Annotated in this window: 53 protein-coding genes (2 of these 53 cut by a window edge); 22 read left to right on the top strand and 31 right to left on the bottom strand. The window is 66.5% G+C overall.

All coding sequences use genetic code 11. From position 1 onward, the window contains the following. A protein-coding gene (locus Q0996_RS24360) for a LysR family transcriptional regulator (protein ID WP_299626425.1) crosses the window boundary here: on the bottom strand, window positions 1–749 show its 5' portion. The gene continues 256 nt to the left of window position 1, outside the view; the window shows 749 of its 1,005 coding nt (coding positions 1–749); the start codon lies at window positions 747–749; the stop codon falls past the left edge of the window. Window positions 750–908: 159 nt separating this feature from the next. Between Q0996_RS24360 and Q0996_RS24365 the strand changes: the two genes are divergently transcribed. The 3 genes from Q0996_RS24365 (at window position 909) to Q0996_RS24375 (ending at window position 4,000) form a co-directional block, all read left to right on the top strand. Then, window positions 909–2,105: a urate hydroxylase PuuD gene (locus Q0996_RS24365; RefSeq protein ID WP_299626428.1), complete on the top strand. Its 1,197-nt coding sequence runs from the start codon at window positions 909–911 to the stop codon at window positions 2,103–2,105. Window positions 2,106–2,346: 241 nt separating this feature from the next. Continuing rightward, entirely contained in the window at window positions 2,347–3,660 is a 1,314-nt protein-coding gene (guaD, locus tag Q0996_RS24370) for a guanine deaminase (protein WP_299626431.1), read from the top strand. 163 nt (window positions 3,661–3,823) lie between these two features. After that, window positions 3,824–4,000, top strand: coding sequence for a hypothetical protein (locus tag Q0996_RS24375; RefSeq protein WP_299626434.1), 177 nt, complete (start codon window positions 3,824–3,826; stop codon window positions 3,998–4,000). An 18-nt stretch (window positions 4,001–4,018) separates the two neighbouring features. On the opposite strand, the gene Q0996_RS24380 is transcribed toward Q0996_RS24375, so the two are convergent. Together Q0996_RS24380 and Q0996_RS24385 are read right to left on the bottom strand one after the other, a co-directional pair. Further along, the gene (locus Q0996_RS24380; protein ID WP_299626437.1) at window positions 4,019–4,375 is read right to left on the bottom strand and encodes a VOC family protein; all 357 of its coding nucleotides are present in this window, start codon (window positions 4,373–4,375) and stop codon (window positions 4,019–4,021) included. A gap of 113 nt (window positions 4,376–4,488) precedes the next feature. Beyond that, window positions 4,489–4,929, bottom strand: a complete 441-nt coding sequence (locus Q0996_RS24385; protein WP_299626440.1) for a GFA family protein — start codon at window positions 4,927–4,929, stop codon at window positions 4,489–4,491. Window positions 4,930–5,026: 97 nt separating this feature from the next. Between Q0996_RS24385 and Q0996_RS24390 the strand changes: the two genes are divergently transcribed. Beyond that, window positions 5,027–5,386, top strand: coding sequence for a helix-turn-helix domain-containing protein (locus tag Q0996_RS24390; protein ID WP_299626443.1), 360 nt, complete (start codon window positions 5,027–5,029; stop codon window positions 5,384–5,386). Window positions 5,387–5,478: 92 nt separating this feature from the next. After that, window positions 5,479–7,155, top strand: a complete 1,677-nt coding sequence (gene ettA, locus Q0996_RS24395) for an energy-dependent translational throttle protein EttA (RefSeq protein WP_299626446.1) — start codon at window positions 5,479–5,481, stop codon at window positions 7,153–7,155. A 52-nt stretch (window positions 7,156–7,207) separates the two neighbouring features. On the opposite strand, the gene Q0996_RS24400 is transcribed toward ettA, so the two are convergent. Together Q0996_RS24400 and Q0996_RS24405 are read right to left on the bottom strand one after the other, a co-directional pair. Continuing rightward, window positions 7,208–7,705, bottom strand: coding sequence for a hypothetical protein (locus Q0996_RS24400; protein ID WP_299626449.1), 498 nt, complete (start codon window positions 7,703–7,705; stop codon window positions 7,208–7,210). 96 nt (window positions 7,706–7,801) lie between these two features. After that, complete coding sequence (locus tag Q0996_RS24405) at window positions 7,802–8,245, bottom strand: MarR family winged helix-turn-helix transcriptional regulator (RefSeq protein WP_299626452.1); 444 nt, start codon at window positions 8,243–8,245, stop codon at window positions 7,802–7,804. A 174-nt stretch (window positions 8,246–8,419) separates the two neighbouring features. Between Q0996_RS24405 and Q0996_RS24410 the strand changes: the two genes are divergently transcribed. Continuing rightward, window positions 8,420–9,442, top strand: coding sequence for a Gfo/Idh/MocA family protein (locus Q0996_RS24410; RefSeq protein ID WP_299626455.1), 1,023 nt, complete (start codon window positions 8,420–8,422; stop codon window positions 9,440–9,442). 172 nt (window positions 9,443–9,614) lie between these two features. On the opposite strand, the gene Q0996_RS24415 is transcribed toward Q0996_RS24410, so the two are convergent. From Q0996_RS24415 to Q0996_RS24430, 4 genes are all read right to left on the bottom strand, one after another. Next, a complete protein-coding gene (locus Q0996_RS24415; RefSeq protein ID WP_299626458.1) occupies window positions 9,615–10,337 on the bottom strand; it encodes a transporter substrate-binding domain-containing protein in 723 nt (240 codons plus the stop codon). Window positions 10,338–10,436: 99 nt separating this feature from the next. Further along, complete coding sequence (locus Q0996_RS24420) at window positions 10,437–11,078, bottom strand: phospholipid-binding protein MlaC (RefSeq protein ID WP_299626461.1); 642 nt, start codon at window positions 11,076–11,078, stop codon at window positions 10,437–10,439. Window positions 11,079–11,081: 3 nt separating this feature from the next. Beyond that, complete coding sequence (locus tag Q0996_RS24425; RefSeq protein ID WP_299626464.1) at window positions 11,082–11,936, bottom strand: VacJ family lipoprotein; 855 nt, start codon at window positions 11,934–11,936, stop codon at window positions 11,082–11,084. 451 nt (window positions 11,937–12,387) lie between these two features. After that, window positions 12,388–13,350, bottom strand: coding sequence for a hypothetical protein (locus tag Q0996_RS24430; RefSeq protein WP_299626467.1), 963 nt, complete (start codon window positions 13,348–13,350; stop codon window positions 12,388–12,390). 195 nt (window positions 13,351–13,545) lie between these two features. On the opposite strand from Q0996_RS24430, the gene Q0996_RS24435 reads away from it, so the two are divergent. Beyond that, window positions 13,546–14,034, top strand: coding sequence for a thioesterase family protein (locus Q0996_RS24435; RefSeq protein WP_299626470.1), 489 nt, complete (start codon window positions 13,546–13,548; stop codon window positions 14,032–14,034). 59 nt (window positions 14,035–14,093) lie between these two features. Further along, a complete protein-coding gene (locus Q0996_RS24440) occupies window positions 14,094–14,597 on the top strand; it encodes a pentapeptide repeat-containing protein (RefSeq protein WP_299626472.1) in 504 nt (167 codons plus the stop codon). A gap of 40 nt (window positions 14,598–14,637) precedes the next feature. Here Q0996_RS24440 and Q0996_RS24445 read toward each other — a convergent pair whose 3' ends face one another. Beyond that, window positions 14,638–15,306, bottom strand: a complete 669-nt coding sequence (locus tag Q0996_RS24445) for a protocatechuate 3,4-dioxygenase (protein WP_299626475.1) — start codon at window positions 15,304–15,306, stop codon at window positions 14,638–14,640. Between the two features lie 307 nt (window positions 15,307–15,613). On the opposite strand from Q0996_RS24445, the gene Q0996_RS24450 reads away from it, so the two are divergent. Further along, complete coding sequence (locus Q0996_RS24450) at window positions 15,614–17,419, top strand: chloride channel protein (RefSeq protein ID WP_299626478.1); 1,806 nt, start codon at window positions 15,614–15,616, stop codon at window positions 17,417–17,419. Between the two features lie 139 nt (window positions 17,420–17,558). Here Q0996_RS24450 and Q0996_RS24455 read toward each other — a convergent pair whose 3' ends face one another. After that, window positions 17,559–18,326 (bottom strand): hypothetical protein, encoded by a 768-nt coding sequence (locus Q0996_RS24455; protein ID WP_299626481.1) that lies wholly within the window; start codon window positions 18,324–18,326, stop codon window positions 17,559–17,561. A gap of 126 nt (window positions 18,327–18,452) precedes the next feature. Further along, entirely contained in the window at window positions 18,453–19,331 is an 879-nt protein-coding gene (locus Q0996_RS24460) for a LysR family transcriptional regulator (RefSeq protein WP_299626484.1), read from the bottom strand. Between the two features lie 230 nt (window positions 19,332–19,561). On the opposite strand from Q0996_RS24460, the gene Q0996_RS24465 reads away from it, so the two are divergent. Continuing rightward, on the top strand, window positions 19,562–19,771 hold the full coding sequence (locus Q0996_RS24465; protein WP_299626487.1) for a helix-turn-helix domain-containing protein: 210 nt from the start codon (window positions 19,562–19,564) through the stop codon (window positions 19,769–19,771). 101 nt (window positions 19,772–19,872) lie between these two features. On the opposite strand, the gene Q0996_RS24470 is transcribed toward Q0996_RS24465, so the two are convergent. Then, a complete protein-coding gene (locus Q0996_RS24470) occupies window positions 19,873–20,571 on the bottom strand; it encodes a helix-turn-helix domain-containing protein (protein WP_299626490.1) in 699 nt (232 codons plus the stop codon). A gap of 191 nt (window positions 20,572–20,762) precedes the next feature. Between Q0996_RS24470 and Q0996_RS24475 the strand changes: the two genes are divergently transcribed. Continuing rightward, complete coding sequence (locus Q0996_RS24475; protein WP_299626493.1) at window positions 20,763–21,593, top strand: class I SAM-dependent methyltransferase; 831 nt, start codon at window positions 20,763–20,765, stop codon at window positions 21,591–21,593. 63 nt (window positions 21,594–21,656) lie between these two features. Here Q0996_RS24475 and Q0996_RS24480 read toward each other — a convergent pair whose 3' ends face one another. The 3 genes from Q0996_RS24480 to Q0996_RS24490 all read right to left on the bottom strand — a co-directional run bounded on the left by Q0996_RS24480 (window position 21,657) and on the right by Q0996_RS24490 (window position 24,503). Next, window positions 21,657–22,118 (bottom strand): VOC family protein, encoded by a 462-nt coding sequence (locus tag Q0996_RS24480; RefSeq protein ID WP_299626496.1) that lies wholly within the window; start codon window positions 22,116–22,118, stop codon window positions 21,657–21,659. A gap of 139 nt (window positions 22,119–22,257) precedes the next feature. Then, on the bottom strand, window positions 22,258–23,274 hold the full coding sequence (locus tag Q0996_RS24485; RefSeq protein ID WP_299626499.1) for a S1C family serine protease: 1,017 nt from the start codon (window positions 23,272–23,274) through the stop codon (window positions 22,258–22,260). 89 nt (window positions 23,275–23,363) lie between these two features. After that, entirely contained in the window at window positions 23,364–24,503 is a 1,140-nt protein-coding gene (locus Q0996_RS24490) for a succinylglutamate desuccinylase/aspartoacylase family protein (protein ID WP_299626502.1), read from the bottom strand. A gap of 153 nt (window positions 24,504–24,656) precedes the next feature. Between Q0996_RS24490 and Q0996_RS24495 the strand changes: the two genes are divergently transcribed. Both Q0996_RS24495 and Q0996_RS24500 read left to right on the top strand, forming a co-directional pair. Next, on the top strand, window positions 24,657–26,945 hold the full coding sequence (locus Q0996_RS24495; protein ID WP_299626505.1) for an ATP-dependent helicase: 2,289 nt from the start codon (window positions 24,657–24,659) through the stop codon (window positions 26,943–26,945). Window positions 26,946–26,995: 50 nt separating this feature from the next. Beyond that, entirely contained in the window at window positions 26,996–27,862 is an 867-nt protein-coding gene (locus Q0996_RS24500; protein WP_299626508.1) for a 50S ribosomal protein L11 methyltransferase, read from the top strand. Between the two features lie 102 nt (window positions 27,863–27,964). Here Q0996_RS24500 and Q0996_RS25510 read toward each other — a convergent pair whose 3' ends face one another. Then, entirely contained in the window at window positions 27,965–28,603 is a 639-nt protein-coding gene (locus tag Q0996_RS25510) for a DUF1127 domain-containing protein (RefSeq protein WP_322096800.1), read from the bottom strand. A gap of 188 nt (window positions 28,604–28,791) precedes the next feature. Between Q0996_RS25510 and Q0996_RS24515 the strand changes: the two genes are divergently transcribed. Next, window positions 28,792–30,636: an aminopeptidase P family protein gene (locus Q0996_RS24515; protein ID WP_299626511.1), complete on the top strand. Its 1,845-nt coding sequence runs from the start codon at window positions 28,792–28,794 to the stop codon at window positions 30,634–30,636. Window positions 30,637–30,641: 5 nt separating this feature from the next. On the opposite strand, the gene Q0996_RS24520 is transcribed toward Q0996_RS24515, so the two are convergent. Continuing rightward, window positions 30,642–30,908 carry a hypothetical protein gene (locus tag Q0996_RS24520; RefSeq protein WP_299626514.1) on the bottom strand — a complete coding sequence of 89 codons (267 nt, stop codon included), beginning with the start codon at window positions 30,906–30,908 and terminating at the stop codon, window positions 30,642–30,644. Window positions 30,909–31,411: 503 nt separating this feature from the next. On the opposite strand from Q0996_RS24520, the gene Q0996_RS24525 reads away from it, so the two are divergent. After that, a complete protein-coding gene (locus tag Q0996_RS24525) occupies window positions 31,412–31,870 on the top strand; it encodes a (2Fe-2S)-binding protein (RefSeq protein ID WP_299626517.1) in 459 nt (152 codons plus the stop codon). A gap of 4 nt (window positions 31,871–31,874) precedes the next feature. Continuing rightward, window positions 31,875–34,100, top strand: a complete 2,226-nt coding sequence (locus Q0996_RS24530; RefSeq protein ID WP_299626520.1) for a xanthine dehydrogenase family protein molybdopterin-binding subunit — start codon at window positions 31,875–31,877, stop codon at window positions 34,098–34,100. Between the two features lie 35 nt (window positions 34,101–34,135). On the opposite strand, the gene Q0996_RS24535 is transcribed toward Q0996_RS24530, so the two are convergent. The 6 genes from Q0996_RS24535 to Q0996_RS24560 all read right to left on the bottom strand — a co-directional run bounded on the left by Q0996_RS24535 (window position 34,136) and on the right by Q0996_RS24560 (window position 40,692). Further along, on the bottom strand, window positions 34,136–35,407 hold the full coding sequence (locus tag Q0996_RS24535) for an adenylate/guanylate cyclase domain-containing protein (RefSeq protein WP_299626523.1): 1,272 nt from the start codon (window positions 35,405–35,407) through the stop codon (window positions 34,136–34,138). A gap of 110 nt (window positions 35,408–35,517) precedes the next feature. Beyond that, window positions 35,518–36,069 (bottom strand): aggregation factor core, encoded by a 552-nt coding sequence (locus tag Q0996_RS24540; protein ID WP_299626526.1) that lies wholly within the window; start codon window positions 36,067–36,069, stop codon window positions 35,518–35,520. A 45-nt stretch (window positions 36,070–36,114) separates the two neighbouring features. Beyond that, window positions 36,115–37,035 carry a complex I NDUFA9 subunit family protein gene (locus Q0996_RS24545; RefSeq protein ID WP_299626529.1) on the bottom strand — a complete coding sequence of 307 codons (921 nt, stop codon included), beginning with the start codon at window positions 37,033–37,035 and terminating at the stop codon, window positions 36,115–36,117. A gap of 327 nt (window positions 37,036–37,362) precedes the next feature. Next, window positions 37,363–38,127, bottom strand: coding sequence for a class I SAM-dependent methyltransferase (locus Q0996_RS24550; protein ID WP_299626532.1), 765 nt, complete (start codon window positions 38,125–38,127; stop codon window positions 37,363–37,365). 88 nt (window positions 38,128–38,215) lie between these two features. After that, a complete protein-coding gene (locus Q0996_RS24555) occupies window positions 38,216–38,923 on the bottom strand; it encodes a PIG-L deacetylase family protein (RefSeq protein ID WP_299626535.1) in 708 nt (235 codons plus the stop codon). An 8-nt stretch (window positions 38,924–38,931) separates the two neighbouring features. Next, window positions 38,932–40,692 (bottom strand): carbamoyltransferase C-terminal domain-containing protein, encoded by a 1,761-nt coding sequence (locus tag Q0996_RS24560; RefSeq protein ID WP_299626538.1) that lies wholly within the window; start codon window positions 40,690–40,692, stop codon window positions 38,932–38,934. Window positions 40,693–40,856: 164 nt separating this feature from the next. Here Q0996_RS24560 and Q0996_RS24565 point away from each other — a divergent pair, with 164 nt between their 5' ends. Further along, window positions 40,857–41,615, top strand: a complete 759-nt coding sequence (locus Q0996_RS24565) for an SDR family NAD(P)-dependent oxidoreductase (RefSeq protein WP_299626541.1) — start codon at window positions 40,857–40,859, stop codon at window positions 41,613–41,615. Between the two features lie 80 nt (window positions 41,616–41,695). Here the strand turns inward: Q0996_RS24565 and Q0996_RS24570 are convergent, their stop codons facing one another. Next, window positions 41,696–43,525 carry an adenylate/guanylate cyclase domain-containing protein gene (locus Q0996_RS24570; RefSeq protein WP_299626588.1) on the bottom strand — a complete coding sequence of 610 codons (1,830 nt, stop codon included), beginning with the start codon at window positions 43,523–43,525 and terminating at the stop codon, window positions 41,696–41,698. 254 nt (window positions 43,526–43,779) lie between these two features. On the opposite strand from Q0996_RS24570, the gene Q0996_RS24575 reads away from it, so the two are divergent. Together Q0996_RS24575 and Q0996_RS24580 are read left to right on the top strand one after the other, a co-directional pair. Further along, window positions 43,780–44,232 (top strand): YHS domain-containing (seleno)protein, encoded by a 453-nt coding sequence (locus Q0996_RS24575; protein WP_299626544.1) that lies wholly within the window; start codon window positions 43,780–43,782, stop codon window positions 44,230–44,232. A 207-nt stretch (window positions 44,233–44,439) separates the two neighbouring features. After that, window positions 44,440–44,925: a DM13 domain-containing protein gene (locus tag Q0996_RS24580; RefSeq protein ID WP_299626547.1), complete on the top strand. Its 486-nt coding sequence runs from the start codon at window positions 44,440–44,442 to the stop codon at window positions 44,923–44,925. 25 nt (window positions 44,926–44,950) lie between these two features. Here the strand turns inward: Q0996_RS24580 and Q0996_RS24585 are convergent, their stop codons facing one another. Continuing rightward, window positions 44,951–45,868, bottom strand: a complete 918-nt coding sequence (locus Q0996_RS24585) for a LysR family transcriptional regulator (RefSeq protein WP_299626550.1) — start codon at window positions 45,866–45,868, stop codon at window positions 44,951–44,953. A gap of 133 nt (window positions 45,869–46,001) precedes the next feature. Between Q0996_RS24585 and Q0996_RS24590 the strand changes: the two genes are divergently transcribed. After that, a complete protein-coding gene (locus Q0996_RS24590) occupies window positions 46,002–46,649 on the top strand; it encodes an NADPH-dependent F420 reductase (protein WP_299626553.1) in 648 nt (215 codons plus the stop codon). A gap of 17 nt (window positions 46,650–46,666) precedes the next feature. On the opposite strand, the gene Q0996_RS24595 is transcribed toward Q0996_RS24590, so the two are convergent. Beyond that, window positions 46,667–47,290, bottom strand: coding sequence for an NAD(P)-dependent oxidoreductase (locus tag Q0996_RS24595; protein ID WP_299626556.1), 624 nt, complete (start codon window positions 47,288–47,290; stop codon window positions 46,667–46,669). Window positions 47,291–47,355: 65 nt separating this feature from the next. Between Q0996_RS24595 and Q0996_RS24600 the strand changes: the two genes are divergently transcribed. Beyond that, complete coding sequence (locus Q0996_RS24600; RefSeq protein WP_299626558.1) at window positions 47,356–47,991, top strand: TetR/AcrR family transcriptional regulator; 636 nt, start codon at window positions 47,356–47,358, stop codon at window positions 47,989–47,991. Here the strand turns inward: Q0996_RS24600 and serS are convergent. From serS to Q0996_RS24615, 3 genes are all read right to left on the bottom strand, one after another. Beyond that, entirely contained in the window at window positions 47,964–49,226 is a 1,263-nt protein-coding gene (serS, locus tag Q0996_RS24605) for a serine--tRNA ligase (protein ID WP_299626561.1), read from the bottom strand. The two genes, Q0996_RS24600 and serS, sit on opposite strands and share 28 nt — an antisense overlap. A 455-nt stretch (window positions 49,227–49,681) precedes the next feature. Then, window positions 49,682–50,101, bottom strand: a complete 420-nt coding sequence (locus Q0996_RS24610) for a hypothetical protein (RefSeq protein WP_299626564.1) — start codon at window positions 50,099–50,101, stop codon at window positions 49,682–49,684. Continuing rightward, window positions 50,098–50,523, bottom strand: coding sequence for a DUF2089 domain-containing protein (locus tag Q0996_RS24615; protein WP_299626567.1), 426 nt, complete (start codon window positions 50,521–50,523; stop codon window positions 50,098–50,100). Before Q0996_RS24615 ends, Q0996_RS24610 begins: the two co-directional genes overlap by 4 nt. 413 nt (window positions 50,524–50,936) lie before the next feature. Here Q0996_RS24615 and Q0996_RS24620 point away from each other — a divergent pair, with 413 nt between their 5' ends. Then, complete coding sequence (locus Q0996_RS24620) at window positions 50,937–54,407, top strand: DEAD/DEAH box helicase (protein ID WP_299626570.1); 3,471 nt, start codon at window positions 50,937–50,939, stop codon at window positions 54,405–54,407. A 171-nt stretch (window positions 54,408–54,578) separates the two neighbouring features. Here the strand turns inward: Q0996_RS24620 and Q0996_RS24625 are convergent, their stop codons facing one another. After that, window positions 54,579–55,190 carry the 3' portion of a LysR substrate-binding domain-containing protein gene (locus Q0996_RS24625; RefSeq protein WP_299626573.1) on the bottom strand. 279 nt of this gene lie beyond the right edge of the window, so only the last 612 of its 891 coding nucleotides appear in the window; its start codon lies beyond the right edge, outside the window; its stop codon occupies window positions 54,579–54,581.

A 55,190-nucleotide genomic window follows, 5' to 3' on the forward strand; every position in this document is an offset into this window, starting at 1 on the left:
CGGATCTCCTCGGCGACCTCCCAGAGCGGCTTCATGACGATGCCGCGGCCGTCCAGGGTCCATGTGGTGAGCACGTCGCCATCATCGGCATCGAAGCGGCCGTGGACCGAGAGGGTGCGCGGGCCGTCGCGGGACTGCAGGGTCCAGCGGTACTGCTGGGAGCCGGGAAAGCGCAGCAGCAGGCAGTGGTGGTCCAGCAGGTCCTCCGGCTTCTCCGGGGTCCCGTGTTCGGAGAGATAGGCGGGCGACGCGCAGAGCACCCGCTCGCAGTCCATGATCTTGCGGGAGATCAGCGAGGAGTCGGTGAGGATGGCCATGCGCACCGCCACGTCGACGGACTCGTTCAAGAGGTCGATGATGTGCTCCGAGAGGCGGAGCTGCAGGGTGACCTCCGGGTGCAGCTCCAGAAACTCCGGCACCAGCGGGGCCAGGATGCGCCGGGCGAAGCCCAGGGGGGCCGTCACCCTGAGGGTGCCCTGGGGGGCGCCGCCGACCCCGGCGGCCACGTTTTCCGCCCGCTCCACCGCCGCCAGCACGTCCTGGCAGGCCTGGTAGAAGGCCATGCCCTGCTCGGTGGGCTGGACCCGCCGGGTGGTGCGGTTCAGGAGGCGCACGCCGAGGTGGGCCTCCAGGGTCTGGATGCGGTGGCTGACCACCGCCGGCGAGAGCCGCAGCTGGCGGCCGGCGGCGGACATGCTGTCCTGCTCCACCACCCGCACATAGACCCGGATGTTCTCCAGAAGCGACATGCTTCGCCCCCAACTTGCCGACACAGTTTATTCGGATTTCTTTGAAAGTCATAGCTTTCCGCGCTCAATTCTCCGGAGCGGCCCGCCGCGCTAGCATGAGGGATCGGAGAATGCGGGCAGGAAAAGCCCGCCAACAGGGATCGAGAGGGGGCAGCAGCAATGCTTATGGTGTTCTGGGAATGGCTGGACATGGCGGTGCGCTGGCTGCACGTGATCGCCGGCGTCGCCTGGATCGGCAGCTCGTTCTATTTCGTGCACCTCGACCTCAGCCTGAAAAAGCGCGAGGGCCTGCCGGAAGGCGCCGGCGGCGAAGCCTGGCAGGTGCACGGCGGCGGCTTCTACAACATGGTGAAGTACATGGTCGCGCCGGCGCGCATGCCGGACAAGCTGACCTGGTTCAAGTGGGAGGCCTACACCACCTGGCTCTCCGGCATCGCGCTGCTGATCCTGGTCTACTACATGCAGGCCGAACTCTACATGATCGACCCGGCGGTGATGGAGCTGGAGCCCTGGATGGCGGTGGCCATCAGCGCCGTCGGCCTGGCGCTGGGCTGGATCGTCTACGACCTGCTGTGCAAGTCGCCGCTCGGCAGGGACGACACCAAGCTGGCGCTGGTCGGCTTCGTCTTCCTGGTGGCGCTCAGCTATCTCTTCACCCTGGTGTTCAGCGGGCGCGGCGTCTACATGCAGATGGGCGCGCTGATCGGCACCATGATGGTGGCCAACGTCTTCCTGGTGATCATCCCCAACCAGCGCAAGGTGGTGGCCGACCTGATCGCCGGGCGCGAGCCGGACCCGAAGTACGGGGAGCAGGCCAAGCAGCGCTCCCTGCACAACAACTACCTCACCCTGCCGGTCATCTTCGTGATGATCTCCAACCACTATCCCCTGGCCTTCGCCAGCAAGTGGAACTGGCTGATCCTCGCCATTGTGCTGGTCATGGGCGCGGTCATCCGCCACTTCTTCAACACCCAGCACAAGGGCGAGAAGGGCCCCTGGTGGACCTGGGCCGCCGCCGCCGTTGGGCTGGTCGCCATCGTCTGGCTGAGCGCCCAGTCGGCCACCCCCATCGAGGAGGCCTCCATCCCCGAGGGCTACGAGATGGCTGAGGTGGAGAACGTGGTGCTCTCGCGCTGCTCCATGTGCCATGCCGCCGAGCCGCTGTGGGAAGGCATCACCGTGGCGCCCAAGGGCGTGCTGCTGGAGACGCCGGAACAGATCCGCCTCTACGCCCGCGCCATCGAGACCCAGGTGGTGCGCAGCAACGCCATGCCGCCGGGCAACATCACCTGGATCGAACCGGAGGAGCGCCAGCTCCTCGCCGCCTGGATCGCCGCCGGCGCCCCGGCCTGGTAGGCTTCGGCACCCTTTGATTAAGAGCACTCAATGCTTACTGGGCACCACCTCGCGGTCTCACCCCCTACCCAACCTTCCCCCGTCAAGGGGGAAGGGGCTGAACGGTGTGGCCTGAAAAACCATTCCCTCCCCCTCGATGGGGGAGGGTTAGGGTGGGGGTGACAGTGGTTCCGTCTACTCGCTTCCACCGCATGGCAGACGCCCCACGACCGGGACGTACCTCATCGAAGGCCAATCGCAGATGACATCGACCACCCGCGCCCTTCGCGGCCGCCTGCTCAGCTTTCGCGACGATCCCCGGGAGGCCGGGAGCGCCGCCTACGATTTCATCGAGGACGGGCTGGTCGAGATCGCCGATGGAACCATTACGGCGGTCGGGGAGGCCTCCGACCTGCTGGCGCGGCTCCCTGACGGCACGGCGGTGGACCACTATCCCGATGCACTGATCCTCCCGGGCTTCATCGACACCCACATCCACTATCCCCAGACGCAGGTGATCGCTTCCTATGGCGCGCAGTTGCTGGACTGGCTGGAGCGCTATGCCCTGGTGGAAGAACAGCGCTTCTCGGACCCGGAGCACTGCGCCGCCGTCGCCCGGTTCTTTATCGACGAGCTGTTGCGCAACGGCACCACGACGGCGGCGGTCTACTGCACCGTCCATCCGCAGTCGGTGGAGGCCTTCTTTGCCGAGTCCCACCGCCGCAACACCCGCATGGTGGCGGGCAAGGTGCTGATGGACCGCGACGCGCCGGCGGGGCTCAGCGACTGTCCGGAGAGCGCCTATGTCCAGTCCAGCGCCCTCATCGGACAGTGGCACGGCAAGGGCCGCCAGCTCTACTGCGTGACCCCGCGCTTCGCCGTCACCTCGACGGAGGCCCAGTTGGAGGCGGCGGGCACACTGCTGAAGGAACATCCGGACTGCTACATGCAGACCCACCTCAGCGAAAACCGCCGCGAGATCGAAACGGTGCGCGCGCTCTTTCCCTGGGCGGAAAGCTACACCGGCGTCTACGAGCGTTTCGGCCTGTTGGGCCCGCGTTCGCTCTTCGGCCACTGCATCCACCTGGAGGAGGGCGAGCGCCGGCTGCTCTGCGAAAGCGGCTCGGTCGCGGCCTTCTGCCCGACCTCCAACCTCTTCATCGGCTCCGGACTCTTCGACCTGGCCAAGGCGCGCAACGGGGCCTCGCCCATCCGGGTCGGCATGGCCACGGATGTGGGCGGCGGCACCAGCTATTCCCTGCTGCGCACCCTGGCGGAGGCCTACAAGGTGCTGCAACTGCAGGACCAGAACCTGCCGGCGCTGGAGGCCTTCTACATGATCACCCTGGGCAACGCCCGCGCACTTGGTCTGGAGGATCGCATCGGCTCCCTCGCCCCGGGCCGGGAGGCGGATATCACGGTGCTCGATGCCCGGGCGACGCCGGCCATGGCCCATCGTTTCGAGCGGGTGGAAACGCTGGAGGAAGAGCTCTTCCTCTTGATGACCCTGGGCGACGACCGGGCCGTGCGCGCCACCTATGTTGCCGGTGCGCCGGCGCACCAGCGCGACGCCTGAGGGACCGGCCCGGCGCGCCGACCCGGCGACTCTCGATCACAACCTTGTGTTGGTATTAGCAATCGCTGCGTCTTGATCCCCCTTCTCCCGGTCATAGGTGATCGGAAAGCCAGAGTTCCGGCGCTCCCCGCGCCGGAACACACCTTTGTACAGGAAGGACGAGATGGCAGAGATCGAGAAGACGCGGCGCGAAGCGCGCGCCACCCGGCGGCATTTCGGACGGTTACTGGCCGGTTTCGGCCTCGCCGTGGGGCTGTCGGCCTGCGCCGGCCTCAAAGGCCGCCCCCGCGACCCGAACCGCAAGCCTTTTTGGGAGCGCGAAGAGCAGCGCGACGACTGAACGTAACACTACGGCTCTTTAGCCCTTGCTGTAGTGGGGCTGGTAGAGCTCCAACTGGAAGCCGCCGGGGACCGTGAAGTGGATGGCGCGGCCGTAGCCGACGTCCGTCACCTCGTCCACGAACTCCACGCCGCGCCCCTTCAGCTCGGCCACCGTCGCCTCGATGTCGTCGCAGTAGAAGGAGATGGCGTGGGTGCCGGAGGCCGGGCTGCCCTCGAAGTCCGTCGGGTGGCAGCCCATGTCGGCTTCCGGCGCATCGAAGATCCACCAGCCGCCGCCGGTGTCGGTTCCGGCGAAGCCCAGCTTGTCACGGATGAAGGCGCGGAGCTCCTCTGCCTGCGATGAATAAAACATCGTGTGCACGCCCTTGATCATGCGCTCCCTCCCTTCGTCGGATGGTTGCCGTCCGCCAGGACCGCTCTATTCAAGCCACCGGGGCTGGCAGATGCAAATCACCGCTTGGCATGGTCGGGGCCGCGGGCGCGCGCTCAGGTCCGCGCGATGGCGGGCCGTGCGGCATTGGGCGGCATCTCGGGGAAGGCCGTCAGGTCCTTGTCGATATGCTCCCAGGACGCGGCGCGGCTGGCGTAGACCACCATTTGCGGTTTGACCGTTTCCAGGTCGTCGAGGCTCGACGCCCTGATAGCGATCATCCCCGGCATCCCGGAATTCGTCGAGTAGAGGGGCGAGCCGCAACTCGGACAGAAGCCCCGGCGCACCATGTTGCCGCTGTCCGCGGCGCGCTCGAAGAACGTCACCGCGCCGCTGATGCTGAAGGCCTCTTCGGGGATCGCCAGGTGCGTGCAGTGGCCGGTGCCGCTGGACCGGCGGCAGTCCTCGCAGTGGCAATGGACGGTAATCCGGGGTTCGCTCGCACTCTCATAACGCACCGCTCCGCAGAGGCAGCCGCCGGTGAAGCCGCTGGACATGGCAGTCTCCCGTGCTTTTTCTCTTTCACGAGGCGTCACACTGGGCTAGTAACTTGTCACTTGCAAGTGACAAGTTACTGACTCCGAGGACAGACCCATGGACCGCGATCCGCGCTCGCTCTGCCCCATCGCCACGACGCTGGAAATTGTCGGCGACCGCTGGACCCTCTTGGTCCTGCGGGATCTTTTCATCGGCAAGACGCGCTTCTCCGACTTTCTGACGTCGCCGGAGGGGATCGCGACCAACGTCTTGACGCATCGCCTGGCGCAGATGGAACGGGCCGGACTGGTGAGCAGGCGGCCTTACCAGCTTCGTCCCAAGCGCTTCGAATACGCGCTGACGGAGAAGGGCGAGGCGCTGCTGCCGGTCCTGCAGGAGATCTGCCACTGGGCCAACCGCTTCATGCCGGAGACCTGGCGCCCGCCCGAGAGTTTCATGACGCGGCGTTTGCCCTGAGCCGATTGCGCGGCCCGGCCCGTTGGGCTAAAACCCGCGCCCGGAAGCGATTTCCCGTCTCCCGATCACCAGCCCTCAGCGCCGGAGCAGCCATGCCCTCCTACCAGTACGTCTATCAGATGGACGGTGTCTCCAAGACCTTTCCCGGGGGCAAGCAGGTCCTCAAGGACATCCGCCTGTTCTTCCTGCCCGGTGCCAAGATCGGCGTGCTGGGCCTGAACGGCGCCGGCAAGTCGACCCTGATGAAGGTCATGGCCGGCATCGATACGGAGATCAACGGCGAGGCGCGGCCGGCGGACGGCATCAAGGTGGGCTATCTGCCCCAGGAACCGCAGCTCGATGCCGACAAGGACGTGGCCGGCAACGTTTTCGAGGGTGTGGCCGAGACCAAGGCCCTGCTGGACCGCTTCGAGGCGGTCAGCAACGCCTTTGCCGAGGCCGATCCCGACGAAATGGACGCCCTCATCTCGGAACAGGCCGAGCTGCAGGAAAAGATCGAGGCCGCCGATGCCTGGGACCTGGACCGCAAGGTCGACATCGCCATGGATGCCCTGCGCTGCCCGCCGGGGGAGGCCGAGGTCACCAAGCTCTCCGGCGGTGAGCGCCGCCGCGTCGCGCTTTGCCAGCTTCTGCTCAAGAAGCCCGACATGCTGCTGCTGGACGAGCCCACCAACCACCTGGACGCCGAGTCCGTCGCCTGGCTGGAGCGGTTTCTGGAACAGTATCCCGGCACCGTGGTGGCGGTGACCCACGACCGCTATTTCCTGGACAACGTCGCCGGCTGGATCCTGGAACTGGACCGCGGCCGCGGCCTGCCCTTCGAGGGCAACTACACCTCCTGGCTGGAGCAGAAGGAAAAGCGCCTGGCCCAGGAGGAGAAGGCGGAGTCCGGCCGCCAGCGGGTCCTGAAGCAGGAGCTGGAGTGGATTCGCCAGAGCCCGCGGGCCCGCCAGGCCAAATCCAAGGCCCGGGTCCAGGCCTATGAGACGCTTCTGGCCGAGGCTGGCGACAAGGCACCGGAACCGGGGCGCATCAACGTGCCGCCGGGCCCGCGCCTGGGCGATCTGGTGATCGAGGCGGAGAATCTCTCCAAGGCCTTCGGCGAGAAATTCCTCATCGACGATCTCAGCTTCAAGATCCCGCCGGGTGCCATCGTCGGGATCATCGGCCCCAACGGCGCCGGCAAGACCACGCTGTTCCGCATGATCACCGGCCAGGAACAGCCGGACAGCGGTTCGCTGCGGGTGGGTGAGACGGTGAAGCTGGGCTACGTCGACCAGAGCCGCGATTCCCTGGCCGCCGACAAGACGGTCTGGGAGGAGATCTCCGGCGGCCTCGACGTGATCCAGCTCGGCAAGCATGAGACCCAGTCCCGTGCCTACGTCGGCGCCTTCAACTTCAAGGGCGGCGACCAGCAGAAAAAGGTGGGCCAGCTCTCCGGCGGGGAACGCAACCGCGTGCATCTCGCCAAGATGCTGAAAGAAAGCGCCAACGTGCTGCTGCTGGACGAGCCGACCAACGATCTGGACGTGGACACCCTGCGCTCCCTGGAAGAGGCCATCGTCGAGTTCGCCGGCTGCGTGCTGGTGACCTCCCACGACCGCTGGTTCCTCGACCGCATCGCCACCCACATCCTGGCCTTCGAGGGCGAGAGCCAGGTGGTCTGGTTCGAAGGCAACTACGAGGCCTACGAGGAAGACCGCCACCGCCGCCTGGGCGCCGCCGCCGACCAGCCCCACCGCATCAAGTACAAGCCCCTCAGCCGCTAGGCTCGGGGGCCGCGCACGGGCGCCCCTGCAGAGGCGCCCGTGCGTTCGGCTCTCAACCCTCGGCGAGCTTGCCGCCCGAGGAGCGCAACCGCGCCCAGAGCCTGCCCAGGGCCATGAAGTGCGTGACCAGGAGCAGCGGGACGACGAAGGTCGGAATGTACCAGGCCGACTGGAAGTGGGGCACTGCTTCGGCATGGCTGAGCGCGTTGGCGAGATCCAGCAACCCGACGACATTGAACAGCCATGCCAGCGGGATCATGGCAACCCAACGGCGGTGCAAGGCGATCAGCGCAACGATCGCCAACAGGCCCGCCGCCAAGTCGCCGTAGGCAGCGGCGGCGGAGAAGGACACGGGCATGGTGGGCGCGACCACTCCGGGTACCAGGAAGACCATCCCGAGGTGCCGGAAGGCGTGGGGAACGGTGAGCCAGAACAGAGCCTCGCGGTGGTCCAGCCTGTTCAACAGGGGCCCGGCGTACCACCGGGCCAGCAGGGCGATCACCACAAAGCTCAGGGCGAACTGCAGAGCGAAGATTTCCATCGGTTCCATATTCTCTCTCCTTCATCACGAGTCACATCTGCCGTCTTATGCGGGACCCTCGATCCAAATCGATATATGTATATGCATGTAACGGCAGAAAATTTTTTACGGCGCCCGCTCGCAGGCCCCTTCGATCTGCTCCAACCCCTGCAGCATCTCCGCCCAGCGACCGTCTTCAAGCGATTGCAGGAGCTGATGCTGGGTCTTTCGCCACAGGGGCAGGGCGCGCTTGAGCACCGCGTCACCCTGAGCCGTCATCCGCAGCATACGAAAACGGCCGTCTGCCGCCGCGGCGCTGTCCACATAGCCATGCCGTGCGAGGACATCCAGGTTCCGGGTCAGGGTGGTCTGGTCGACGCCGAGCCTGTCGGAAAGGTCGCCGACGCTGGCCTCTCCCAGATGCTGCAAGGTTGCGAGCAGGGTGAACTGGGTGTTGCGGAGGCCCGCCGGGCGCAGGGCGTCGTCGAAGGTCTTGGCTGCCGCCCGCGCCACGCGGCGAAGCCGATAGCTGATGCAACTTTCCGGGGTCAGGTGCTCTTCGGCGGCCATCTCATCAAGTGTCCATAGGTTTGGCGTGCTCATTTATATGTATATACATATACTGTTCGTCAAGCGGTTTCGTGAAGGAGTTGCCGGGGCAGGTTCGCCGGAAGTTGCTATCATGCCGCCCGCAGGTGCGCTGGCGTAGCCGCGGACGGGGAAAGGTGAGGTCGGGGATCTTCTATGAGTGAAAGGGTTCGCCTTGCCGTCGTCGGCGCCGGGCTGATGGGCCGGCAGCATGTCGGGGCGCTCGATGCGCTGCCCGAGGCCGAGCTGGTTGCCATCGTCGATCCGAGCGAGGCCGCGCGCACTTACGCAGGCGAGCGTGGCGTCCCCTGGCACGCCGACCTCGAGGCGATCCTCCGCGCCGACAAGCCGGACGGCATCGTTCTGGCGACGCCCAACCAGCTGCACGAGGCGCAGGGGCTGGTCTGCATCGCTGCCGGGATACCTCTGCTGATCGAAAAGCCCATCGCCACCGAGGTCGCTTCGGCGGAGCGGCTGAGCAACGCGGCGGAAGCCGCCGGCGTGCCGCTGCTGGTCGGCCATCACCGGCGCCACAATCCGATCATCCGCAAGGCCAAGGAAATCATCGACAGCGGCGCGCTGGGCCGCATCACCGCGGTTCAGGCGGCCTGCTGGCTCTACAAACCCGACGCCTATTTCGATCAGCAATGGCGGCGGGAGGCCGGGGCGGGGCCGGTCTTCATCAACCTCATCCACGACATCGATCTGCTGCGCTATCTCTGCGGCGAGATCGTGGCGGCGGTCGCGCGGGAGTCCGGCGCGGCCCGGGGCAATGCGGTAGAGGACACGGCGGCTATGGTCCTGCAGTTCGACAACGGGGCCCTCGGCAGCGTCACCGTGTCGGACAGCGTTGTCGGCCCCTGGAGCTGGGAACTGACCGCCGGGGAAAACCCGGCCTATCCCGAAACCGGGGAGACCTGCTATTGGATCGGCGGGACCCACGGAGCGCTGGCGCTGCCCAACCTGCGCCTCTGGGATCAGGGGGAGGCCCGCGGCTGGTGGGAGCCGATGTCCGGCACCGCCGTCGAGGTCGAAATGGCCGATCCCATCGTCGAGCAGATGCGCCACTTCTGCCGAGTCGTCCGCGGCCTCGAAGCGCCGCTGGTCTCTGCCCGCGAGGCCACCAAGACCCTCGCCGTCACCGCCGAGATCAAACGGAGCGCCAGCGACACGGCGTAGGTCCAGATCGTTCTGGCTTCCCCATATCGTCACCCTCGGGCCTGTCCCGAGGGTCCATTGACAGACCGAGACCGGAACCTCGATGGATTGCCGGAACAAGTCCGGCAATGACGGTCTGGGAGGCCGGAGGGCAGGAAGCCTTTGAGGGACAAGGCTTCATGTTGGGCAGGCTCTAAGGCGCGACCTTGAGTTTGCCTTGGACGCCGTAGCGTTCGATCAGCGTGGCGACCAAGCCGCTTGCTTTGGCTTCGGCAAGGAACCGATCGACAAAGCCCTGGAGGGTGGCGTTCTTCGGCTTCGTGCAGACGGCCTGACGGATCGCGGTGTAGCCGCCGTCCAGCACCCGCGCGCCGGGCAGTTGCTGTGCCATCTCCGACAGTGCCGGGGCGAGGCCCGCCATGGCATCCAGCTTCTCGTCCACGAAAAGCGCGAAGGCCTCGGCGTGGATCGGCGCGCGGTGGAGCTCCGCCCGCTTCAGCGTTCGGGTCAGGTAGAGATCATAGGCGGCACGGTCCACCAGGGCGATTCGCACACCCGGCCGGTCTACGTCCTCAATGGACTGCAACGGCGAATTCGGGGGCACCAGGTAGGAGGCTTCGATCTCGACATAGGCTTCGCAGAAGGCGACGGTCTCGGCGCGCTTCGGATCCGCCGCGATCAGTCCGATGTCCCAGACGTCCTGCTCCGCCGCGTCGGCGACGGCGCCGGCCGTGGCAAAGGGAACCAGGGCGAGGCCAACGCCGAGGCGCTCGGCGATGGCCGCCGCAATGTCCGGAGCGACCCCCTGCGGATCGCCCGATGGGCTGGTACCGGTCACCAGAAGCCGGTTGGCGAGATTGATCCCGGCCCTCAAGGTTCCGGGGACGGAAAGCTCAGATAGGGCGTCAGCGGCCATGGTCGCTCTCTAGTCTCGGTGCAAAGGGACTCGTGCGGCCTCCGCCCGGCGGTGGCCGGCCGGTCCTTCGCGCGGCTCTTTGGAATGGGCTGTCGGCTGCTACTGCCGGGGAGCGAAGGCGCCGCCGGCGACCTTTTCCCTCAGCGCCTCGGTTAAGGCATTGAGCTTGCCGCCGTTGCGCTTGATCACCGTGCCGTATTCCGACCTCAGGGTCTGGGCCATGCTGACCCCCTCGGCGCGGATGTCGAGGATCTTGAACCGGCCTTCCTTCTCGCGCACCCGCCAGCTCACCTTGTAGGGTTCGCCCTCGGCCCGCGGCACCTGGGAATTGATGAACGCCATGTCGTCGCGGTCCTTGATCGGCGTGATGGTGCCGATCACGAAGCGCCTGTCGGTGTTCTCGGTGAGCAGCGGCAGGAAGCGCTGGACGATGACGTCTTCGAAGACGTTCAGAAAGGCATCGCGGTCCTGCGGGGAGGCGCCGCGCCAATAGCGCCCCAGGACGAAGCGGCCGATCGCCGGGACGTCGAAACTCTGGTTGAAGAGGCTGCGAAAGCGCTCTTCCTTGACGTCGTCGCTGATCGAGCCATCGCTCAGCTCGGCCGCTGCGCGCTCCTGCAGATCGCTGAGGAACTGGGCTGCCTGCTGGTCGTTGAAGGCCGCGGCCCCGTCGGCCGCCGCCCCGGCGAGGACGAAAACGAAAACAAGGGCGAGCAGCGGTCTGACAATCCTGTCGGTCATCGCTTACTCCACGGATGCGCTGCTTTGCTCCGTCTCGGAGGGTTCGTCGAGGCCCGGATAGAGCAGTTCGGAGAAGTCCGGTGACCCCTCGGGCGGCGCGCCGTTGTTGATCTCGCTTTCCCGGTTCTGGCGGTAGAGGGAGCGGATGCGCGCGTAGAAGTCCAGCGAGTCGCGCTGCAGCTCATCCAAGGTATCGAGGTTGCGCGCGCGGGCGTCGATGCCGGTGGCCGCGGCGCGGCCGAGGTTGACACTCTCCGGCGCCAGATAGGTCAGCGGATCCAGGAAGAGATCGACGATGCGCCCGCCGGCATCCCGCAGGGAGGAGGGGCCGAGGATCGGCAGCACCAGATAGATGCCCTCGCCCGCACCATAGGTGCCCAGCGTTTGCCCGAAGTCTTCGTCATGGTAGGGCAGGCCCGAATCGGCGGCGATGTCGAAGAGTCCCAGCACGCCGATGGTCGAGTTGATCAAAAAGCGGGCTGTGGTGGTTTCCGCTCGGGCCAGATCGCCCTGCAGCAGGTCGTTGGCGAGGATCACCGGGGTGCGCAGGTTGCGCAGGAAGTTGGTGACCGAATTGCGCACACCCGTCGGCACGATAAAGCGATAGGTGACGGCGATGGGGCGGATGATCAGGAAGTCCACCGCCTCGTTGAAGGCGAAGAACATGCGGTTGGGGACTTCCAGGGGGTCGTTGTCGTCCGGTTCCGGCCCGAAATCGTCGGCGACGTCGCTTTCGGCGCCGTCGTCGGAGCTACTCTGGGCAAGCTGGGCGCTGCGCGGGTCGGCGCCTTCAAGCCCGTTCTGCCCGGCGGCCGCCTCTATGGCCGGCCCGGGACCGAATGCCGTCTCGTCGCTCACCGGCGCCGTTGCGCAGGCTCCAAGAGCAAATGTGAGTACAAGACTGACGAGAAAAGGTCGCAGACGCTGCGGAAAAGAAGAGATCACCTTACCCCCGGTGCGAACACATCATCCCAATGCATAACCTGCTCGCCACCCAGCCGGCGCGATGGAAGCCCAAGTGGGATCTGCATCGCAGCGCCTGGCCCCGAGAGGTCAATAAGAATGCAAACAACGAATCCCCGCGACAGTGGCATTAATCTGATAACGACACCTTAGGAATCGCCGGAGGATTCGCCAACCCGCACTCCCTGAACATGCTGATTTCCCTATCATAGCGTAGGCCGAAAGACTAGAGCCCAGGCTCGCCGGACTGTCGTCGCTTTGCACCACTGTTGCAGAAATGCCGCAGCCCTGGAAATCAGCCTGTGCAGGATGGGCAACGGTGGTCCCGAAGCCCGGGGTTTCGGGGCTAACCGGTTCCAACCGATGGACTTTCCGGTTTGTGAGGGTCCCCGACAAGGCGGCGGTAGAGCGGCAACAGAATTGCCGGCAGCATATACATCGGCAGTTGTGCCACAGCGAAGTAGAGCACGACCTCGAACTCGGTCCCGGGCGGGAAAGCCGCCAGGAGGAGGCCCATGTTGCAGTTGCCGGAGACCAGCCCCACCGTCAGGGCGCGCCGCCGGCCCAGCCAGGCGAAGGCCAGGGCGCCGAACAGTTGCAGGGCAGGGTTGGCGATGAAAGCGCCAAGCAGCCACAGCCCCACCAGCACCGGTTGCGCCAGCAGGGTTTCTGTGACGCCGTCCATGATGGCGATGGCGAAGATCAGCATGACGATCACCACGGTGCCGTCGAGGTGAGCGGCCACCCGCGGCAGGCGCTCGCGGCCGATGACCCGCCGGATCAGAAAGGCCGCGACGAAAGAGGCCGCGACGATGGCGCAGAGGCGCAGCATGAAGTCGAGGGTGCCGATGTCCAGTTCCAGCCCCAGCAGGACGAGCGCCAGGGGCGGCACCGTGAAGGGCGTCAGCAGGGTCGCGGTCAGACCGACCACCAGGGCGAGGGCGCCGTCGAGGCCGAGCATGATGGCGATGGGAGCCGCGCTCAGGATCGGCGGGGCCGCGGCCATCAGGACCACGGCCGTCGACAGGTTCTGCGGGGTGGGGCTGAGGGCCAGCAGCCCCGCCATTAAGAGGGGTGAGCCGATCAGCAGCCAGGCCGTCACCAGGCCGGTCACCCAGGGCCGGCGGATGTGGGCGAGCATCACCTGCCAGTCGATGCGCACCAGGGTGGCGATCAGCAGGACCGCGACCGCCGGCGCCAGAAGGGGGCGGGCGACGGCCGCCAGGCCGGGCAGGGCGAGGCCGAGAAACACCCCGACGAAAAGCACCCAGGTGGCATGGCCGCCAAGGAAGGCAAGCAGTCGGCTCATCGATCCCCGCGCATTCTCAGAAAACAGCGCCCCGGAGGAGGGGCGCGGCTGGGAACGCTAGCCCGCATTTCTCACCACGTCCATGGTCTGCGCGGCTTTGAGCCGCAGGGCCAATGCTCTATGGTGCTGCCGGGCGGGGACCGACTGCGACGTAGTTTTGCATTCTGAGGGCCTTTTGCATTCTGGGGGGCATCGATGATTGAAACGCCGTTCGACCGGCATCGTTCCGTCGTCTTGCCCGAATGGATCGATTACAACGGTCATATGAACGTCGCCTACTATTTGCTGGCTTTCGACCACGCGACCGATGCTTTTCTGGACTACCTCGGCCTTGACGATCAACACCGCCGGGCCAGTGGCGGCACCACCTTCGCGGCAGACATCCGCCTGACCTATCAGCGCGAGGTGGCCGAAGGGGCGAAGCTGCGGGTGACCAGCCAACTGCTGGGGTTCGACGACAAGCGGATCCGCTTCTTCAACCGCATGTTCCATGCGCAGGAGGGCTTTCTGGCCGCGACCATGGAAAGCCTCAGTCTCTATGTCGATCTCGAGCGGCGGCGCGTCACCACGCTTCCCGCGGCGATACAGGAACGGCTTGGCGCGGTGCTGGCGGCGCACTGCAGCCTGCCGGTCCCGGCGGAAGCCGGGCAGGTCATTGAAAAACCCGCCCTCCCGGCACTGTGAGGATGCCCGAGGCAGATTTCCGTTGCTCTCTTGCCCTTGCGATGGTGAAGCTTAGGCCCATGCGTTTCCCCCGTGCTCTCATCCTGGCCCTCGGATTCATTGTACTTGGTCCTGTTTCGGAGGCGCTGGCCGCCTGCACCGACCCGCCGGGCCCGGAGGTGAACTGGCGGCGCTGTGTCTTTGACCGGCTGAACTTCGAGGACGTCGACCTGACCGCGGCCCAGCTCCGCGATGCCTCCTTCTTTCGTGCCGAGATGCGCGGCAGCCGTCTGGAAGGGGTGAAGGCCTTTCGCGCCAAGTTCGTCAACGCGATTCTCATCGGCGCGGCCTTCCCCGAGGCCGACCTCCGGGAGGCGGATTTCACCAAGGCGGATCTGAGCGAGGCCGATCTGACGACCGCGGATCTGCGCCGGGCGCGGCTGTTCGATGCCGTTCTCCGCGGCGCCAACCTGACCGGTGCCAAGCTGCAGGGGGCCGATCTCACCCGCGCCGACTTCTCCGGCGCCACCTGGACCGACGGCACGCGGGTCTGCGCCGAAGGGTCCGTCGGGCGCTGCAAATAGCGCTTCGCTGCCGCCCTGCCCTCTCAGCCGGCCCGCCCCCTCAGCCGGGTAGCAGGCTGCGCCCCAGGACAATATCGAAGCGCCCCTCCGTCGGGCCGCCGCCGGCTGCGGCAAAGGCGACTGTGACGCTGTCACGGGCGGCCGGATCGCTGATGGCGTTGTAAAGGAAATCGCGGGCGTTCTGCGGATGGCCGGCGAGATACATCTGCGTGGTCAGGCGGCTCACCCCTGGGCCTGAGACGGCGAAGTGAATGTGCGGCGTGCGCCCGGGATAGGCCACCGGCCTGATGGTCCTGAAGCGGTAGCGCCCTTCCTCGCCCAGCAGCATCCGGCCATAGCCCTGGAAGTTCGGGTCGGCCTGCCCGCCGCGGTCGCGCGGATGATGGTAGAAGCCGAAGGCATCGCACTGCCAGATCTCGACGCGGGCGTCTGCCAGGGGGCGCCCTGCCTCGTCGGTGACCCGGCCGAACACCTCGACCGCTTCGCCGGCAGCGGGCTGCGCGCGCCCCTCGACCCGGGTGAGGTCCGCGTCGACATCCTCGGGCAGGCGTTGCGGGTAGAAGGGGCCGGGGGTCTGGTGTGGCGTCGGCACCGCCGCCGCGGCCAGCGGAGTCCCCGCCGCCAGTCCACAGCCCAGGCCCAGTCCAAGGCCCAGGGCCAGGGAGCCCTCCAGAATCCTGCGTCGGGAATGGATTCGTCTGTCTTGCATCCTGCACCTCCCTCTTGGGTCTGTCTGTGGAGCGGGCCGCAAGGCCTGCACAAGGGCGCACCTCCCATTGATGTGGGCATCGCGCTGGGCTTGTGAAGGGTGGGGCCGGCCTAGCCGTTCACGCCTTTGCGAGAACACCGCCTGCTGTGGCAGGTTAACGACATGGTCTCTCCTTACGGTCTATAGTTCGCCGATCGGTCGCGGTCCGCAGCAATGACTTGACTGAGAAAGTGATGAGGTCTCTGACCCTGGTAACGGCCTTCGGCGCGCGGAGTAATGGCCGGCCCCTCTTGCGGAGAGGCTGGCCGTGAGACCCGGCCGTCTGCTGCGCAAGCGTATCGTCATCCCCCTGCTGCGCTTCGGGCGCAACGACCAGTTCATTCTGTCGGTCCTTGCCGTGGTCATCGGCGCCGCGGCGGGCGGTGCGGCCATCGCCTTCCGCGACGCCATTGCCGGGGTGCAATGGCTGTCCTACGGCTTCAGCAGCGAGCAGGTGGCCACCGAGGTGCGCAAGCTGGATTGGTGGCATGTGCTTCTGGTGCCGACCCTGGGGGGCCTCGCCATCGGCCTTTTCGTCCGCTATTCGCTGCCCGGCGGCAAGCCCCAGGGCGTGGCCCATGTGATCGAAGCCTCGGCCCTCAGGGACGGGCGCATGTCCCTGACCGTCGGCATCCGCGCCGCCATCGCCAGCGCCGCCTCCATCGGCTTCGGCGCCTCGGTGGGCCGCGAAGGACCGGTGGTCCACCTCGGCGCCTGCCTGGGCTCCTGGGTCGCCAAGCGGCTGCACCTCGGCCGCGTGCTGGCGCGCACCCTGCTGGGCTGCGGCGTGGCGGCGGGAGTGGCGGCCTCCTTCAACGCGCCCATCGCCGGAACCTTCTTCGCCCTGGAGGTGGTGGTCGGCCACTACGCGCTTTCGGCCTTCGCCCCCATCGTCATCGCGTCGGTGACCGGCACCCTTATCAGCCGCGCGCGCTATGGCGACTTCCCGGCCTTCATCCTGCCGGAGAACTGGACCATCGTGTCGTTCTGGGAGTTCCCGGCCTTTGCGCTTCTGGGGCTGGTCTCCGCCCTGGCGGCGGTCCTCTTCATGCGCTCGGTGATCTTCACCGAAGACGTGATCGGCAAGCTCTCGGTGCCGTCCTGGTCGACGCCGGCCATCGGCGGCCTGCTGCTGGGCTGCATCGCGCTGGTCTTTCCCGAGGTCCTCGGTGTCGGCTACGAGGCCACCGACGCGGCGCTGTCCGATCTCTATTCGCTGGAGTTGCTCCTCGCCCTGATCGTCGCCAAGACCGCCGCCACGGCGATCTGCCTGGGCAGCGGCTTCGCCGGCGGGGTCTTTTCGCCCTCGCTGTTCATCGGCGCCATGGTGGGCGGGGCCTTCGGGATCCTGGCGACCCAGGCTTTTCCGGAGCTGTCCTCCGGGCACGGCGCGTACACCATCATCGGCATGGGGGCGGTCACCGGCGCCGTGCTGGGGGCGCCGATCTCCACCATCCTGATGATTTTCGAGCTGACCAACGACTACGAACTGACCATCGCCGTGATGCTGGCCACGGTCATCGCCTCGGTGGTGACCCAACAGGTCCACGGCCGCTCGTTCTTCCACTGGCAGCTCGAACGGCGCGGCGTCTCGGTGCGCGGCGGCCATCAGACCGGCCTGATGCAGCGCATCAAGATTTCCTCGGTGATGGACAACCGCTACTCGGCGGTCTCGCCCCAGACCCCCATCGCCCAGGTTCGGCTCAAGCTGCAGTCCGCGCCCTGGGGGGAACTCTTTGTCATCGATGACAAAAAAAGCCTCTGCGGCGTGATTACCTACGCCGACCTGCATGAGGCCGCCTTCGACACCAGTCACGACTCTGAACTCAGCGCAGCCGATGTCGCCCGGGCTGTGCCGGCAGTTCTGCAGTTGAGCGACCATCTGGAAGCGGCGGTCAAGGTCTATAACCTGACCGGCGAGCCCCATGTCCCGGTGGTGGCGGACAAGAAGTCCATGCTCATGCGCGGCTTGGCGCATGAGCATGAAGTGATGCTGGCCTATCAGCGGGCGCTGGACGTGGCGCGGGCCGAGGAGCGCGGCGAAGCCACCTCCCGCGGCCGCATCCGCCCCTGACCCGTCGGCGCGGGCCGGATTGTTCTCCACTTACGTGGAATCGGTTCCGGCCCGCACCCCCTCCCGGCCGCCCACTAGGATAATCGCATTGGGTGGCCGGGAGGGGGTGTGGGCTGGAACCGCCAAGACACGAACAAGTCTAAGCGGCCGCGGCCACCCGCTCGCCGCGGGCTTCGCGCGACTTGCCTTGCTTCTCGAGGTTCTCGTAGAGCCACAGCGGCGAGTAGCGCATGACGTGCTGGATGTCCTCGCGGCTCATCCAAACCAACCACTCCTCGAAGGTGGAGGCGCCGTCCTGCTGGTGCCAGAGGATGCCGCCGGGTGCCAGGTGCAGATAGCCTTCCCGGGCCGCCAGACCCTTGCAGGCGGCCAGCGGGTGCATCAGCCCGAAGACATAGTCCGGCGACCATTCCAGCAGGGCCAGGGCCAGGGCGAGCCGGGGCAGGGCGGAGGTCAGGCCACCGCCGCGCAGCCCGTTGCTGCCGCCCTTCAGCCACAGCTCGCCGTGATAGCAGACGTCGCCGGTGATGAACTGCGCGGCGGGGGCGGAGCCGAATGTCGAGCGGTCCGGATCCACGGCCGTGCCCGGCGGCATGTAGGCGACGCGGCGCTGGTAGAGATGGTCGGCGAGGCTGCAGCCTGTCAGATCGTTTAGGCGCATGGCCTGGGTATGGACCACTTCGCCCTCGCTGTTGCTGCCTTTGATCCAGAAGGCGTTCTTGGTGCCGAGTTCTGAGACCGCCGGATCGAAGACCGACGACAGCGGCGGCCGGTCCGTCTGTTTCTTCCTTAGATTGCGGAATTCGTCGAAGTCCGAGCTGACTTCGACGACGATGGCATTGCGTTCGGCGATCTCGTTTATGGCGCCGATGAATTGTATTTCTGTGAAAAGGCGGTCTGCCGGCATGACTTGTAACTCCTTTGCCTGTGCTTCTTGGTTAGAGGGCAAAGGGTAGCGGCTTTCTCGCTTTCAGCGTTAGCTGCCAGAAATGTCATTCCGCGGGCGGGCTCCGCCTTGAGGGGGCCCGAGCTACTAGATGTCGTATTCCATCAGCAGCTCTTCATCCATGGCTGGCACGTTAACCATATCGAGGCCGGAGATGAAGATGCGGTTGGTCCGCGCGACGAAGAGGGTGAGGGCCGGTTCGCCATCCGGAAAGATGCAGCCGAGCAGCAGGCGCTGGAAGCGAACCGGGATCGCCGGGCCGTTGCGAGCACGGGGGATCTGGCCGCAGATGTGGTCCAGCCGTGCGCTGCCGTCTTCGAAGACCTTCGGGTAGGCCTGGGACATGAAGGTGTCGAAATCCGTGCCCACCGGGTCTTCCTGGGAGTAGCGGCCGATCGCGCTCTTGGCCCATTCCCAGCCGAGCCAGGTGGCGTAGGAGGATTTTTCTCCGATCTCCACGCAGAGCCAGCCGTCCCGGCGCTGCCGATAGACCAGCCGGTAGGGCTTCATCTGCGACATGGCCGGGTGTTCGAGCTGAAGCTGCGACTGCGACCAGGCCTCGAAGCCGCGGCGCAGCATCGGCGGGCCGTCCAGCCAAAGCCGGCTGAGATGATGCTGCTGGGCATGAAAGGAATAGCCGCCGGTTTCCTGATAGGTCACCCGGTCCAGGCCGCTGTGCCCGCGGGTGCGCACGCTTTTGTTGGACAGCCAGTTCTCCGCCAGGGCCAGGATCTGCTCCGCCTCCAGCAGATGCTGTTCGCCGGCCTCGGTCAGGAAGTAGCGGCGGTTGCGCAGCTCCAGCAGACTGATGCCCTTCATCTGCTCCAGGCTGTTGATGTGGCGGCGTACGGTCTGACGCGTGATCCCCAGGATCTCCACCGTCTCTGAAAGATTCAAGGTCCGCGCCAGGGTGGTGAAGGACCTGAGGATTTCAAACAGCGTCGGCGGATGGCGATCGGCAGTCACGGATGCATCGGGCGATGGCTTCAGACTGTTGGCTGTTTGGTCGAGCAAAACCCTGGTTCCCGGTCCCGCAATCTCATTGGGAACAATAATGTTCCATAGAAGTGTAGGAATCAACGCGCAGTGAACACTGATGCTCCGCTATGGGTGTGTCCTTGTAGAATTGATTCATCTCTAAGTTTCATCAAACTGGAATATCAAGAATTTCCCGTCTGCGCTAGGGGGACAAAAGCTTGAGCCTGGAAGAACTTTGTGTCGGAAAACAAATCAGCCACGCCCGGCTGGAGCGCAATCTCAGCCGTGACCAACTCGGCACCATGCTCGGCATAAGCCCCGAGCAAGTCAGGGATTTCGAAGAAGACCGCCAAAGAATGCCGGCCGGCCTGCTCTACAAGCTGGCGGACCTGCTCGACCTTCCGGTCACCGCATTCTTTAAACACTAAAGATCTTATTCAACCTGTGATCTTTATTGCCGTCGGCGATGAATTACACGCTATAGTGGCGGGTTTTTGCTCTTTGGGAGGACCGGCCGGGGTCGGAGCGGTCAGGCGACCTGTTTCGGGACGCCTGAGAGCAGATTGAGGCCGAGCCACTTCAGCATATTCTTCTGCAGGGCCTTATCGCCGGTCAGCACCATGCGCTCCTCCCTCACCGCCTTGGTCATGGTATCCATCCCCATCCAGATCGCCGTCATGGTGCGCAGGTCGGTTTGTACGAAAAGGTCGATGTCGTAGCCCGGCTCGATCATGCAGAGGTCGACGCCCTCTCTGGGGTCGACCACGATCCACCAGTTACGCTCCGCCGGCCGGCGCTCGGGATAGATGAACTGGATGACATGGCGTTTCGGCGGCAGTTCGGGGACCCGGATGGTCCGCCGCATGTCCCACATCAAGAGATCCACGTCGAGGTTCTCGAGCTGCGGCTGGGTTCCGGTCCAGCGCTGACCCCAGACACCCAAGGCCTCGACAACCGGCCCCAGGTCCTTGCCGGGGGCGGTCAGGAGGTACTCCGTCACGCCGGGCTCACCGGGGACGGGCTTGCGCTCCACGATTCCGTAGGCTTCCAACTCCTTCAGCCGCTTCGACAGCAGCGCCGGGGACATCCGCGGCGCCCCGCGGCGCAGTTCGTTGAAGCGCGTCGAGCCGGCCACCAGTTCGCGCACGACAATCATGGTCCAGCGGGTGCAGAGAATCTCCGCCGCCATGGCGACCGGACAAAATTGCCCATAGCTGCTGCCCGTCATCGCTGTTCTCCCCGTTCAGTTTCCTGATGTTAGCCCGATTCCAACGGAGATTCCGGTTCAGAATCTGTACCGCGCCGATTCAGTTCCTGAACTAGTGGGCGCGGCCTGCCTGTGGCATGACCCGCGGCGCCGCGATTGAGCGAACCCCTCGTTGTGCCTGCGCCTTGGGGTTCGAGGAAAGGAACTGAAGCATGTCTGTTGCGTTGAAGCAGAGCGAGACCAAGCCCACCCTCCAGGCGGTCAAGGCAAAACAGCAAACCACCTGGGCCTCCGGCGACTATGCGGTGATCGGGACGACACTGCAGATCGTCGGGGAGCAGCTCTGCGAGACCATGAACCTGCGCCCCGGCGCCAGGGTGCTCGACGTCGCCGCCGGCAACGGCAACGCCACCCTGGCGGCAGCCCGGCGCTTCTGCGATGTCACCTCCACCGACTACGTGGAGGCGCTGCTGGACAAAGGGAAGGAAAGGGCCAAGGCCGAGCATCTGTCCGTCAGCTTCCGGACCGCCGATGCCGAGGCGCTGCCCTTCGAGGATGCCAGCTTCGATGCGGTGCTCTCCACCTTCGGTGTCATGTTCACGCCGGATCAGGCCGGGGCGGCGTCGGAACTGAGCCGCGTGTGCCGCTCCGGCGGACAGATCGCCATGGCCAACTGGACGCCGGAGGGCTTCATCGGTCAGGTGTTCAAGACCATCGGCAAGCACCTGCCGCCACCGGCGGGCGTGAAGTCCCCCGCCCTCTGGGGCACCCGCGAGGCCTTGCAGGCGCTTTTTGCCGAGACGGCGCTGACCATCGATTTGACGCCGCGCCTCTTCACCTTCCGCTATTTGTCAGACGATCATTTCCTTGAGGTCTTTCGCACCTACTACGGCCCCATTCACAAGGCCTTCCTGGCGCTGGGCGATGCCGGCGCCGGCCTGGACGCGGATCTGCGCGCGCTCTTGGGCCGCTTCAACGTCGCCACCGACGGAACCCTGGTGGTGCCCTCGGAATACGTTGAGGTGGTGATTCGCAAAGCCTGACGGCGATGGCGCTGCTCCAGCCAGGATTGGCCGGGGCAGCGCCGCTGCGGGCCGGGCCTCGGATCAGCCGGGATGCTGGCGGAAGGCCTCGGCGGCCGTCCCGCCGTCGTCGGCGCGCGTCAGCGGCTCGGCGCCGGCATAGGCGTCCAACTCGATGACATTGCGGTCGGGGTCGCGAATGAAGACCGCCTCCATGCCCTTGAAGCTGAACCCGCCGGTCAGTGCGATCCCCTTGGACGCCAGAAACGCCTTGGTCTCCTCCATGGAGGCGACCTTGAAGGAGACATGTGTGATCCCCGGGTGCTTCTCGTCGACATCCATCAGGATGTTCCCGCCGTCCGCGGCGGTGCTGGGCCCCAGCAGGTTGATGACCACCCCGCAGGGGTGCTGCAGGATCACCGGATGGCCGTCTTCGAAGCCCGCGTCCATCAGCGTCTTGAAGCCCAGGTCCTCGTAAAAGGCGATCGACGTTTCCTTGGAGCTGACCCGGATGCCGATGTGGTCCACCTTCTCGATGCCAAGCATGTCCGTCCCTCCTGACTGCGGATCCACAGGTTAGGCAAAGTGCCGCCGGGCGGGAACCCTGTGTCCCGCATCCGCATGGCCGGGTGGACGGCGTCTTGGCGCTTCGGGACAGCGAGGAGCGGGCGCGGCTGCGGTCCCGTCAGTAGGTCGGGTTGAGGCGCAGATACTGGTAGCGGTCGGCAGACTTCACCGAGATCTCCCGTGCGCCGCTGGTGCCCCTGACGATGGTCAGCGGCACGTCGATGCCCGCTTCGCCCAGGGCCCAGACCTTGCGGTAGAACTCCGCGAGGCTGGCCACCGGCTCGCCGCTCACCGCCACGACGATGTCGTCCTGCAAGATCCCTGCGGCTTCCGCCGGACCGCCCGGGGAGACGCGGTTGATGAATACGTGGCCCCGGATCTCTTCGCCGAAGAGCCCGAGCCAGGGCTTCACAGGCCCGCCGGAGCGGCCGTCGCGCATCAGGTCGCTCATGATCGGTTTGAGGCGGGAGATCGGCACGAACATGTTGCCGGGCAGGGAGCGCCCGGGCCCCACGGCATCGCCGACGATCAGCGAGCCAATGCCGAGCAGGCTGCCGTCGGCGCCGATCAGCGCCGCACCGCCGAAGCTGCGGTAGGGCGGGGCGGTGAAGATGGCGTTGGGCAGCAGGTATTCCCAATAGCCGGCGAACTCGCGGCGCGAGACCACCATGGCCGCGCTCGGCCCGTCCGGTCCGGCGACCAGAACCTGGGTCTGTTCCGCCAGGCTGTCGGAATCGCCCAGCTCGATGGGCGGCACGTTCAGCGGCGTTGCCGGGCGCAGCAGGCCGAACCCGGTGTCGTAGTCGTAGGCCACGATTTCCGCCGGCACGCTGTCGCCGTTCTGCAGCACCACCTCGGCCTGGACAGCTTCGAGGATCAGATAGCCGATGGTGAGCACGAGCCCGTCGGCATCGATCACCACGCCGCCGCCTTCGCGCTCGGTGCCGAGGGTGCGGGCGGTGCGGGCACTGGGCGGGATCTCCGCCTTGATGCCGACGATGGCGTTGAGGGGATTCGCCTTGGGCGTTGTGGTTTGCGCGCCGGCCGGCGCGGCGATGACGAGCAGAGCTGCGAGGCAGCACGGAAACGCCAAGCGGGAGCCTGCCCTCGCAAGGGCACGTACTTCAGTCCACATGCCGCTCTCCTATGGTTGCGGCCGTTCCCCCGACTTAAGGTTAACCATACCACAGGATTGTTGTCTTTGCGGGCGCAATCTTGCTTTCGTCAGTCCTCTAACAGATAGCCGCCCTGGCGGTGGGGCAGGGGTGTTTCGCCGACCACCTTGGCAATGGCCATGCCCGGGCGCACATAGCGCTGCATCCGGCGGGACAGCACGAGGCCGCTGGCACGGGTGGTCACCGGCGTGCGCGCCTGGTCCGGGGGCTTGGTCGGATCGACGATCCAGGCAATGGTGTCCCCGGCTGCGACATGCTCGCCCATCGCCACGGCGTAGGCGAGCACGCCGGCGGCCGGCGCACGCACCGAGTCGGTGGCATCCAGGCGCGTGGCTTCGCATAGGGGTTCGGGCGGCGGCGGGGCCTCGCCGGCGATCACGCCGAAGCGCTGCAGTGCGTGGAACAGGGCCTGCGCATCCTGGGCTGCTGTGGCGTCGTCGACGTCGGCGGTGCCGCGCAACTCGACCGTGGCCGCCAGGCAGGCCGCGGGGATCGGGTGCTGCGGGTAGCGCGCGGCCAGGCGCGTCCAGGGGGTGGAAAAGGACTCGTCGAACGACTGGCCGCCGGAGTCCTCGGCGAGCAGCACCGCGCGGCAGGCCAGGTCGGCGGCCAGGTCCGCGGCCTGAGGCCAGTGGGCGGGAATGAGAAAGAGGTGCATCAGGGATTCGTCGTCGCAGTGCAGGTCCAGCACCAGATCGGCGTCCACCGCCAGGCCGGCCAGCGCCAGGCGCAGGGACTGCAGTTCGCTGCCCGCGGTCTGGCTTGCAAGATGGTCGCACTGGGCCGCGCGGATCGCCGCTACATTCGCCGCCGCGTCGCTGCCGAGTTGGTCCGCCAGCCCCTCGGCGATGGGGGTAAAGAGGTCCGGCCAGTTGCGGTTGAAGTTGCCGCCGCCGCCGGCCTCGTAGCGCCCGAGATGGGTGCCGTTGCCGAACTGCGCCAGGCCGATGGGGTTGGCGTACGGCACCATCACCACCTCGCCTTTTAGGTCGCCCCGCATTTCCGCCTCGGCCAGCAGGCCGTAGAGGTGGTGCTGGACCAGCAGCCCGGGGGTCTCGTCGGCATGGAGGGCCGCCTGCAGGTAGGCCTTGGGCCGTGCCCCCGCGGCGCCGAATCGATGCACGGTGAGGACCCGGCTGGTGCCGGGACTGGCGGTCAGAAGGGGCAGGGTCTCGGTCCTGGGAGACATGTCTTACAATCCTTGTCGCTGAACGGCGCCCCGCATCAAAGGCCGGGGACTCCCGGAGGGTCAAGATGACAGGCTGTTCAGGCCTGTCAGTTTGTTTTCAGGGTCATGTGTTGTGGGCGTGAGCCGCCGGGCGGCATGCGCTATACAGAGGGGATGTCCGATCTTCTCGCGGCGGCGACGCCCGACCATCCCTATCCCTATCTGGATGCCCTGAACGAAGGCCAACGCCAGGCCGTCGAGGCGCTGGACGGCCCGGTACTGGTGCTGGCCGGCGCCGGCACCGGCAAGACCCGGGTGCTGACCACGCGGCTGTGCCATCTCCTGATGACCGGTAGCGCGCGCACGCCAGGGGAAATTCTTGCCGTCACCTTCACCAACAAGGCGGCGCGGGAGATGAAGGACCGGGTGGCGGCCCTGCTGAACCGGCCTTCGGTCGAGGGCTGGTGGCTGGGCACCTTCCACGCCCTGGCGGTGCGCATCCTGCGCCGCAATGCGGAGGCCGTGGGCCTCACCAGCAGCTTCACCATCCTCGACACCGACGACCAGGTCCGCCTGGTGAAGCAGATCCTACAGTCGGAGTCGGTGGACGAGAAGAAGTGGCCGGCGCGCGCCCTGCTGTCGATCTTCGAGCGCTGGAAGGACCGTGGCCTGACGCCGGAGAAGGTCTCCGCCGGGGAGGCCGGGGATTTCGCCCGCGGCCGCGCGCTGGAGCTTTACAAGCTCTACCAGGAGCGCCTGCGCACCCTGAATGCCTGCGACTTCGGCGACCTGCTGCTGCACAATCTCACGCTGTTCCAGAACGAGGCGGAAGTTCTGGCCGACTATCACCGGCGCTTCCGCTACATCCTGGTGGACGAATACCAGGATACCAACGTCGCCCAGTATCTCTGGCTGCGCCTGCTGGCCCAGGGTCATCACAACATCTGCTGCGTCGGCGACGACGACCAGTCGATCTACGGCTGGCGCGGCGCGGAGGTCGGCAACATCCTGCGCTTCGAGGAGGACTTTCCCGGCGCCAAGGTGCTGCGGCTGGAGCGCAACTACCGCTCCACCGGGCGCACTCTCGCTGCCGCCTCCGGCCTGATCGCCCACAACGAGGGCCGCCTCGGCAAGACCCTGTGGACCGAGGGCGACGAGGGCGAGATGCTGCGCCTGCGCGGGCTCTGGGACGGCGAGGCGGAGGCCCGCTTCGTCGGCGAGGAGATCGAGGCGATGCAGGCCCGCGACAAGGCGCTCACGCTGAAGGAGATCGCCATCCTGGTGCGCACCGGCGCCCAGACCCGCGAGTTCGAAGAGCGCTTCATCACCCTCGGCCTGCCCTACCGTGTGGTCGGCGGCCCGCGTTTCTACGAGCGCCTGGAGATCCGCGATGCCCTGGCCTATCTGCGGGTGATCCACGCGCCGGCCGACGACCTGGCCTTCGAGCGGATCATGAACCGGCCGAAGCGCGGCCTCGGCAACGCCACCCTGCAACTGCTCTATCGGACCGCGCGGGCCGGCCAGGTGCCCCTGACCCTGGCGGTACGCCGCCTCCTGGAGACCGACGAACTGCGCCCCGCCGCGCGCCGCGCCCTCGGCACACTGATGAAGGATTTCGACCGCTGGCGGGAGATGACGGAGACCACGCCCCATCCGGAGTTGGCCGAGATCGTGCTGGAGGAATCCGGCTACATCGAGATGTGGATGAACGACAAAACCCTGGAGGCGCCGGGCCGGCTGGAGAACCTGAAGGAACTGGTCAACGCCATGGGCGAGTTCGAGACGCTCGCCGGCTTCCTGGAGCATGTTTCGCTGGTCATGGAGGCGATCTCCCAGGAGGGCCAGGACGTGGTCACCATCATGACCCTGCATGCCGCCAAGGGTCTGGAGTTCGACACCGTGTTCCTGCCGGGCTGGGAGGAGGGGCTCTTCCCCAACCAGCGCGCTCTCGATGAGACCGGGCGTCGCGGCCTGGAGGAGGAGCGGCGCCTGGCCTATGTGGGGCTGACCCGGGCGCGCAAGCGGGTGATCCTCTCCTTCGCCGCCAACCGGCGCATGCACGGCTCCTGGGCCGCAGCCATTCCCTCGCGCTTCATCGACGAACTGCCGAAGGAGCACGTGGCACAGGAAAGCGACCAGGGCGTCTACGGCGCCGCTGCCTCGGCCTTCGGTGGCATGGGGGAGGGTATGGGCGCCTGGCGCGAGGCGCGGGTCAGCCCGGGGCTGAGCCGGGCGCGGGCGCGCCAGGGCCAGGAGAGCGCCCCCTTCATCGACGTCACGCCGACGCGCATCGAAACCGTCGACAGCGGCACCTTCAGGCCGGGCGAGCGGGTCTTCCACCAAAAGTTTGGCTATGGCAGCATCACATCCGTCGAGGGCGAACGCCTGAACATCCGCTTCGACAAGGCCGGAGAGAAAAAGGTGATCGCCAGTTTCGTGGTTCCCGCCGACCGCGCCAGGTGACAACGCCCGCCCCCGAACGCGAGTCTGAACGCCATTCCGAGTGCCATCCGATGACCGCCGCTTACTGCCTCAGCCTTGAACTGCCGGACACGGCGCTCGGTGCCTTCGATGCGATCTTCGAACCTCTGGGCGGGGCCCAGGTGATCGGCGACAAGGATGCCTGGGGACTACGCTCCTGGCAGCTCTACCTCGCCGACGCGCCGGACAGCGCGGAGTTGACGCGGCTGCTGGCACTGGCGGCGGAGACCGCGAATATCGAACGGCCCAGCCATCGGCTGGAGCGGCTGCCGGATATCGACTGGGTCGCCGAGAGCCAGCGCGCCCTGCCGGCGGTCACCGCCGGACGGTTCCGCATCCGCGGCGCCCACATCACCGAGCCCGCGCCCTGGGGATCGGTGGATCTCCTAGTCGAGGCCAGCGCAGCCTTCGGCACCGGACGTCACGAAACCACGCGTGGCTGCCTGCTGGCGCTCTCCGACCTGGCAAAGCGGCGCAGCGTCCAGCAGGTGCTCGACATGGGCTGTGGCTCGGGGGTGCTGGCCATGGCGGCGGCGAAGGTCTGGCCCTGCCGGGTGCTGGGGGTCGACAACGACGCACCCTCGCTGGAGGTGGCCGCCGCGAACCTGCGGGTCAACGGCGTGGCCGGCCGCGTCGCCCTGGCCTACAGCGACGGCTTCCGCCGCGCCGAAGTGGCGGCCCAGGGCCCCTATGACCTGATCCTCGCCAACATCCTGGCGGAGCCGCTGTGCCGCATGGCGCACGACCTCAGCCGCCATCTGGCGCCCGGCGGGGCCGCCGTGCTCTCCGGCCTGCTGGTCAGCCAGGAAGGCCCGGTGATCGCCCGCTACCGGGCGGCGGGCCTGCGCGTCGTCACCCGCTACCGCCTGGCCGAGTGGTCGACCCTGGTGCTGGGTTAGGAAGAGAGATGGCGGCGCCTCCGACTGGGAGGACGCCGCCATCCTTCGCCTTCCTGGCGGTAAAGCTGAACTAAGGTTCCCGCTTTCGGCTCGCCTGACCGATCAGGCAGCCGTGGGGTGCCCCAGGTTCTCGTTCGCCGGCACCAGCAGATCGGCAGAGCTCTTGCTCACGCTTGCGGCACTGAGGCTGCCGGCGAGTTGCGGCGCCCGCTGAAGGGCCGCGGTGGCGGCCGCGGCCGTTTGGCCGTCGCGCTGCTTGGCGGCAAGGGCTTCGGCAATGCGTCCGATGTCCGCACGCTCGACGCCGATGTCGCGCAGCATGGCATCGGACATGCCGGAGAGCTCGCGGATCGTGCGGCTCTTGCGGTACTCGCGCCCCAGCCATTCGGCCATCATGTGCCAGACCGAGCCGGCGGCCGGCTTGGCGGGAACCACATCGGCCGCGGCGGCGGCGATCTGGCTGCGCTGTAGGCCGATGTCGGCCAGCATGGAGTCGCTCAGGGCCGTGAGCTCGCGCAGCGTGCGGCGACGCTGCTGCGCCCGGGCCAGGGTTGAGACAAGGGCGGTCGCGCCCGACCAGCGCGCCAGGGCTGAGAGGCCCCGGGTCAGCAGTTCGGCGGTGTACTGGGCCCTCATGCGGCGGGCGGTTTGAACGGCATTCAAAACGTCAACGGATCGAGGGTCCCACCGCACGTCGCTGCCGCGCCAGGCGGCATCGTGAAGTTCGTTTAGGCGGGTCATTGCTTTTGCTCCAGATTAACCAATACTGCCCCAAGGCCTTGAAAGGCGGCCCTGAAGCACGGACTTTTCATAGGAAAGGTACGTACTGAGGGCGGCCCTGGCCGACGATTTTTTTGCACTGCAGCAATGCGCCGCTTGCATGAGCCAAATTTGGGGCCGGGGCGGCGAAGCGGAGAGGATCTGAGACGATGGGCAACCCGGATTCCATGGAGACGGCTGCGGCCGGCACGGCTGTGAGCGCGGACCATGGGCGAAGGCTGGCGGATCTCAGGGCCGAACTGGCCCGCCGGGAGGTCCAGGGCTTTCTCATCCCCCGGGGCGACGAGCATCAGGGCGAGTATGTGCCGGACTCGGCGCAGCGCCTGGCCTGGCTCACCGGTTTCAACGGCTCGGCGGGGACCGCGGCGGTCCTGCCGGAGGCCGCCGCCATCTTCGTCGACGGGCGCTATACCCTGCAGGTGCGCAACGAGGTGGATAGCGCTCTTTTCGCGCCCCGCCACGTCACCGAGGAGCCGCTGTCGCAGTGGCTGCGGGAGCACCTGAAACCGGGCCAGCGGCTCGCCTACGATCCCTGGCTGCACACCGAGGACCAGGTCCGCGGGCTTGCGAAGACCCTGGCCGCCGCCGGGGCCGAGGCGGTGGCCCTGCCGGACAACCCCCTGGACGCGGTCTGGCGGGAGCGTCCGGCGCCGCCGCAGGCGCCGATCCGGCCCCACGCGCTGCGCTACGCCGGCCGCGAGAGCGCCGACAAGCGCGAGGACCTGGGCCGGGACCTGGAGAAGAAGGGCGTGGCGGCAGCGGTGCTCAGCCTGCCGGATTCCATCGCCTGGCTACTGAACGTGCGGGGCGGCGACGTCGAGCATTCGCCGCTGCCGCTGTCATTCGCGCTGCTGCATGCCGACGGTGGCGTGGAGTGGTTCGTGGACGGCGCCAAGCTCGACGACGGCTTGATCAAGCACCTCGGCAACGCCGTCTCGGTGGAGGGGCCGGAGCGGCTGGGGGAGGCGCTGGACCGCCTGGGCGCCGCCGGAGCCAAGGTGCTGGCCGACCCCGCCACGGCGGCGCGCTGGATCTTCGACCGGCTGCGCGCCGCCGGCGCGGTCATCGAAACCGGTGCCGACCCCTGCCAGCTTCCCAAGGCGTGCAAGAACGAAACCGAACTGGCGGGCACCCGGGCGGCGCACCGCCGCGACGGGGCCGCCCTCGCGCGCTTTCTGCAGTGGCTCGATGGGGAGGTGGCGGCCGGCCGCCCGCTGACCGAGATGACCGCCGCCGACCGTCTCGCCGCGATGCGCGGGGAGAGCGGGGAGCTGCGCGACCTCTCCTTCGACACCATCGCCGGGTCGGGGCCCAACGGGGCCATTGTCCACTACCGGGTCAGCGCGGAGAGCGACCGCCCCCTGGCCAGGGGCGAGCTGTTCCTCTGTGACTCCGGCGGTCAGTACCCCGACGGAACCACCGACGTGACCCGGACCATCGCCATCGGCGCCCCCAGCGAGGAGATGCGCGAACGCTTCACCCTGGTGCTCAAGGGCCACATCGCCCTGGCGACGGCGCGCTTTCCCGAGGGCACCTCAGGCAGCCAGTTGGACGTACTGGCCCGCGCCGCGCTCTGGCAGAGGGGGCTCGACTACGACCACGGCACCGGCCACGGCGTGGGCAGCTATCTCAACGTGCACGAGGGCCCGCAGCGCATTTCCAAGGTGCCCAACAGCGTGGCCTTGCAGCCGGGCATGATCGTGTCCAACGAACCGGGCTACTACAAGACCGGGGCCTACGGTATCCGCATCGAGAATCTGGTGGCGGTGGTGGAAAGCCCGCGCGGGCCCGATGAAGAGCGTGCCATGCTCGCCTTCGAGACCCTGACCCTGGCGCCCATCGACCGTCGGCTGGTCAAGAGCGAGCTATTGACTGCGGAAGAGATTGCCTGGCTCGACGGCTACCACGCCCGGGTTCGGGAAGTGGTGGGTGCGCAGCTCGACGGCGAGGACCGTGCCTGGCTGGAGCAGGCGACGGCGCCCTTGGGCGCCTAGCTGTTTCAGGCCTCCTCGGCGGAGGTCTCGAACAGCGCCTTCATGTAGGAGTGCTGGATGTCCTGGATGTGGCGCGCGATGTCGGCCAGATCCTGGCCGATGCGCTCGGCCATCTGCAGGTCCTCGCTGATGTAGAGGTCCGTCGGCTCCGCCCAGCGCTGCGTCATGTGGATCAGCGCGCGGTAGGCCGCCTTTTCGTGCGCCTTGTCGCCCCGACCCAGATCCTGGACCTGTTCGAGGATGAATTCCAGACTGTCGTCAGCCTTCAGCATTGTCCTGCCTGTCCCTGCTGGTGATGGGGCCGGTGAGCGGGAAACCTTAAGGCCCGGGGGTAAATAGACTGTTTAGAACGCTTCGAAAGGCCGAAAAAACATGGATTTTCGGGGGCCTCGCCGCCGGCTGAAAAAAATGACTCAACCGGTGATCCAATCAGGGGGCATTAACGTAACACCCGATACACCCATTTGATTGCTGTAACTCACGCCCCGCCATTCGGCGGGGCGTCTTTCTTTGGTGCCCCTCTGTCGCGGCGATTGAACGGCACCTCTGGCGTCATCCGAATGCGCGCAAACCGTCCAAAGCGGCGGGCCGGACCCAAAAGTTTCACCCTCTGCGTACTTGCACACGCTCGGATCGCGCCTAGTTAGTAAACTGTTAAGTATACCCTTCCGCAGTTCTTTTTTTCCCTTCGCCGCCGGGAAAACAAGGAAACAACCCGGCTGCCCGGCGCTCTGGGAGGCGCCCCCAAACACTCTGCAGACCGGGAGAGATTTGAATGGCAAGAGTGCTCATCAATGGCGAGGAGCGGCAGATTGAGGCCGCCCCCGACACCCCCCTGCTGTGGGTCCTGCGCGACGAACTGGGGCTGACCGGGACCAAGTTCGGCTGCGGCGCCGGGCTTTGTGGCGCCTGCACGGTCCACGTCGACGGCGTGCCTGTGCGCTCCTGTTCCACCGCCATCGAAGACGTCGAGGGCAGTGCGGTCACCACCATCGAAGCCGTGGACGGCAGGGCCGCCGAGGCGGTCCAGGCCGCCTGGGAGAAGCTGGATGTGGTGCAGTGCGGCTACTGCCAGTCCGGGCAGGTGATGTCGGCCATCGCCCTGTTGAGCGAGAACCGGAAGCCCACGGACGACGACATCGACGCGGCGATGGAGGGCAATGTCTGCCGCTGCGCCACCTATGTGCGCATCCGCGCGGCCATCCACGAAGCCGCCAAGATCATGGAGGGCTGAGACGATGCTGACAGGTTTGAAAGAAAGCGCCGCCGTTGCGGCCAGCCGTCCCACGACGGGTCCCGAAGCCAGCCGCCGCCAGTTCCTGAAGGCGAGTGCGGTCGCCGGGACCGGCCTGATCATCGGGATGACCCTGCCGCTGGGCAACAAGCTCGCCCGGGCCGCCACCGGCGGCGCCGCGGCGGTCGACCCCAATGCCTTCATCCGGATCGCGCCGGACAACAGCGTGACCGTGCTGATCAAGCACATCGAGTTCGGCCAGGGCGCCTTTACCGGGCTCTCGACCCTGGTGGCCGAGGAACTGGACGCCGACTGGGGGCAGATGCGCGCCGAGCACGCCCCGGCCAACGCGGCGCTCTATAACAACCTCCACTGGGGCCCGATGCAGGGCACCGGCGGCAGCTCCAGCATCGCCAACGCCTATATGCAGATGCGCCAGGCCGGCGCCGCCGCGCGGGCCATGCTGGTGATGGCCGCCGCCGAGCTCTGGGGCGTCTCGCCCAAGGACATCGCGGTCGCCAAGGGCGTGGTCTCCCACGCTGCGTCAGGCAAGCGCGCCACTTTCGGCGAGTTGGCCGATCGGGCCGCTGCCATGGAGCCGCCGGCCGACATCCCGCTGAAGGACCCGGCCGACTTCACCCTGATCGGCAAGCACGCGCCGCGCCTCGACTCGCGGGCCAAGACCCGCGGCGAAGCCGTCTACACCATCGACAAGAGCCTGCCCGGCATGCTGACGGCGGTGCTCGCCCGCCCGCCGGTCTTCGGCGCGACGGTGAAGTCCTTCGACGACTCGGCGGCCCGGGCGGTGCCCGGCGTCACCGACGTGGTCGTGGTACCCCGCGGCATCGCCGTGCTGGGCAAGGGCTACTGGGCGGCCGTGAACGGGCGCGACGCCCTGGACATCGACTGGGACGAGTCCACCGGGGAGACCCGCGGCTCGGCGGAGATGATGGCCGAGTACAAGACCCTGGCCGACCAGCCGGGTCTGATGGCGCGCAACGACGGCGCTGTCGAGGACGCTCTCGCCTCCGCCGCCAAGGTGCTGGAGGCGGACTACGAGTTCCCCTTCCTCGCCCATGCGCCCATGGAGCCGCTGGACTGTTTGGTGCAGCTCGGTCCGGATTCCTGCGAGATCTGGACCGGTTCGCAGATCCCCACCGTCGACCAGGGCGCGGCGGCGGCCATTGCCGGCCTCAAGCCGGAGCAGGTGACGATCCACACCCTGCTGGCCGGCGGCAGCTTTGGCCGGCGTGCCACGCCCAATGCCGACATGGTCTCCGAGGCGGTCACCGTCGCCATGGCCATCGGCGGCCGGGCGCCGGTGAAGGTGGTCTGGACCCGCGAGGACGACATCCAGGTCGGGCGCTACCGGCCGATGTACTTCCACCGCCTGCGCGCCGGGCTGGATGACCAGGGCAACCTCATCGGCTGGCATCACCGTATCGTCGGCCAGTCTATCCTGCGCAACACGCCCTTTGCCGATTTCCTGATCAAGAACGGTATCGACCAGACCTCGGTGGAGGGGGCGAACAATCTGCCCTATGCGATCCCGAACCTGGCCGTGGACCTGCACACCACCGACGTGGCGGTGCCGGTGCTCTGGTGGCGCGCCGTGGGCAGCACCCACACCGCCTACTCGGCGGAGGCCTTCCTCGACGAACTGGCCGAAGCCGCCGGGCGCGACCCGGTGGAGTTCCGCCTGGCCATGCTGAAGGACCATCCGCGCCACGCCGCGGTCCTAAAGCTGGCGGCGGAGAAGGCGGGTTGGGGCACGCCGTTGCCACAGGGCCGCTCCCGCGGCATCGCCCTGCACGAGTCCTTCAATTCCTACGTCGCCCAGGTGGCCGAGATCTCGGTGGCCGGCGACGGCCAGATCAAGGTGGAGAAGGTGGTCTGCGCGGTGGACTGCGGCCTCGCGGTCAATCCGGACCAGGTGAAGGCGCAGATGGAGGGCGGCATCGGTTACGGCCTCGGTGCCATCCTGCACGACGCCATCACTCTGGACGGCGGCCGGGTGGAGCAATCCAACTTCCACGACTACCAATCGCTGCGCATCAACGAGATGCCGGAGGTGGAGGTGCACATCATGCCCTCGGCCGAGCCGCCCACCGGTGTCGGCGAACCGGGGGTGCCGCCTATCGGCCCCGCCGTGGCCAACGCGGTCTACGCCGCCACCGGCCGGCGCATCCGCCAACTCCCCATGGCCCTGCACGGCCTGACCGGCGCCTGATCCGCTGTCCTTAAACCGCCAAACCCCTCTCCGGCCTATGCCGGGGAGGGGTTCTCTCTTTCGGATGGTGCCAAGTAGAGGGTGAAGAGTTCCTGAGGTTCGGGGACGCCGCGCAGCATGTGGCGGCCGAGGGAGACGATGTCGTCGCGCTGCGCCATGGCGGGGCGGGCAACCTGCGAAGAGACGATCAGTTCCTGTTCCAGGGAGCGGCACATGCCGAGGATGCGCGCCGTCACGTTCACCGCGGAGCCGATGATGGTGAAGTCCAGGCGGTGCTCGGCGCCGATGTTGCCGTAGAGCACGTTGCCGGCGTGCAGCGCGAGATTGAACCCCGTGCGCGGCAGATCCTCGGCTTCGCGGCGCCGGTTCACATCGGCCATGGCGATCCGCAGCGCAGCCGATGCCTCGAGGGCCGAGCGCCCCGCGTCCTCCTGATCGTCGAAGCTGAAGATCGCCAGCAATCCATCGCCCATGAATTTGAGCACATTTCCGCCATGGTCCTCGATCACCGAGACCACGGTCCCGAAGTAGTCGTTCAGCATGGCGATGATCGCTGCGCCCGCGGTTCTCTCCGCAAGCCTGGTAAAGCTTTGGAGATCGAAGTACCAGATCACCGCATGGATGGTCTCCAGAGACCCGCGCTGGATCTCGCCGGAAAGCACACGCGCGCCGGCATCGGGGCCCAGGTAGGTCTCCAGAAGATCCACCGCCATCTGACGGTTGGAGGCGGCCTTCAGTGTCAGGGCGAGGGGACGCAGGAGGTCGCGAAGCACGGCAATATCCGAGTCCGAGAAGCCGCCGGCTGCATCGCTGGTCCAGGAGATCACGATCCCTTCCGGCGGGTCGTTCGGGTCGTAGCCGCGCCCCTGCGTGACTGCACTGAGGGGGAGCATCATCGCCAGGTAATCGGTTCCGCCCTTGGCGCGGAACTCATCGAGAATCGGGAAACGATGCGGCGCCTCGGTCTCCGTCAGGCGCTCCCGCAGCTCGCTGATGCCCTCTTCGAGCATGTGGTAGAAGGGGCTGTGGGACCATTGCTCGACCGGGGTATCCGTGCGGGCGTAGTAGTCCCGCATCACGCCGCTGCTTCGGTACCAGTCGAAGCCGAGGCCGCCGAAGACCGGGTGAAGCGACCGCTGCGCCAGGTGCACGCGCTCGACCGGAAGGCCCGCGCCGACCAGCCTTTCGCAATAGCCCTCCACCACCGCCTCTTGCGGTGCGCCGGCCAGCCCCTGATCGATCAGCCAGGCAGTGATCTCCGCAACGGCGCTGCTGTGGTCCGCTTGCCGGGGTGATGGCTTCGCCAACTGTCGCTCCGCCCCTGTGACTCGCTGTTCCACTGAAAGCTATCACCAAGGCGGCCGAATCCGAACCGCGCCGTGCCCGTAGGGCGGTTTAGGTTTGCTGGTTCGAAAACCTAGGACACGCAGTTGGACACCGGGAGCAGAGCCACCGCGTTGGCGTCGAAGCGGGCCTCGACCGGGGGCAGGCCCGCGCCGGCTTCGTCGAAGTCGATGGCCACCTCCGCGCCCTTGATCTCGGAGCCGGCGACCTGGGTCTGGCCCCAGGGGCTCTCCACCAGGGTGTCGTCGACGTCGATGGTGAAGGCGACCTCTTGGCGCGCGTGAAGCCCCGCCAACAGCAGTTCGACGCTGCGCCCGCCATCGCGGACGTCGGAGACCGCGCGAACCAGTTCGGCCCCCGCGACCAGTTCGAAGGGCTGATAGACCTGCACGCCCGGGCCGCTGGCCGAGGTGTCGAAGATCAGGCCGCCCGATGACTCGCTCAGATCGAGCCGCAGCGTCATCGGGCCCAGCGGGCAGCCCCCGGTGTTGCGGATCTCGAAGCGGTCCGTCGGAGCCCCTTCGCGGAACAGCACGCGGACGTCCGCCTGGGCGGCACTGCTCGCGCCCAGAGCGATGGCGGCGATGGCACCGCTTCGCAGAACCTTGAGAAGCGTGACCGTCATTGTCGTTTCTCCCCTTTTGTGTCCGCCGGCGCCGGAGCTTTCCTCCTAGAAGGTATATGACGGCAGGACCTTTTCCAGGGCGGTGGGTTCGACGCCGAGGTCGCGCAGGGTGAGCGCCGCATCGGGCACCACGTTGTCCTGCTTCATCAGGGTGACCTGGGCCCGGGTGATGGGCGGCGTCGGCAACAGCGCGGACAGCAGCGCCAGGAAATCCCAGAGCGCGAAGGGCAGGGGCAGCAGCAGGCATCGCCGCTGCGTCTGCTGCAGGATCAGCTCGATCAGCGCCCGGTAGCTGTAGACCCGCGGCCCGCCCAGCTCGTAGGTCGCGCCCGGGGCGTCGGGATGCTGCAGGGACTTGGATACCGCCTCCGCGACGTCGCCAACAAAGACCGGCTGCAGCTTTGTGTCGCCGCGCCCGAACAGTGGCAGCAGGGGCAGGCGGGCGGCGATCTCCGCCAGGCTGTTGACGAAGCGGTCCTCGGGCCCGAAGAGCACGCTGGGGCGCAGGACCGTCGCCCCGGCAAAGGCGTCCCGCACCAGCCGTTCGCCCCTGGCCCGGGCGCGCACGTAGCCGGCTTCCGAATGCAGGTCGGCGCCGATGCCGGAGATCAGCACCAGACGCTGGAGGCCCCGGGCGGCGGCCTGCTGCGCCACGGTGAGGGCGCCCAGCTCGTGGACCGCTTCGAAGGTCTCGGCGCCCTTCTCGACATAGAGGCCGACGGCGTTGACCGCGGCGTCCGATCCCTCCAGGGCCTGCGCCACGGTGGTTTCGTCGCAGACGTCCGCATAGACGGGCTGAAGATCCGCAGGCTGCGGGCCCTCCGGCGCGACCACCACCTTGTCCGGATGGCGGACAGCGACCCGCACGGTGATCCCTTCGGCCAGCAGCCGCCGGACGATCGCGGCGCCGAGAAATCCCGTGCCGCCGAAAACCGTCACGCAGTTCGGTTGCCAATCCGCTGCCATGGCTCCCTATCCCGGCCTCGATCCTACGCCGGATCGCGAGGGCGCCAAAGCCTTCGGCAAGAGACAGGACAGCGAAGGCTCAGCGGCGGACGGCTTGTAGCGGAGAGGGTGTCACCCCCACCCCAACCCTCCCCCATCGAAGGGGGAGGGGGAAGTTATTGAAGCGGCTCAAAAAATTCCCCTCCCCCCTTGATGGGGGGAGGTCGGGAGGGGGGTGAACCGCACACTCGATGGCAGCCTGTCCTCTTCGATTCCGGCCTGAACCGAACAGTCGTTGACTACGTTGAGGCGTCGGCGGGGTCCGATCTGGTGATCGACGCATGCGGGTCAGTCCGAGACCTGCAATTCCATCAGGGCGTACCAGGCCCACCACTTCACGGCGGGCAGGGCGAAGAGGGCTCTGTCCAGGGCGCGGGTCGCGGCGATGATCGGCCTGCGGGCCGGGGTCCTGCGGAAGGGCACGGCGGCCAGGGTCGTCAGGCCGTAGAAGCGGTAGACCGTCGCACCGAAAGCCGCATCGAAACGCTTGAAGTCGGGCCTCAGCAGCGGGTGCTCGTCGGGTGTGCGCGCGTCGGGGGTGAGTCGGCGGTAGAGCGCGATGGCCGGATTGTGGCCCAGGGGTTCGACGAAGAGCGCCCGGCCGCCGGGGCGTAGCACCCGGGCGATCTCGCCCAGGGCGCGGCCGATATCCAGGTGGTGGATGATGCCGCTGCCGAAGACGAGGTCGAAGCTGTCGTCGGCGAAGGTCATGGCCTCTGCGTCCATGACCTCAAGACGGACGTTGGCGAGCCCGGCCTCCCGCGCGCGCCGCCGGCCCCGGGCGACAGCAACATCGGAAATGTCGATGCCGCTCGCCGAGCGGGCCCGCCCCGCGAGATGCAGGATGGTGTCACCGTAGGCACAGCCGTATTCCAGGATGTCGGCACCGGTGGCCAGCGCCGCAACCCGCGCCCGGTAGTCCTGAAAACAATCGACGATGGCCGCGTAGTACTTGAGCTGGGCTTCGCGGTCGTCGTGTTCGAAGCGCGCGTTATGGAAGTCGCGCTCGCGCGCCAGCCGTTTCTCGTCGTCCGCGGTCCAGGCCGTCTTCATCCCTGCCTCTTTCGGCTTCGCCAGTCGAAAGTAGCCCGGGTACCTCCACCTTCCAGTGTCATAAAGGGGGCGCATCGGCCCCTACGGGTCAGGTGCCGCGCAGGGCCTCGACCAGTGGGGCGGCAGGGGCGGTCATGCGGATGACATGAAACCCTTCGCCGCAGGCAAAGCCCGCCTGGGTGCCGCGGAACTGTGCCAGCGCCCGCACGGCATCGAGGGAGCGGGGGCCGGGGAAGGGCGTGATCTGGCTTTCGTAGCAGGCCAGGGCTTCGAGCTTCTGCTCCAGGGTGTCGGTGATGTCCACCACCCAGTTGGGCGTGAAGTTGGGCTCGATGTGGGGCGCGTTCCAGTGGGTTTCGGACAGGGTCTCGAAGGCGGCCACCAGTTTGATGTCCGTGCCGATGCCGACAGGGCGGGTGGCGACCATCGCGGCGTCAAAGATCGCCCGGTGGTCGACATGACGGTCCGGGTAGCAGCAGAGCACCGCCGCCGGCCGGACCTCCTGCACCACCGCCATGATGGCGCCGTTCAACTCCGGGACCGGACGCTCGGCGACATAGACCGCCGGGATGTCGAGGAAGCGGGAGTCGCTGACGCCCAGGGTGGCGTGGGCCTTGCGGGCCTCGGCCACCGTCTGCTGGTGCACCGCCTCGCTGTAGAGCGGCGGCATGTGGGCCGCGACCGTCAGGATCGTCACCGGCAGACCCGCCGCCGTGCAGCGCGCGATGGTGCCCCCGGCGCCCAGGCTTTCGTCGTCGGGGTGGGGGGCGATGACCAGGAGGCCCTGCTCACTCATGGGACCGCTCACTCATGGGACAGCTGCTCCTTCGGCTTGCGCACCAGGAAGCTGCCGGCGGCCAGAACGTCCATTCCGGTGGAGAAGAAGGTGCGCAGGGCGTCGTGGATGGTGCAGACGATGGGCTCCCCCTTCACGTTGAAGGAGGTGTTGAGCACCGCGGCAACCCCGGTGTGCGCTTCGAAGCGGGAGATCAGGCGGTGATAGAGCGGCAGCACCTCGCGGTGGACCACCTGCACCCGCGCCGTGCCGTCGACATGGACGACGGCCGGGGCCGCCCGCTTGAACTCCTCGCTGGCTTCGAAAGCGATGATCATGAAGGGCGCGTCCTGCCCGCCGACCAGATAGCGTTCGGCGGCCTCGGCCAGGATGGAGGGGCAAAAAGGGCGCCAGTTCTCGCGGTACTTGATGACGGCGTTCACCCTGTCGCGGGCCTCCACCTTGCGCGGGTCGGCCAGGATGCTGCGCTGGCCGAGGGCGCGTGGCCCGGCCTCCATGCGGCCCTGGAACCAGCCCACCACGGCGCCGCCGGCCAGCGCTTCGGCCACCGCCTCGGCGATATCGTCGGGGCGCTCGTAGGCGAGGCCGCAGCCGGAAAGGACGGCTTCGATCTCGGCATCGCCGGTCTCCGGCCCGCAGGCGAGGGTGCGCAGCGGTTCGGGCCGGGCGCCGCTGGCCTGCCAGCAGGCGCCGAGCGCGGCACCGGCCGCGGCGCCGCCGTCGCTGCACAGCGGGTGGGCGAAGACCCGGTCCACCTCCGGCAGGGTCTGCAGACGGCTGTTCATCTTCACGTTCAGGCCGACCCCGCCGCCGATGCAGAGGTTGCCGGTTCCGGCCTCCTTCAGTGCCCAGCGGGCCAGGGGCTCCACGGCCTGCTCCAGAGCCGCCTGCACCGCGAAGGCCAGATCGCGGTGCCATTCCTCGATGGGCGCGTCGGCGCGCCGCGGCAGCCGCCCGAACAGCTCCGGCAGGTGGTCGGTGAAGCGGTCGGACCAACTGCGCGGGCCGTAGTGGATGAACCCGGGATCGAGCCGGTATTCGATACCGTCGTCGGCGGGATGGAGGATCTTTGCCATCGTCTCGCTGAGCTGCGGGTCGGGCTTGCCGTAGGCCGCGAGCCCCATGACCTTGTACTCGCCGTCATAGGCCTCGAAGCCCAGGTACTCGGTGAAGGCGGCATAGAACCAGCCGAGGGAATGGGGCATGCGGACTTCGCGCATCGGCTCGATGGCATCGCCCTCGCAGCGCCAGACCACGGTGCAGTGTTCGTCGCCGGAGCCGTCGATGGTGAGGCAGACCGCTTCCTCGAAGGGCGACTGCAGGTAGCTCTGCAGGGCATGGGTGAAGTGGTGCGGCAGGCCGACGATGGGCGGGAGCGCACTCTCGCCGAAGGCGCGGCGCCACTCCCGGGCGTGGCGGGCCTCATAGGCCTGGCGGTTGAAGCCGCCGAGCATGGCGCGCTGCCAGCCCTTGGTCGCCGGGTCCAGGGGCCAGGCCGCGTCCATCTCCGCGAAGAAGGCCGCCATGCGGCCGTCGGTATAGGCATCGAGGTTCCAGTTGATACCGATGGCGGCGATGTCCTCCGGCCCGATGCCGGCTGCCTCCAGGCAGTAGTGCAGCGCGCGCCGCGGATAGATCCTGTAGGCGTGCTTGTTGCGCAGGAAGCGTTCTTCTTCGGCATAGGCGATCACCTTGCCGTCCTTTACGACGGCGACCGCCGGATCGAAGTGTCCCTCGAAGATACCCAGGTAGTGGTCGGCTGCGCTCATGGCTGCCTTTTAGAGGGCCCGCTCCGCGAAGGCGAGCCTCAATTTGCGCCGGCGGTCGGATTGCACAGGCATCACGTGCGGGGCGGTTTCCGCCGGGCGCCCTTCGCTGTATCGTGCAAGGCCCTCACGAGCACCCCTCCCCAACGGACAGACAGGACCGAGTCATGAGCGACAGCTTTGCCACCTATCCCAGCCTTGCCGGAAAGACCGTCTTCGTGACCGGCGGCGCCTCGGGCATCGGCGCGGAGATCGTCGGCGCCTTTGCCGCTCAGGGATCGCGGGTCGGCTTCGTCGACCTGGACCGGGAGGGCAGCGCGGCGCTGACCGAAAGGCTCGACGGCGAGATCGCCTACGAGATCTGTGACCTGCGGGACATCGACGCGCTGCGCGCCGCCTTTGCGGCATTGCGCGAGAAGCTGGGTCCGGCGGGGGTGCTAGTGAACAACGCCGCCCGCGACGACCGTCATGACTGGCGCGAGACCACGGCGGACTACTTCGACGACCGCATCGCCACCAACCTGCGCCACATGTTCTTCGCCATCCAGGCGGTGGCGCCGGACATGATCGAGGCCGGCGGCGGCGCCATCGTCAACCTCGGCTCCAATTCCTGGTGGGAGGCCGGGGGCGGCTTTCCTGCCTACGCCACCGCCAAGGCGGCGGTGCACGGCCTGACCCGCACCATGGCCCGCGACCTCGGCGACCACCGCATCCGAGTCAACACCGTGGTTCCCGGCTGGGTCATGACCGAGCGGCAGAAGGAGCTCTGGGTAACGCCGGAGGCCATCGAGAAACACCGCGCCCGCCAGTGCCTGCCGGACCTCGTGCAGCCGGTCTACATCGCCCGCATGGTGGTCTTCCTCGCCTCCGACGACGCCGCCATGTGCACCGCCAACAACTACATGGTCGAGGCGGGATCGATCTGAGGGATTCGGCGGCCGCCAAGGGGAGCTTTGTCGGGTCGAGAAGAACCGGGCCGGATCTTCAGACGGCCTGAAGGCTGCCGTCACTCGAGTCCGGCCTTGGCCAGGCCTTCGAGCAGGTGGTCTGTGTGGGACGGATCGCTGAAGTTGCCGGCATAACCGCCTGCATCGAAAAACGGACTGACGCGCTTCAGCCTGGCCAGCGCCGCGGCGGCTTGGTCGCGTTGTCCAAGCTGCCCGTGCGCCGCGGCCAGGACGGCTGGTGGCACGGGATTTTCGTTGAACCGGCGACTGATGCGTTCCAACAGCCGGACCGTGTCCTCGTACCGCCCGAGAAGGTAGTAGGAGAGGCCCAGGTTCACGACCCACATGACCACCGGCTCGGGGTCCAGGCGCAGTGCCAGCTCCAGCGACTGCGCGGCAACCGCCGGATCGCCCGACCACATTGTCAGGTTGCCAAGGATGGCATGGCTCACCGGGTCGTTGGGGTTCAGTTCGATCGCCCGCTCCACGGTCTCGGTGGCCTGCGCAAGCTCGCCTTGAAAGGTGAGGGCCTGAGCCAGGAGTGCATGGGCGGCGGCGTGACGGTCATCGAGGGTGACCGCCTGTTCCGCCAGTTCCCGTGCGCGCGCCAGCGCACGGCCTTGCCACTCGGTCCAGCCATAGAGAAAGCCGTTCATGTGGCTCCAGCCGAGTGCGACGAGCGCATCGACATAGCGCGGGTCGATCTCGAGTGCCCGCTCGAAGAGGGCGCGCGCCTCCAGATTGGCGCTGCGCTCGACCCGGCGGAGGTGATGACGCCCGCGCAGCACGTAGTCGTAGGCGTCGAGCTTTTCGGTTGGCTTCCGGAACACCCGATCCTGTTCGAGCCTGGTCAAGCGCACCGCCAGGGCACCGACCACCTGGCGTGCAATGTCGTCCTGAAGCGCGAAGATATCGGCGATGTCCCGGTCGTAGCGCTCGGACCAGAGGAGCAGGCCGCGCCGGGCATCGGTCAGTTGGACGGTCAGGCGCAGCCGGCCATCGGTTCTCCTGAGTGTCCCGCCGACCACATAGCGGACATTCAGATCTTCGCTCAACTGCTCCGGCGCGACGGCTTTGCCCTTGTATGGCGCCACCGCATTCCAGGAGAGCACGAAGAGGTTGGAAAAGCGGCCGAACTCGGTGGTCACGCCTTCGGTGATTCCGTCGGCGAAATAAGTCTCTTCACCCGCCGCGCCCGGTTCTTCAAACGGCAAGACCGCAATGGTGGGCTTGCTTTCGGTTTCGGCCTCAGCATCAGTGTCGCGGGCGTCCTTGACAGGGTCGGAGGGCGCCGCGATCCAGAACGCGCCCAGGCCGGCCAGAAGCAGAACCAGCGCCACGCCGGCGGCGGCTGTTACGCGCCCGAAAGAACGGCGGTCCTGCTTGGGCAGGGGGCGCTCACCCAAGCCGACGGCATAGACCCTCACCGGATCGGCGATGTTCTTGACCCGGACCTCGCCGCGGTCGACCAGGGGCAGCGCCAGCTTGTCCTTCACCTGGTCGTAGACCGCGGCGGACACCACGATGCCGCCGGGATCGGCCAGCGATTCCAGGCGCGCCGCCACGTTGACGCCGTCGCCGAAGATATCGTCTGCGTCGACGATGACATCTCCGAGATTGATGCCGATGCGGAACTCGAGCTTGCCGTCCGGACTGAGCCCCGCATTGCGCTCGGCCAGTGCGGCTTGGATCGCGACGGCGGCCGATACGGCATCGACGACGCTGGGGAAGTCGGCAAGAACCGCATCGCCCGCGGTTCCGACAATGCGTCCGCCACCCTGCGAAATGTGGGTATCGAACACGGCCAGATAGGCCTTTAGCCGTTGATGCGTCCCGGCCTCGTCGGCCTGCATCAGGCGGCTGTAGCCGACCACGTCGGCATGGAGGATGGCGGTAAGCTTGCGATTGGCCGTTGTGGTGCCCTCCGAATTCGGCTGATCAGACTCGGCCCAGGATCAATCGGCCAAGGGTCAAACCGATGAATTTATTCCGATGCACTTCACGGAGTGTTTCGTTGCGGAACCGGACCCGCGTGGTTAGCGTCGGACTCGGGAACCGATTAGCCTCCTGCCCCACGGCACCGTCTTATCCCATGACGGTGTTCCCAGGGATGACAGAGTGAAGCACAAGGAGGGCGGATTCAATGTTCGCGCCGCGCGCAGTGACCCTCATGGCAATCTGCTTGATCGTGTTTGCGCTGGACGCCCGCGCCGGCGAACTCGTGAACAAGGACGGTGCCGATCTGGCGATCAAGGGCTACGATCCGGTCGCCTACTTCACCGAAGGCCGCCCGATTGCGGGTGTTCCGGAGTTCGAGCAAACCTGGCATGACGCGGTCTGGCGCTTCTCAAGTGCCGAGCACCTCCGGCTCTTTGCGCGCGATCCCGAGCGCTATGCGCCCCGCTATGGCGGCTTCTGTGCCGGTGCCATGGCGAACGGCTGGAAGGTGACGGTCGATCCCGAGGCCTGGACCATCATCGACGGCAAGCTCTATCTGAGTTTCCGCAAGGACCTCATCAAACGGTTCGCGCAAGATCCCGTCGAGAATGTGGCCAAGGCCGATGCCAATTGGCAGCGCATCGGACACAGCGAATAGTGGCACGCTTCATCGCCTGCACGGTGGTGGTTCCGATTCCCGGCGGAGCCAATGGTCTCCCCCTGCATCTGGAGCCGGGGCCGGTGATGGACTATCGTTCGCGCCGACCCTCCCGGTGAGTCCCGCTGCGGCATAGATTCGGCACGCGCGGGGGTAGGTATGGGGAGCGCCGCTTCTCCGGGATCGAACGTTGCGAGGAGAGGGATCATGTGGCGCGGCATTGCGATCTTCCTGTTCGGCGGCCTGCTGGGAACCGCCTTCGGTGTGGCGGTGGGCTTCTTCGTCTATCCCTTCGTGTTCCCGCCGCCGGAGGCCATGGAGACCCTGACCGCCGAGGAGCGCAGCACCCTGGTGGCCCGCGGCGAATTCATTCATGCCAACCCCTCCGACCCCATCCACTACGGCAAGGGCAAGGTCAACGTCTATGAGGCCGTGGTCCACCTCGACGCCGACTTCGAGGTGGGGCCGGGGCCGAAGTTCCACGTCTATCTGGTGCCGAACCGCGAGGTCCGCGACGAGGCGGCGGTGGAGAGCACCATGTTCGTCGATCTCGGCCGCTTGCGCGCCTTCAAGGGCAGCCAGAAGTATCCCGTTCCGGCGGGCGTCAATCTGAAGGACTATCCGAGCGTGGTGATCTGGTGCGCGCAGTTCGGGGTGCTGATCTCGCCGGCCGACCTGTCCTTCGAAAGCTGAACCGAGGGCAGTCAGAGAGGCGTCGTCAGAGGGGCGTCGCCGGCAGCCGCCGGGCGTAGTCGGCGATCTCGTTGCGGAACCAGACATGGGCCGGGTCGTTGTGGCGCCGAGGATGCCAGACCATCTGCAGATCGAAACCGGCGAGCGCGAAGGGCAGGGGGAAGACCTCCAGGCCGCCGCCGCAGCCCAGCGCCAGGCGCTCGGGAAACACGCAGACGAGATCCGAGGTCTGAATCAGCGCCGGCGCCAGCAGGAAGCTCGGCAGCGAGACCAGGACCCGCCGGCTCCGCCCGAGCGCGCTCAGGGCCCGGTCCACCGCCCCGACGAAACCGCCGCCTTCCGGTGACACCAGGATATGGTCCAGGGCGCAGAAAGCGTTCAGGTCCGGCGGCTGTGACCCGCGCGGATGGCCCCTGCGCTGCACGAAGACGAAGCGCTCCCGCAGCAGCAGGCGCGCCTTCGCCGCGTTGAGGGTGACGAAGCTGGTGACGATGGCGGCATCCAGCCGACCCGTTTCGAGATCCTGCCAGACGCTTGCGCTGTGGAAGGGCATCATCGCCAGGCGGATGCCAGGCGCCTGGCGGTGCAGATGGTCCACCAGGCCGCCCGCCAGGACCGCGTGGACGTAATCCGTGCCGCCCAGGCGAAAGGTCTCCTCCGCCGCCATCGGATCGAAGGCGACCTCTTCGCGCAGCAGACCCTCCGCGTCCTGAAGCAGCGCCCTCAGCGGCGCGCGCAGGGCCTCGGCGCGGACCGTGGGCACCATTCTGCGTCCCGAGGCCACCAGCAGCGGGTCGCCGAAGAGCTGCCTGAGGCGCGCGAGCTGGGCGGACATGGCCGGCTGGCTGATACCGATGCGCCGCGCGGCACCGGTGACGCTCTCCGCGCCGAGCAGCGCATCCAGGGAGCGCAGCAGGTTCAGGTCGAGATCCTTCGTATCCATTCAGGTTATTCTAGATATCAAATTCATCGATTTGAATTATGTCTCCTTGACCCTCACCTTCCAAGGCATCACGGACAGTCAGGGCCCGAAACAGCGCAAGGGCGCCGGGGCCAGGGGCGGAAGGACGACGGCAATGAAGATCGGATTCATCGGCAGCGGCGCCATGGCGCAGGCCTTGGCGGAAAAGTGGCGGGGCAAGCACGACCTGTTCTTCAGCGGCAGGAACCTGGAGAAGGCCGCGCAGGTGGCCGCGGGGTTCGGCGCCAAGTCAGGCCCCGCCGCCGAGGCGGCCGCCTTCGGCGAGGTCGTGGTGCTGGCCACCCGCTGGGAGGATGCGCTCGATGCCGTCGCGCAGGCCGGCGGCGATGCCGCCTTCGCCAGCAAGGTGGTGATCGACATCAACAATCCGGTCAGCGTCGAGACCTTCCTGACCACGCGGGACGACGGGCGCTCGCTGACGCAGGCGCTCGCCGAAGCCCTGCCCGGGGCGGAACTGGGCAAGGCCTTCAACATGGCTCAGGCCGCGGTCTGGGCGGACCCGGACATGACCTACGACGGCCGCACCCTGGTGACCCTCTTCACCGCCGACAGCGAGCGGGCCTCGGAGGTGATCGCCGGGCTGATCCGCGACGTCGGCTCCGAGCCCCTGAGGCTCGGCGGCAACGCCCACGCCTACCAACTGGAGGCGGCGGCAGCGATTGTCATCAAGTTCCTCTTCGCCGGCCGCGACCCGCACACCGTCTTCAACTTCATCCAGCCCGACGTGCGGGCGATCCGGTAAGGGGCTGCGGCAGGCGTTCAGTACGACAGCCCGGGGGTCTGGTGCAGGTAGCGGTCGTCGGTCACCTGGCGCAGCAGGAAGCCGGCGACGTCGGCCCGGGAGATCTTCAGCGTGAGGTCCTTTGCCGTCGGCAGGAAGCCGTGCCGGTAGGCGCCGGTGGCCGGGCCGTCGGTGAAAGCCGCGGGGCGGACGATCACCCAGTCGAGGCCGCTGTCCCGCACCAGGGCTTCCTGGGCCTGATGGTCGGCATAGGCGGCGCGCAGCAGCAGCCCGAACATGATGCGCTTCCAGAAGAAGGTGAGCAGGGGGCGGCTGTCGCCGGCGCCGAGGGTCGACTGACAGACCAGCCGGCGAACGCGGTGGTGCTGCATCGCCGCGATGACATGCCGGGTGCCGGGCGCGCGCACTCCGCCCTTGTGCCCGGCGCCGAGGGCGACCACCACCGCGTCGTGGCCTTTGACGGCGTCCATCACCGCGGCCCGGTCCAGCACGTCGCCGGCGACCGGGGTGAGATGGGGATGCGCCAGCTCAAGGGCGGCTGCCCGGCGCGCGAAGGCGGTCACCTGGTGGCCCTGGTCGAGCGCCTGTTCCACCAGCTTGCGTCCGACGCTGCCCGTCGCGCCAAAGACAATCAGCTTCATGATCGGCTCCCATCGCTTGACACGGTGTAAATTGACACAGTGACAAGTAGATGGTACTTGACATCATGTCAAGTGAAAACCTCGAAACCCGCGAACGCATCCTCAAGGCCGCGCTGGACCTGCTGCAGGCGGGCCGAGGCCAGGGGGTGCGGATGAGCGATATCGCCCGGCGGGCGGGCCTCAGCCGGCAGGCGGTCTATCTGCATTTCCCCACCAGGGCGGAGCTGCTGATTGCCGCGACCCACCATCTCGACGGCCTTCTGGACGTGGAGGCGCGCCTGCGGCCGAGCCGCACCGCCGGCTCCGGGGTCGAACGCCTGGAGGCCTACATCGCGGCCTGGGGTGCCTACATCCCGGAAATCTACGCCATGGCAAAGGCGCTGCTGGCCATGCGCGACAGCGATGCCGCGGCAGCCGAGGCCTGGGACCGGCGCATGCAGGACATGCGCGAGGGCTGCGCGGCGGCCATCGACGCCCTGGTGCGCGACGGCATGCTCGCGCCCGGACAGACGCCGGAGCAGGCGACGGACCTGCTCTGGACCCTCCTCTCCGTGCGCAACTGGGAACAGCTCACCCAGGCCTGCGGCTGGCCGCAGGACCGCTACGTCGCGGCGATGCAGGCGACGGCGCGGCGGCTCTTCGTGGCGGAGTCTGCGCCTGCGGCCCGCCGGCCTCAGAGGAATTCATCGCCCGCGAAGTAGGGCCGGAGCTTCGCCGGCAGGCGCACGCGCCCCTCGGCTGTCTGGTGGTTTTCCATCAGCGGCGCCAGGATCCGCGGGCTGGCGACCGCCGTGTTGTTGAGGGTGTGGACCAGGCGCACCCGGCCGGCCCGATTGCGGAAGCGCAGATTGCCCCGCCGCGCCTGCCAGTCGTGCAGGCTGGAGCAGCTATGGGTCTCGCGGTAGCGGTCCAGCGACGGGACCCAGGTCTCGATATCGTTCATGCGGAATTTTCCCACACCCATGTCGCCGGTGGCGCACTCGACCACCTGATAGGGCAGTTCGAGATCCTGCAGCAGGGCCTCGGCGTTGGCCAGCAGGCGGGCATGCCAGCGCGCCGACTCTTCCGGGTCGTCGCGGCACAGCACGAACTGCTCGACCTTGACGAACTGGTGCACCCGCAGCAGGCCGCGGACATCGCGCCCGGCGCTGCCGGCCTCGCGGCGGAAACAGGGCGAGATCCCGGCATAGAGGATCGGCAGTTGCTCCTCCTCCAGGATCTCGCCGCTGTGCAGGCTGTTCAGCACGGTCTCTGCCGTGCCCGACAGCAGCAGGCCGTCCCGCGGCACGCGGAAGGCATCTTCCTCGCCGAAGGGAAAGTGGCCGGAGGCGACGAAGGCCGCCTCGCGGGCCAGGGCCGGCACGCTCATCACCGTGAAGCCGCGCGCGGTCAACTGCTGCAAGGCGTGCAGCATCAGCACCTGTTCCAGAAGCGCCAGACGCCCCTTGAGGGCGTAGCTGCGCGAACCGCAGACCTGGGCGACGCGGGTGAGCTCGGCCCAGCCGTTGAGCGCCATGAGTTCGACGTGGTCGCGCGCCGTGAATTCGAAGCGCGGCGGCGCGCCCTCCCGGCGCAGGACCAGGTTCGCCTCGGCATCGGCGCCCTGCGGCGCGCCCTCCCAGGGAATGTTGGGCACCCGCAGCATCAGTGCGTCGAGTTCCGAGCGGTCTTGCGCCAGCCTTTCCTCCAGGTCGGCGATCTCGGGATCGAGGGCGCGGGAGCGCTGCACCTGCTGGGCGCGGTCCTCGCCCGAGAGCTCCTTGATCGACGCGCTCAGCCGCTTCTTCCGGGCGCGCAGGTCCTCCAGCCGGGTCTTGGCTGATCGGACCGCGGCGTCCAGCGCCAGCAGCCGGTCGAGGTCCAGCGCGATGCCCTTGGCCGCGATGGCACGGCGCACCGCATCGGGGTTTGCGCGGATGAATTTGAGGGCGAGCATCTTGCCTCCGTTTCCGGGTCCGGGGCGCCCGGCGGAGGCTCATCATGAAAAAAGGCTCAGCCGGAGCGGCGGAGCCTTGGGGTTGAGCTATGGACTGATCGCGGTCAGCGCAAGCGCCACCCACCCGGCCCCAGAGGGTCGAGGGAGTTCACCTGCGCGGACGATCGAACACCAAGCCATTGCATGACGCGACCCTGCCACGGGAGGGGTTGCAGGTCAATGAATGGCCGGGAGGGAACCGCCTTGCCGGAAGAGGACCGGGGGCTGCAGGGCTATCGCATATGTGCGGAGGGAGATTTCCTCGTGTTTCGAGACGGCCTTTCAGGCCTCCTCAACATGAGGAAATCCCAGCCATGGAAATCCTCCCTCATGCTGAGGAGGCCGCGCAGCGGCCGTCTCGAAGCATCTGGCCGCCACATGCGATGGCCCTGCCAGGGGATTGTGTGATGCCGGGGCTACTCCAGATAGAGGCGGACGCTGCCGTTGCTGTCGGCGGCCTCCAGCTCCAACTCACCGAGGGTGCGGATCAGGCTGTCGAGCTGTGCGTCCGACATTTCGAAGATGTCGTCTTCGATGCCCTTCTCCCTGAGTCGCTCGTTGATCTTATCGCGCTTCGCCTCTGGGATGAGGGCGCGCATCTTGATGCCGGCGCGCAGCAGGTCGAGCGGTATGCGCATGCGGAAGCCTTCGTCCTTGCCGTCCTTGCCGACGCCGCCCGCCTCCACCTTCAGGAAGCGTGGCGCCGGGCGCGCGGTTTCCGCCGGCGGCAGCGCGGGCGGTGCGCTGTCCAGCGCCGCGAGGAGGCGCTGGCCCTCCTCGGCGGTGATCGTCCCCGCCGCCACCATGTCGAGCACGCGTCTGGTCTCGTCGCTCATCGCTTTGGTCCCTCCAGAACATCGTCATCCGGTTGCCGCAACGCCGCCAGGGCCTCTTCGGCCGAGATCTCGCCCCGTTCCAGGCGGTCGAGCACGCCGGCAGCACCGGCCCGCGGCGCCTTCTCCTCCACCGCCCTGGGCTCTTCCACCACCTCGGCGAAGTCGAGCCGGCCCGCCAAGCGGTTCAGCCGCGCCTTGATGGTGGGATAGCTGACCCCGAACCAGCGCTCCATCTGCTTGATGGACCCGTGGCAGTGGATGAAGGCGGCGACGAAGGCCTGATCGTCGGCGTCCAGCAAGGCCAGCGGCGGCGGCGCGAAGGCCCCCTCGATGGCGATCCCATCCCCGGCCGTGCGCACCCGCTCGACGATGAAGTCCTGCCCGCCGGTGAGTTGCGTAAGCTTGCGCCAGTCCAATGCCATGACCCTGCACCGATAAATTTATAGGTTCATTGTGCCTCTATCGGTAAAATAATTCAATATCAAAATTAAATATATTAATTCTCGTGCCTTTGCGTTGCCACCACGATGCCCAAAGGCTTCAGCCGGGTCCTGCGGCGCTTGAAGGGACTGGCGGGTGACCCGTTTCAGGGCCGATGCGGTCTACGAAGTATCTGGACGGAACCTTCCCAGGTCGACGGCATACCAGACTTCTTCGAAGTCATGGCTGCTTTGCGGACGTCTGCAGACGCAAGCCGTTGCCGGTCTTCGCGCATGGTCCTTACCGGACATTGCGTGCTGGAAAAATCACCTTCCCGGCCGTCTTGAACCGGTGTTCGTAGTAGAACCCTGCAGGGCACAATATCGGTAGCTCGGAATTCACATCGAGTAGGGCTGTGGCGCAAAGACCTTATTTCAAGAAATCGATCCAAGAGTTGGAGGCGCTATTTGCGCAGTCGGATCGCGACCCGGCGATCTTGGATCTCCTCAAGTCGGAACTTCGCCACCGCAGAACGCAACGCGCGCAGACGCTCGCGAAGAAAGTGTCAGCGGCGAGCGGCGTGGCAAAACCTATCGAAACACAAGCGCAGTCGGCATCGCGAAAAGCAAGCCCTGCCGCGAGACCGGCACCTCCTGAGACAAAGCAGGCGACTTCCGCACCTCTACCCGTGACCGCCAAACGCGCAGATCTCGGTCCAAAGCCACCCGTAACAAATGGACCCGAAAGCATACTGCGGGCTTGGACTGCACTAGAGGTGCTTTCGCCGCAAGGATACCGGCGGGAAGCTGATCTGGTGGCTGGAGAAACGGCGCGGATCGCGCGTTTTGATGAGAGAGGACTGCCATGGGAGCACGGGGAGCGCTCAAGACCCAAGAAACGCCTTTATTATGAACTTATCCTAGGCGCGATTGCGCTCGCCCCAGCGTTCGACGCGCTCCTGAAACTATATGCAGATCGCAGACCTGACGCGCCGAGCATGCAAGGGTATTCTCCATTGGCGAGTGTCCTTTTGGACAAGGATGGAAAGCCGCTCGATGATGACGTCAGTTTCGTTGTGTCGAGCTTCGCTTGGGGTGTTCCTGTTGCCCTCCAAGGTGATCTGAAAGCGCTGGCAGCCTGGCCGCAGCATGAGCGCGATCTACGTAAAAACTTCAGCAAGCGCCTAATCAAGAAAGACGACAATGGCGAGGTAGTTCCTTTAACAAAGGCGCACATCGCAAATCTCTATGAGTATCTGGTTGGGACGTTGAACCTTTCCGGGCATACATTGAGAGAGCCGTATTTCGCCCTCCGCCGGTACGAATTCTATGCCAGCAAGACGCCGCCCGAACCTGGGTTGCTGAATTCCTTCTTTCTGGAAGATCTTGCGACAGCGCGTGAACTCTATGCGAAAGGCGCAGTCCCGCATTCCCTTCGATACTATTTGGGCATTCAGCAACCGGCGGTCCGCACCGATCTCCTAGAAGACGAAAGCGGCCTGCAGCATATCCTGCAACCCGCACTTACGCCGCTTGGGCGATGGCCGGGCAATGGCCGCTTTCCTCTTGCGATGTTGCAGCAAGCGGCCGTCAACGCCACGCAAGCCCAATGTATGGATACCGGCATACTGGCTGTCAACGGACCGCCAGGTACAGGAAAGACCACTCTTCTAAGAGATGTTGTCGCCGCCCGAATCGTAGAACGCGCAAGCGCGATGGCCTCATACAAGAAGCCCTCCGATGCGTTCACGCCTACCCGCCAGACCCTGCAAAGAGGCGGCGCAAAAATTACACTGCACGAGCTGAACAAACGACTCAAGGGCTACGAGATGGTCGTAGCATCTTCGAACAACAAGGCTGTGGAGAATGTCAGTGCGGAGTTGCCCGTATTAGACGCCATAGCGGATGACGCGAGAGAGCTGCGCTATTTCAAGGCGGTCTCCGACAACATTTTGGAACGGGATAGTTGGGGCGTCATTGCCGCTGTTCTTGGTAATTCATCAAACAGGTATTTGTTCTCGCAAGGCTTCTGGCGCGACGAGGAAAACGGGCTATCCACATATCTCAACCACGCTTGCGGATTGCCGCAGGTGGTGAGCGAGCCGCAGGAAGACGGACCGCCCAAGAAGCGCAACCGACATATCATTGACCGCGAGCACCCTCCTTCAAATCAGCGCGAAGCACTAAAGCGTTGGGAAGCGGTGCGTACCGATTTTGCTAGTAAGCTGAAAGCCTCCGAAGCTTCGCAAGCCAAGCTTCAGAAGATTCACAATCAGGTTGTGCACGCACACGGTCTTCGCCTGGAGCTTGATGGGCTGGCGTCGGAGATCCTGACATTGGAAGATGAGTGCCCCGGTCTTGAGGCGCAGCTTGCCGGGGCACAGAAACGGCACGACCTTGCGAAGAAGCACCTGATGTCGAGCCGTGAGAACGAAGCATCGCATCGAAAACTACGGCCGGGATTCTTTGCGAGACTTTTTGGAACCGCTCGCTTCAGGAACTGGAAAACAGGATATCAGGATATTGGACAGACGCTGCGGCAGTCCGAAGCCTTGGAGATGGATTCGCGGAAAGCACTTGAGACCTTGTGCTCGAAGCTCTCACAGACCAGGAATGAAGTCGAGACCAAGCGTGGGCGTAAAGCGGCGCTAGAGGGCGAGCTTGTGGCACTCGAAGAACATTTGGCGAGGGAAAAGGATTCGCTCAGCTCTACCGTGCCGGACACATCGTTCTTCGGTCTGCCCCATGAAGATATTCAGCAGGCGAGTATCTGGTTTGGCGAAGCCGAGAACCGTATCCGTGAAGACCTCTTTGAAGCAGCGATCCGCCTTCATCGCGCGTTTGTGGATGGCGCAGCCGATCCGCTGCGCCAGAACCTTTCCATATTTGTCGAGTCCTTTGGGACGCGCTCGCTCGGAACACCCCAAAAGGACGCCCTGATCGGTGATCTATGGGCATCGTTCTTTCTGGTCGTTCCAGTGGTCTCGACAACCTTTGCGTCCGTGCATCGCATGTTCTCGCGGCTGGAACCGGAGACGCTGGGTTGGCTACTGATTGACGAGGCCGGTCAGGCACTGCCCCAAGCTGCTGTTGGCGCAATAATGCGCACCAAAAAGTCGGTGGTAGTCGGCGATCCGCTTCAGATCGAACCTGTAGTCACGCTTCCTAACACGCTCACGGAAGAGATTTGCGGATACTTCGGTATCGATCCCCTCAAGTACAATGCGCCCGAAGCGTCCGTACAAACAATGGCAGATGCGGCGAGCATATACTGTGCCCGTTTTCCCATCGGCAGTGGGCACCGAGATGTCGGCGCGCCACTGCTTGTTCACCGCAGATGCGACAGCCCGATGTTCGATATCTCGAATGAGATCGCCTATGCGAACCTCATGGTTCAGGCGAAGAGACCTTTAGCGCAGAACCCGGTACTTGGCCGCTCTTGCTGGATCGATATTGCTGGAAAGCCTGGCCCCGACAAATGGTGCGCGGATGAAGCCAAGGCCCTGATCGATATACTGCAAAGGCTTCGTTCTGCGGGAGAGGACGCAGACCTGTACATCGTCACACCTTTCGTAATCGTACAAAACAATCTCCGTCAAGAACTGCTCAAGAGTAGCGTCCTTAAAGGCTGGGTGGATAAGTCGGAGAGTTGGGTATGGGAGCATGTCGGGACGGTCCATACGGTTCAGGGACGTGAAGCCAAGATCGTCTTCTTTGTGCTTGGTGCTCAGGAACCCTCGCAAAATGGCGCGCGCGCATGGGCAGGTGCGCGTCCCAATCTGGTGAATGTTGCCGTCACGCGTGCGCAGGCATCGCTTTATGTGATCGGTAACCGCAGCCTCTGGAAATCAGCGGGCATCTTTTCTACGCTGAACAGATACTTGTGAAATGAACATGAAATAATGGCTGTGGACACGCGAGAGCTTGAACGAAGAATCACCGCCGTACAATGACACCGATCAGCGCTTATCACTCCGCTTCGCTGAGCATGGTGAGGCCGAGGGCTTGGGCTTCTTTTGGTTTTGGAGCCGACATCGGCGTCCGGTGCCGCGATTGGCCTAGGGGCTGAGGGCGCCTTCTGGGCCGAAGGACTCGACGAGCCAGTTGCGGAACCGCTTCACGACATCCAGATGGGCCGCGGTGTCGGGGACGACGACCACGTAGGGATGCAGCGAATGGATGGTCCCTTCGAGGGGGCAGACCAACTCGCCCCGGTCGATCATGTCGCGGAGCAGGAGGCGGTGTCCCATGGCGACGCCGCCGCCGGCGCGCGCGGTGTCGATGGCCATGCTGTAGTGGGTGAAGAACTGGCCATCCCCGCCCAGTCGGTCCGCGATCCCGGCTTCCGTCAGCCATCTTGGCCAGTCATCCGGCCAATAGGTGTCGTGGAGCAAAACGCAGCGCGAGAGATCTTCCGCGGTTCGGATGTTGTGGAGCTCCGCATAGCCCGACGTACAGACCGGCGTCAGTGCGTCCTGGCCGAGCACCGTCGCCTTCAACCCGCCTTGCGCAGGCGCGCCGTAGCGGATACCGATGTGCGCGTCGGACTTTGCGAAATCGACGACCTCCGCCTCGGCCGAGATCACGATGTCCAGGTGGGCCGCCGAGGCTTGAAACGCGGGCAGTCGCGGCACGAGCCAGAGCGACGCGAAAGCCGGCAGAACGGTCAG

This window comes from Pelagibius sp., from assembly GCF_028289705.1.
Lineage (GTDB): Bacteria > Pseudomonadota > Alphaproteobacteria > Kiloniellales > Kiloniellaceae > Pelagibius.

What these genes read in the sequence shown, in the direction of transcription:
- Q0996_RS24490 (WP_299626502.1), bottom strand. Translation starts at nt 24,503, where the DNA reads ATGTCTCCCAGGACCGAGACCCTGCCCCTTCTGACCGCCAGTCCCGGC.
- Q0996_RS24365 (WP_299626428.1), top strand. Translation starts at nt 909, where the DNA reads ATGCTTATGGTGTTCTGGGAATGGCTGGACATGGCGGTGCGCTGGCTG.
- Q0996_RS24435 (WP_299626470.1), top strand. Translation starts at nt 13,546, where the DNA reads ATGATTGAAACGCCGTTCGACCGGCATCGTTCCGTCGTCTTGCCCGAA.
- Q0996_RS24405 (WP_299626452.1), bottom strand. Translation starts at nt 8,245, where the DNA reads ATGGCCGCCGAAGAGCACCTGACCCCGGAAAGTTGCATCAGCTATCGG.
- Q0996_RS24390 (WP_299626443.1), top strand. Translation starts at nt 5,027, where the DNA reads ATGGACCGCGATCCGCGCTCGCTCTGCCCCATCGCCACGACGCTGGAA.
- Q0996_RS24585 (WP_299626550.1), bottom strand. Translation starts at nt 45,868, where the DNA reads ATGGATACGAAGGATCTCGACCTGAACCTGCTGCGCTCCCTGGATGCG.
- Q0996_RS24545 (WP_299626529.1), bottom strand. Translation starts at nt 37,035, where the DNA reads ATGGCAGCGGATTGGCAACCGAACTGCGTGACGGTTTTCGGCGGCACG.
- Q0996_RS24420 (WP_299626461.1), bottom strand. Translation starts at nt 11,078, where the DNA reads ATGACCGACAGGATTGTCAGACCGCTGCTCGCCCTTGTTTTCGTTTTC.
- Q0996_RS24500 (WP_299626508.1), top strand. Translation starts at nt 26,996, where the DNA reads ATGACCGCCGCTTACTGCCTCAGCCTTGAACTGCCGGACACGGCGCTC.
- ettA (WP_299626446.1), top strand. Translation starts at nt 5,479, where the DNA reads ATGCCCTCCTACCAGTACGTCTATCAGATGGACGGTGTCTCCAAGACC.
- Q0996_RS24610 (WP_299626564.1), bottom strand. Translation starts at nt 50,101, where the DNA reads ATGAGCGACGAGACCAGACGCGTGCTCGACATGGTGGCGGCGGGGACG.
- Q0996_RS24445 (WP_299626475.1), bottom strand. Translation starts at nt 15,306, where the DNA reads ATGCAAGACAGACGAATCCATTCCCGACGCAGGATTCTGGAGGGCTCC.
- Q0996_RS24615 (WP_299626567.1), bottom strand. Translation starts at nt 50,523, where the DNA reads ATGGCATTGGACTGGCGCAAGCTTACGCAACTCACCGGCGGGCAGGAC.
- Q0996_RS24440 (WP_299626472.1), top strand. Translation starts at nt 14,094, where the DNA reads ATGCGTTTCCCCCGTGCTCTCATCCTGGCCCTCGGATTCATTGTACTT.
- Q0996_RS24550 (WP_299626532.1), bottom strand. Translation starts at nt 38,127, where the DNA reads ATGAAGACGGCCTGGACCGCGGACGACGAGAAACGGCTGGCGCGCGAG.
- Q0996_RS24540 (WP_299626526.1), bottom strand. Translation starts at nt 36,069, where the DNA reads ATGACGGTCACGCTTCTCAAGGTTCTGCGAAGCGGTGCCATCGCCGCC.
- Q0996_RS24530 (WP_299626520.1), top strand. Translation starts at nt 31,875, where the DNA reads ATGCTGACAGGTTTGAAAGAAAGCGCCGCCGTTGCGGCCAGCCGTCCC.
- Q0996_RS24520 (WP_299626514.1), bottom strand. Translation starts at nt 30,908, where the DNA reads ATGCTGAAGGCTGACGACAGTCTGGAATTCATCCTCGAACAGGTCCAG.
- Q0996_RS24455 (WP_299626481.1), bottom strand. Translation starts at nt 18,326, where the DNA reads ATGCCGGCAGACCGCCTTTTCACAGAAATACAATTCATCGGCGCCATA.
- Q0996_RS24600 (WP_299626558.1), top strand. Translation starts at nt 47,356, where the DNA reads ATGTCAAGTGAAAACCTCGAAACCCGCGAACGCATCCTCAAGGCCGCG.
- Q0996_RS24380 (WP_299626437.1), bottom strand. Translation starts at nt 4,375, where the DNA reads ATGATCAAGGGCGTGCACACGATGTTTTATTCATCGCAGGCAGAGGAG.
- Q0996_RS24385 (WP_299626440.1), bottom strand. Translation starts at nt 4,929, where the DNA reads ATGTCCAGCGGCTTCACCGGCGGCTGCCTCTGCGGAGCGGTGCGTTAT.
- Q0996_RS24595 (WP_299626556.1), bottom strand. Translation starts at nt 47,290, where the DNA reads ATGAAGCTGATTGTCTTTGGCGCGACGGGCAGCGTCGGACGCAAGCTG.
- Q0996_RS24560 (WP_299626538.1), bottom strand. Translation starts at nt 40,692, where the DNA reads ATGAGCGCAGCCGACCACTACCTGGGTATCTTCGAGGGACACTTCGAT.
- Q0996_RS24575 (WP_299626544.1), top strand. Translation starts at nt 43,780, where the DNA reads ATGTTCGCGCCGCGCGCAGTGACCCTCATGGCAATCTGCTTGATCGTG.
- Q0996_RS24565 (WP_299626541.1), top strand. Translation starts at nt 40,857, where the DNA reads ATGAGCGACAGCTTTGCCACCTATCCCAGCCTTGCCGGAAAGACCGTC.
- Q0996_RS24525 (WP_299626517.1), top strand. Translation starts at nt 31,412, where the DNA reads ATGGCAAGAGTGCTCATCAATGGCGAGGAGCGGCAGATTGAGGCCGCC.
- Q0996_RS24515 (WP_299626511.1), top strand. Translation starts at nt 28,792, where the DNA reads ATGGGCAACCCGGATTCCATGGAGACGGCTGCGGCCGGCACGGCTGTG.
- Q0996_RS24590 (WP_299626553.1), top strand. Translation starts at nt 46,002, where the DNA reads ATGAAGATCGGATTCATCGGCAGCGGCGCCATGGCGCAGGCCTTGGCG.
- Q0996_RS24495 (WP_299626505.1), top strand. Translation starts at nt 24,657, where the DNA reads ATGTCCGATCTTCTCGCGGCGGCGACGCCCGACCATCCCTATCCCTAT.
- Q0996_RS24555 (WP_299626535.1), bottom strand. Translation starts at nt 38,923, where the DNA reads ATGAGTGAGCAGGGCCTCCTGGTCATCGCCCCCCACCCCGACGACGAA.
- Q0996_RS24415 (WP_299626458.1), bottom strand. Translation starts at nt 10,337, where the DNA reads ATGGCCGCTGACGCCCTATCTGAGCTTTCCGTCCCCGGAACCTTGAGG.
- Q0996_RS24400 (WP_299626449.1), bottom strand. Translation starts at nt 7,705, where the DNA reads ATGGAACCGATGGAAATCTTCGCTCTGCAGTTCGCCCTGAGCTTTGTG.
- Q0996_RS24485 (WP_299626499.1), bottom strand. Translation starts at nt 23,274, where the DNA reads ATGTGGACTGAAGTACGTGCCCTTGCGAGGGCAGGCTCCCGCTTGGCG.
- guaD (WP_299626431.1), top strand. Translation starts at nt 2,347, where the DNA reads ATGACATCGACCACCCGCGCCCTTCGCGGCCGCCTGCTCAGCTTTCGC.
- serS (WP_299626561.1), bottom strand. Translation starts at nt 49,226, where the DNA reads ATGCTCGCCCTCAAATTCATCCGCGCAAACCCCGATGCGGTGCGCCGT.
- Q0996_RS24470 (WP_299626490.1), bottom strand. Translation starts at nt 20,571, where the DNA reads ATGACGGGCAGCAGCTATGGGCAATTTTGTCCGGTCGCCATGGCGGCG.
- Q0996_RS24375 (WP_299626434.1), top strand. Translation starts at nt 3,824, where the DNA reads ATGGCAGAGATCGAGAAGACGCGGCGCGAAGCGCGCGCCACCCGGCGG.
- Q0996_RS24475 (WP_299626493.1), top strand. Translation starts at nt 20,763, where the DNA reads ATGTCTGTTGCGTTGAAGCAGAGCGAGACCAAGCCCACCCTCCAGGCG.
- Q0996_RS24430 (WP_299626467.1), bottom strand. Translation starts at nt 13,350, where the DNA reads ATGAGCCGACTGCTTGCCTTCCTTGGCGGCCATGCCACCTGGGTGCTT.
- Q0996_RS24480 (WP_299626496.1), bottom strand. Translation starts at nt 22,118, where the DNA reads ATGCTTGGCATCGAGAAGGTGGACCACATCGGCATCCGGGTCAGCTCC.
- Q0996_RS25510 (WP_322096800.1), bottom strand. Translation starts at nt 28,603, where the DNA reads ATGACCCGCCTAAACGAACTTCACGATGCCGCCTGGCGCGGCAGCGAC.
- Q0996_RS24580 (WP_299626547.1), top strand. Translation starts at nt 44,440, where the DNA reads ATGTGGCGCGGCATTGCGATCTTCCTGTTCGGCGGCCTGCTGGGAACC.
- Q0996_RS24410 (WP_299626455.1), top strand. Translation starts at nt 8,420, where the DNA reads ATGAGTGAAAGGGTTCGCCTTGCCGTCGTCGGCGCCGGGCTGATGGGC.